We start from the raw sequence: 57,671 nt of genomic DNA on the forward strand, positions 1-57,671 counted from the left end.
AGCAACGGTATAGAACAATTGCAGCAAATCCGCAGGCATCATCTTTGCCAGTTCACGTTGCTCATCATCTAGTGCATCCAGACTATCCGACTCTGTGGGCACCCGCTGGTGTATGGCTAACTGCGACATGAGCACAGCGAGGTCTGCCAGTGCAGCTCGAAACGAAATCCCACGGCTAGCCAACGCATCTGCGACCGCCAAAACACCAGCGGCATCGCCGCTGAGCAAGGCTTTTAATAACTGGGTCAGATGGGTCTGATCCACGCTACCGAGCATGGTGCGCACAGCCTCAGCACTCAGGTTGGCACTGCTATAAGCGATGGCCTGATCCGTCAGTGAAAGAGCATCTCGCATGGACCCAGAGGCAGCCTGACCAATTAGCCGCAGAGCTTTGGACTCATAGGGTATACCCTCTTGCGTCAATACTTTTTGCAAGTATTCAGCGACCGCCTCAGGTGGCATCTGCTTCAGGTTAAATTGCAGGCACCGCGATAATACCGTGGGGGGAATCTTTTGTGGGTCAGTCGTCGCCAAAATGAATTTGACATGCGGTGGCGGCTCTTCAAGCGTCTTGAGCATCGCATTAAACGCATGACCAGAGAGCATGTGCACTTCGTCGATCATGTAAACCTTAAAGCGCCCGACCGCTGGCGCATACACAGCTTGCTCCAGGAGCTGCGTCATTTCCTCAACACCACGGTTCGATGCTGCGTCAAGCTCGACGTAGTCGACAAAGCGACCACCATCTATTTCAGTGCAAGCTCGACATTGCCCGCAGGCAGTGGCCGTAATGCCAGTTTCACAGTTCAGCGATTTAGCCAAAATTCGAGACAAGGTGGTTTTACCAACACCACGAGTACCCGTAAAAAGCCAGGCGTGGTGCAACCGACCTGTAGATAAGGCGTGCGTTAACGCTCGGACCACGTGATCTTGTCCGACCAGGCTCTCGAAATCTCGCGGCCGCCACTTTCGGGCTAGAACTAAATAACTCATCGCACCTATCTGCGTACGCTGACGCGCGCCATGTTGTACGGGGCATCCAGATCATGGATGCCAGGAGGCGAGCCTTACTCCGGCACTGACTCGGCACGGCTGTGGCTGCTTCGTTCCCGACCTGACCAGTTTCACCGCTGAGTCATGCGAAGGGGCCCGCCCGAAGACATTCTAGCAGGCTCAGTGTGCTGCCCCGTTCATTGCACGTCCAGCCAGAGGTCATCTCGCGGAAAATAAAGAACTGACCTAGCGTTCCGACCATCCAGCAATTGCAATTGTTCACGGTAACGCCTCATTTGAGCGCTATATCGATCAATCATCCGGTTAGCAAAGGCCTGCTTATCTTCCGAGGCAGCCGGACGAGATGTTTTGTAGTCAACCACCAACCAGCCCTCAGACAAATCGATCGCCAGATCCATAATCGATACCGTCTGACGGGCATCAATCAAAGCCCATTCAACCTGGCGCAACGGTTGGCCAAGTAACCACTGGCCTCGTTCACTGGCAAGCATTGCGCTAAGTGCGGCCGCAACCTCACTGGCAGCATGTTGGCGCAGTGGTTCCGGCAAACCAAGCGCTCTCAGTTGACGCTCGAGCGCCTGCTGCGACGGCAGTACGGGCCTGCGCGACTTATCTAGCAACGCAAACCGCGCGAGCCATGCATGAATCAGAATACCGCTGATTCTTTCTGACGACTCAGCACTGGGCCAACTATATCGATCCGAGCCACGATTGAACTGATCTCTGGATACTTGAATCTGATCAATCACAATAGGCTCAGAGACGCGTAATAGAGGGGGTGCTTGCCAAATAGGCTTGGGTTGATCGTCTTCACAGGCTGACGTATCACTATCCGGCATCTGGATTACGGGCTTGAAGGGCCAAAGTCTAGAGAGCAGGCTGCTTTTGTGGGGCTCAGCCCAGTCACCGGTCTTCTCATTGATCGCACCTACCGCAACCAGATGCAGTGATTCACGGGCGCGTGTGGCGGCCACATACAGCAATCGGTCAACCTCAAAATACTGCCGCATCTTCTCTCGTTGGGCCAAGTACCTTGACAAAGGATCCTGCTCATCTTCAATACGCGCTTTGATCGGTCCAAACAAAACCCGTTGATCGTGCTGCTCAACGCGTACCAAGGGAGCACTATCGGATTTAGCCTGACGCTCCAAACCTAGCAGAACGACCACCTCGAATTCCAGACCCTTGGCTTTGTGCATGGTCATTACTTCAATAGCCCGACCTGATGTTTGGGGCTCTGCATAAAGTCGAGCCAACTGGCGCTCAAGTTCGTCTAGATCAATGTGGCTGTAGTCTGACAAACGTTGAACAAGGCTGAGAAACGATTGCGCATCAAGCAAATCCGAGGCTGCTGTTATCAGCCGATCACCTTGTAGCGCCCGCCACGTAGCCTCAAGTCGCGCCACAAAGGGTTTGGCTTGTGCATCAGTTAACGCGCCAAGCAATACCTTCCCAACACCAAGAACACGTACCCACTGCTCAGGATCAATCCCTTGAGGCATTTGCGGCATATCTAGACAACTCGTTAATACATCGCAAACCGCCTTACGTTCATCCATAAAGAGGCGCATCATGGTGTCGAGCGTTAAACCGCACCAAGGGGCGCGTAACACTGCCAACCAGGCAGCACGATCACCGCGATGACAAAGTGCGCGGGCAAGCTGCAGGAGGTCAACCACAACTGTCCTCGATTTAAGACTATCGAGTTCGATCGCTCGACATGGCAGGCCGGCTTTTGTCAAAGCTCGAGTGACATCTCCGAGGTGAGGACGTGACCTCACGAGTATCGCCATTGGTTTATCTGACTCTCGGTGAGCCTCCCATGCATGACGGGCTATATCTACCACGCGCATCCAAGCAGTTTGATTGTCAGGCTCCAAGTACCAACGCACCGCGGCTTCATTAGATGTCGCCCGCCACGGGTAGGCCTTCTCATATCGAATGGCCCCAAATTCTGGATGGTTTGCTGTAGGGAATAAAGGCCCAAACGTTTGATTGACCCAATCGACCACACCTGCTTGCGACCGAAAATTGGCTGTCAAAGTAAGTGGCTCCAATTTCAAATCACCGACTCCCTCTGCCTGGACTTTCAAAAACAGACTCACTTCAGCCTTTCGAAAGCGGTAGATTGACTGCATAGGGTCGCCCACCAGAAACAGCGTTCTCGCATCTGCTGGCTGCCAGCCGGCTGTCAAGCGTTTTAACAACTCTAGCTGTGTCTGACTGGTGTCTTGAAATTCATCAACCAGCAAGTGTGCAATTCGATTATCTAGCTTTAGCAACAAATCGCTCGGATCGTCTGCCCCGCCTAGGGCCAGGACGGCGCGGTGAGCGACTTCAATAAAGTCCACTTCGCCGCGTTCGGCAAAAATCAACAACAAGTTAGCTGCTGCCAAGCGCAAACAATCTAGCTGGGCAGCAAGGATTTTGCGCTGCTGCGGCGTCAACACAGCATCGGGCATGCTACCCACCGAATTCAATGCCTCAACCCAGGCCTCTGATCTGTCCCCACTTGAGTTGGTGACGAGCCATTCGAGCAAAGCCAGCTTTTGTGGTGAGTCTGGGAGACAACCTGAATTTTTGTTAACCGTTTTTCTCAGCGCACCATCACCGGTCAATAGCAAAGCGCGCAAACCACGCCAAAGGGGTAAATCACTCGGATCTGGCTGCAGCTCGCCAGCCTGCCAGTCGAGCAATGCGACTATCGGATGATCCGCTCGCCCGTCATCGATCAAGGCTTGTGCCGCTTGGCGAGCTGGCAAAGCAAGTTGATGTTGCCACCCAACGGGCATGGACTGGGCCAGGCACAGAAGCTCATCGGCGATCGTCTGCTCTAAAAACACCTCGAGCATGTCACTATCTTGGCCATGGTCAAGCAACGGTAGCCAGTGATCGCGTTTGCCCAGCATATCAGCGATCGCCTGCACCACATCCGCAACATTGAGATCTAGATGTCTAAGTAACTGCTGAACACACTCTTGCTCACCAGCCAACTCAACCGTTCGGCGAGCCGCCTCCGTATACAGGGCTGGCGCGTCATCGACAATGCTTGGCATACCACCCAAACCCGTTAGCCATGGCATCGATCTAACGAGTGATGCACAAAATGAGTCAATCGTTTGTATCCGTAACCTGGCCGGGTGCTGCAACAAACCCCAACCTTGATGCTCATCGCGGGCCAGTGCAGCTTGTGCGAGCTGCCAGCCCTGGCGCTCATGATCATCTATTGGTGGCTCCGATGACATGGCGCGTTGAAGTTTTTCCATGACGCGCGCATGCATTTCCGCTGCCGCTTTTCGAGTAAATGTCATGGCAACAATCTGCTCGGGTTGATCCACAAGCGCAAGTAGTGCCAATATGCGATCGGTCAACAGTGAAGTTTTGCCAGAACCAGCCGGAGCCTGGACAATAAATGAGCGCGTAGGATCAATGGCTGCCCGACGCGCTGCCATATCGGGTGGTTGACGATCACTCATCATCAGGCTCCGCATGCACACGAAGCAACGGCTTAATCGTGCAGTAGTCCATATCCTTGCGTTGCCAGAATCGGTTCTCGTACCCGCCAGCCGCAAATTCCCGAGCTAATTGACGAACACGAGCATCCCAGCGTTTGATCTGCTCATCCCAGTCATACTCAGCCCATTTTTGTTGCCCCAAGGGCGCAATGCCTGGCACCTCAATCGGCTCTGCAGCAAGTCCCTTGACTTCTATACCTGCAGCATGAAGCCAGATCCAGCCCAACGCATCAGGTGTTCGACCTTCACTGGACAATGTACTGGCATAAACCAACAATTGAGCATTACGTAACGCCATTGACTGCCAATCGGTAGCTGGCTGCGGCAATGTTGAACCACTCTTATAGTCAAACACCACACGCTGCCCAGAGGCCAGTTCATCAACCCGATCAATGGTCAAACGCAATGACAACGGACCCTCGATGAAGTCGTGATCACGCTCGCATTCGACAACCTTAAATGGCTCACGCGCAGCCTCAAACGCAAGCCACGCATCAATTACTTCAAAGCCACGCTGTTGCTCTAATTCACGCAAGGCCTCAGGCCACTGCGCGAGTTTGTCAGCTGCAACTTTTTCAATGAGCAAGCGCAATTCGTCTGGCCAATGAGGCTTAGAGGTTTGTTCCAACATGCGCGTTTGCGTACCCCACCGCGTCCACAACAACTCCAATATCCGGTGCAAAAACTGACCGCGATCGAAATTGGCTGGCCACTGTGCGTGTGGCGGCAATCCACGTACGTTTAAGCGATGCTGGAAAAACGCCCACAAGGGGTTAGCCGCCTGTGTTTGCACGACCGAAACGCCCCCGCGAATGACCTCGGCAGATGTGAGGGCTAGCGGTTGTCCATCAGACCAGGTTTGCGTCTGGATCGGGGGTGGCAGCTCTCTGTCAAGGTTCCCAATGGCGGCTTCGCCAAATGGCAATGTCGCCAAAAGCGGTGACGGTCGATTCGGTTTCTCACCATCGCGCTCGGGCCAGCTGAAGATCACTTCATCGCCCGAACGTTGCAAAGCTTGCATCAACTGCGTTGCCCATTCAAGCTCCCGTTGCGCTGTTGACCTAGGCGCTCCAGCTTGAGCCAACGCTGTGACAGGAATCAAGGGATTGGGATTGATCACCGCTGGCAACACCTCATCGGTCATACCCATCACCCAAACGCCATCCCAACGTCCACCCTCTGCCTCCAACAGTCCGAGCACATCCAATCGGGCATCGGGGTCACGTTGAGGTTGAAATAAGGTCTGTCGCGCCAAACGTGACAGCATCTTCCAAGCACCTCTGGCATCTGGTGCATCAAGGCTATCGTCTAGGGCAGCCAAGGCAGACATCAGCTGATCAAGCGCAGAAGTTGTCTGATACTGAACCGAGGTCTGAGTGCCCTCGCCTGGAAAGCCCAAGGCTAACAATATGCGTCTAAAACCATTGGCCCAGTCAAACCAGCTTTGTTTCCCTCTAGCAATTTTCTGCCATGCCGTTATGGCAGCTTGCCAAGCTTGCGCCAGTCTGGGCAAATCGTTGATGTCGTCTTGCCACTGAGCCATGGACAGCAACAACGACTGCCGATGCCGCCAGCGGGCATCAAGCATGGCACGCGCCCCTGCTTCGGACGTGCTGGCGGCACAGCCACCAGCCAATAACGCTTGACCAGCAACTGCCGGCTCCACTCGGCCACGATCACCCAACTCAATCACCAATCTGAGCCAACTCAGCATGGCATGTCCCAGGGGCCACTGCGATAAAGGTGGCGCTACAGCAACGTTATAAGCCAAGCCCCCAAGCTCTCGCTCGAGCAATCGGCGTGCTTCGGTCGCTTCATTTTGCAGCGATGGCACCACGATCGCATAACGCCCTTCAGGGTTGACATGGAGTCGATCATGCGCCCAAGTGATAGCTGCGAGCCATTGTTGTTCGGGCGTTGCCAATGCAACCTTGGTGAGACTTGTAGCGTCGGTCTGCTGTAACGCGGTCAAATAGCTCACCGCCACCCCAGCAGCCTGCATGGCATCAAGCACCGTGCGCATGGCTGCAGTCAACTCGGTAAAACCCATCAATACGATGTTGGCTGGCAAATCCAGCTCATTGGACGAGATCCATTTGGCAACATGTCCAGAGACCCGCGACACATCAATCGCATCAAGCTTGGCGAGCCTGTGCTCATAGACACTTCGCCAAGCCAGAAACCGCTCGTAATCAGGTGTGTGCATGGAGCTTGGCACATCAATATGCCAGTTCAAAAGCAATGCGTCGGCATCGGCAGCAATTGCCGCAACCTGGTCAGTATCAATCAAGCTGCGTCCACCCTCAGTGGCGCTGATTGCCTCGGCCCAGACCAACCGGGTCGTCTGCGTATCAAGAACCCGCGAAAACCCTTCTATGCCGTCCGCATAAAGGCGCTCGACGACTTGATTGGTTAACCATGCTGCCCAGGGCTCAATTTTGACTAGCTCAGCCGCACCCGCTTTGACGGTCTCAGCAAGTTTGGCCGTCAAAGTGCGGGCCAGTCGATTATTAACAGTCAACACCAGCGTATTGGCCGGCGACAATGTAGATAGTTCAGCTAGCGTCGTCGCAGCAAACGGTAGCTCACGCATGAGTTAAAAACCGCACATTGCGGCAATCGTTTCCCAGTTAAGACGCAAGCCTGGCAAGAAATAGCCAGCAAACCCAACCGCGAGAATTGTTATCAGCGCACCCCAACCAGCAATACGCCAACCAAGGCCCAGTTTGGGCATGGTGGTTGAATCTGTCGGTGAAGTCGAATCACCCATCACAAACCTCCGCTAAACGACTAGGCTGGCTGAACAGCGGGTGCGACCAGCGGCTTTTCTCGTATCGGCAAACACAGCGCGCCGGCGATTAACGCCAAAGCAATCCCTATCCACCACACTATATCGTAACTACCGGTAACCGCCTGGACTTTGCCGCCAAGCCAAACGCCCACAAAGCTTCCAACCTGATGCCCCAGAAACACCATACCTGATAGGGTTGCCGCATAGCGAAGCCCATAGATCTGGGCAATCAACCCTTGAGTCAGCGGCACAGTCCCCAACCAGAACAAGCCCATCCAGGCGGCAAACACATAAACCACGAGCGGTGAAATTGGCATGAACATCAACCACAACATACCAACTATTCGGAGGGCATAAACCGCACCGAGGAGATTTTTCTTGCTGTAGGTGCCACCAAGACGCCCCGCCCAATAGGAGCCAAAAACATTGAATAAACCGATGAGCGCAATCGCAATCGCACCCGTGCTGGCACTCAAGCCCTCATCGACCACGAATGCGGGCAGATGCAATGTAATGAATGCAGTGTGAAACCCGCAAACGAAATAGCTCCAAAACAAAAAGTGAAAGCTGGAATGAGTTAGCGCTTGTTTGATTGCTTGACGAAGCGATAACTGAATGCCACTGCCGTCAGGTTTGCCGCGCAAATACCAAGCAAGCGGAATGGCTGCTGCCAGAAAAAAAGATAGCACCCAATAAGCACCTGTCCAGTCAAGGGTGTCAATCAACACCTGACCAGTAGGCACCACTAAAAACTGCCCCAAAGAACCGCCTGCGCTAGCGATACCCATGGCAGTTGACCGGTAGCTGACGGGCACTGTGCGCGCAATCACAGGCAGTATCACTGCAAACGTGGTGCCAGCTTGACCTAAACCAACCAATAAACCAGCGGTTAGATAAAGCTCCAACTCTGTTGAGGCAAACCGAGTACCTAGCAACCCCATGGCATAAAGAAACGCAGCAAGCGCCACGGTGCGACCGGAGCCAAAACGATCGGCCATCATGCCTGCTGCGATTGCCCCTAAACCCCAGGTAATGTTCTGTAGGGCAAATGCCATCGAGAACACATCTCGACTCCATCCATGATGTAAACCCATTGGCTGCATGAATAGACCAAACGTGGCACGCGTGCCCATCGCCAACAGCACAAACAGTGTGCCAATCAGGATAGGGCGATAACTAAATGACGCTTGGGTTGTTGCGGTAGACATGGGACGCTTTACGGTTGGTACAAACAAATCAAACTCAGCAAAAAGCCAAGCGCTCAGAAATACTAAGCGTGAATTGTAGCCCTTGGCGTGGCGTGTTCTATTAGCGAAGGGCCTCGCGTTGCGTAGGATAAAAAGCGGCAACCATTACTCGACCCATTTTTGCGCCATCTTAGTGGCGCCGCCGGCACGAATCGAACGTGCGACTCTCTTCTTAGGAGGAAGATACTCTATCCACTGAGTTACGGCGGCGTTAGTAAAAGTTTAGCAAGTTCTTCAGCGACTTCTGTTTACGCTGACTTCAGCCTACCCTCTTGGATGATGCTGAGCATGTAGACGTTTGAGTCGCTCACGCGCAACGTGCGTGTAAATCTGGGTGGTCGAGATATCCGCATGCCCCAACAGCAACTGCACAACACGCAAGTCTGCACCATGATTCAAAAGATGAGTAGCAAATGCATGACGCAATACGTGTGGAGACAAAGGTGCAGTGACCCCAGCCTTTATTGCATATTTCTTGATCAGCAACCAAAAGGACTGTCTCGTCATGGGCGCAGCCCTTGCCGTCACAAATAATGCTGAACTCGTACGATTACGCAAAAGGGCCTGGCGCGACTCTTGCAAATAGCGCTCAACCCAATGAGCGGCTTCGGCACCTAGTGGAACCAATCTGTCTTTGCCACCCTTGCCTTGGACTACCCGTATCACGCCATCGGACAAACTCAAGTCGAGCACGCCAATATTGACAAGCTCTGATACTCTCAAGCCGGTGGCATACAACACCTCAAGCATGGCGCGATCTCGCACACCGAGTTCCGTGTTGTCTGGCGCATTTAACAGTGCGTCAACCTGGTCTTCGCTGATCGTCTTGGGTAGCCGTGCCGGCTGTTTAGCCGCTACGACCTGTAGACAGGGGTCTGCCTGCACTCGTCCCGAGCGTCTTGCCCACCGATAATACCGGCGTAAAGTCGCCAAGCGCCGATTCGCTGTACTGGCTTTCGTGTGTCCGTGCTCATCGGCCTGCCACGCCAAGACGTCATTGCTTTGAACATCGTCAAGCGTCTTTCCTTTGGTCACCAACCACTGCTCAAACACGAACAGATCTCGCCGATAAGCCGCTAGCGTATTAGCTGACAACCCATCCTCTAGCCAGAGCGCATCCACAAACGCGCTAATAGCAGCAGACTCTTCGAGTTTGTCACGATCATTCATGCGCACGATTTTCGCTGACGTACACCACACAAATGCGCCACAATATTGGCATTGCAACATTGCACCGTTCCGATTGTTCTCATATGTCCACCGCCTGGCTGGTATTGCCTGACTTTTTGCTAATCCTGCTGGGTTGGATTTTGCATCACCGATTCGGTTTTAATCGCGAGTTTTTCACTGGTCTGGAAAAGCTAGTGTATTACGTGCTGTTTCCAACCCTGCTGTTTCAGTCAATCCTCAAAACACCGCTGTCTGCTCAAACCACTGGCGACTTGCTACTCGTAGCGTTCGTTCTGGTGGTAGTCGGTTACGTGACGGTTCGGATCGGGGGACGTCTGTTTAAAGCTCAAGATTTGGCGCTGGCATCGGCGACGCAGTGTGGATTTCGCTTTAACACCTACCTCGGCCTGGCATTGGCACCGAGCATTGGTGGTGCAAGCGGCCAGACTGTGATGGCACTGGTGGTTGGCTTGACGGTGCCGATGGCCAATATTGCTGCGGTATATCCGTTGGCACGACAACAGGGCGGCAACATGTTCGGAGCACTCGCGCGCAACCCGTTGCTGCTGTCAACAATACTTGGGCTAGCAGCCAATTTGGCGGGATTTCAGTTACCTGTGTCTCTAGACATCATGGCAGACCGCCTGGGGCTGGCAGCCGTGGCTTTGGGGATATTGTGCATCGGGCCAAGTCTAAGCTGGCAAGGAAGTCAGGGTCATGGCCTATTCGTAGCTTGGGTCGTTGCCACGAAGATTCTGTTGTTGCCTTTAATCGCTTGGCTATGCGCCAGCCGGTTGGGACTTGATGAGATAACCACTACCATGTTGGTGTTGTTTGGTTCGTTGCCATGCGCAAGCGCAGCTTACGTGTTGGCAGTGCGTATGGGTGGCGACGGGAGAATCGTCAGTCTGATCATCTCCGTCAGCACGCTGGCCACCGCCATCACCATTCCCATTTGGATCAGTCTGCTAAGGTGAAGGCTACCCTTTGTTTGGCAAATGATTAGGAACAATGTTGCACAATGTCCACAGCTGAATTGACCATAGAGCTTCCCGATGAGCTGGCGACAGACACGCTCGGCAGACAGCTGGCCACGGTTCTGCTTGACTCAACAAAAACAAATGAAATCAATGAACTAGGTATAAATTCCGGCGCTTCTGTCTACCTCAGCGGCGACCTAGGTGCCGGCAAGACTGCACTAGTGAGGGCATTGTTGCGGGCCGCCGGGGTAACCGGTCGCATCAAGAGCCCAAGCTACGCTTTGCTTGAATCCTACAAAGTTTCGAGCTTATACTTTTATCACATTGATTTTTATAGATTTAATGATCCAAGTGAATGGCAAGATGCCGGGTTTAGAGAGTTATTCCGACCGGATGCCGTGGTGCTGATCGAATGGCCTGAGAAAGCAGACGGTCAGCTACCCACACCTGATTTGATGATTAGCTTATCCTACAAGGGTGAGGGTCGTGTCGCTCGGATCGAAGCACAAACAAAGCGAGGTGCAGCATGGTTGACGACGCTAAGCGAGATGTAACGCCCACAGGCCAGCCACAACCGGTTAGCAGGCGTCAATTGCTAGCCGCTGCTAGCGCATTGATCTGCCTGCCCGTTATTCCTCGCTTGGCCATGGCATCAACTGTTTTGGCGGTGCGTACCTGGCCGGCTGCAGAATACACTCGCGTGACGCTCGAATTAGATAGCGAGCTCAAAGCCGAGCACTTCACCCTTGAAAATCCTCACCGGATGGTTGTCGACATTGAAGGGCTGCGCATGAACGACGCCCTGCAAAAGCTGGTAGCCAACGTAAAGGCTGATGACCCCTACATCCAGAGCCTGCGAGTCGGACAGAACCGCCCGAACGTTGTGCGTATTGTGATCGATCTAAAACAAGCCATCGCGCCCCAGGTTTTCACGCTAAAGCCGATCGGTGACTATCAGTATCGATTAGTGCTCGATCTCTATCCACTAATAGCCCAAGACCCTCTGATGGCGTTCTTGAAACAACAGCCAGACTTAAGCGGCGATGATCCATTGGCGCGAATCCTTGAGGAGATTGGTCAAGGTAATCCTGCTGGTCTTCCAAGTCCTGTGGTACCGCCCTCGATTGTGTCACCCGCGAAACCCGCCGCTCAGCTTCCAGCGATCGCAGAGCGCAAGCGTCGCCAGCGCACGGTCACCATTGCAATTGATGCGGGTCACGGCGGAGAAGATCCAGGGGCAGTCGGCAAAGGTGGGACCTACGAAAAGGATGTGGTGCTCGCAATCGCAAAACGACTTAAAGCCAAAATCGATGCCACACCTGGTATGCGTGGTTACCTCACGCGTGACGGAGACTATTTCGTACCCTTGCGTGTTCGGGTAGAAAAGGCGCGCCGTGTCAAAGCTGATTTATTTATTTCTATTCATGCAGATGCTTTTGTAAGGCCGACGGCAGGTGGTAGCTCTGTATTTGTTTTATCTGACCGAGGGGCCACGAGTACCACGGCAAGTTGGCTCGCCAAAAAGGAAAACGCCGCTGACCTGATCGGTGGGGTTAACTTGGGCGCTCAAAATGAGCAAGTCGCAAAGCTACTGCTTGATCTATCCACCACGGCTCAAATCAAAGACTCAAAGCAGGTTGCTCAAAAGCTACTGAATGAACTGCGTGATGTCTATCGCCTGCACAAGCCTCGCGTTGAGCAAGCTGGTTTCGCTGTATTGAAGGCCCCTGACATCCCTTCTGTCTTGGTTGAAACCGCGTTTATCAGCAATCCTAAAGAAGAACGGCTTTTGCGGAACGCCAAATATCAGGAAAAGTTCGCCACTGCTTTGCATAGTGGTGTGACGCAGTTTTTCCGGAGCAACCCGCACTTGGCTGAGGTAAGCTGACCCGCTTGAAGGTGAACCTCTACAATAGGCCTCTGGATTTCAGAGGCCTTTGTTTTTATGTCTGCTACCCGACGCCCGATTGCTGCCCTGCCCGATCGCCTGATCAGCCAGATAGCTGCTGGTGAAGTTATTGAACGTCCAGCATCAGTGCTGAAGGAAATTGTCGAAAATGCCATCGATGCTAATGCCAATGCTATTGAGGTTCGACTCGAAGCCGGAGGCATTCGGCGCATTTCCGTCAACGACGACGGACACGGCATTGAGCCAGACGAACTACCACTGGCACTCACACGTCATGCCACCAGTAAAATCCGCTCGCTCGCAGATCTCGAATCAGTAGCATCCATGGGGTTTCGTGGTGAAGCCTTGGCATCAATTGCCTCTGTTGCGCGCGTCACGCTGATATCCCGAACCAATGCATCGGCACATGCCTGGCAGATAGATGCACAGAACAATTCCATACAACCAGCTGCAGGCAATCAAGGCACGACCGTTGATGTCAAGGGGTTATTTGACGAAGTGCCGGCACGACGCAAATTCTTAAAAGCTGAGACCACCGAATTTGGTCACTGCATGGATGTCATGACTCGAATTGCGCTCGCACACCCTGAGATAGCCTTCAAAGTATTTCACAACGACAAGCCCGTGCGTCAATGGCCAATTGCCTCGCTGGCCAAGCGTGTGCTTGACGTGCTGGGTCAGGAGTTTTCTGATAACGCCATTTCTGTTGACGCTGCAGGTGGACCAGTCCAAATTCGCGGGTTTGTCACTCGCCCCACGGCCGCACGCAGCCGAGCTGACAGACAGTTTTTGTTTGTGAATGGTCGCCACGTACGCGACCGGACTGTCTCACATGCACTCAAAGCAGCCTACGCCGATGTGCTACACGGTGATAGACAACCGGCCTATGTGCTTTTTGTTGATATTGACCCGCAATCGGTCGATGTCAATGTACACCCAGCGAAAAATGAAGTCCGGTTCCGTGACAGTGGCGCAGTACATCGCCTGGTTCAGCAAGTTGTGACGCAAGCTTTGTCTGAAAGCGTGAATGTGGACCAAAACACCATAGAACCGGCTAACGGTTCGTTGCCGCAGCACCCTTCATCCTCAGTGAATTCAGGCAACTGGCGGTCGCTAGCTGTACCTGCCAGGCCAAGCATACAGTCACGCTTATCACTTCATGAGCCTGGGGCGCGTCATCCAATATCGGGCCCACTGCCAGCCAGCAACCCAAGTTGGGGTGCTGGCTGGCAAACTGCTCACACGCCACTGGCTGATAGGATTGATCCGCCCACCTCGACAGGTACGGCGAAGACTACCGAGGCCGACACAGATGAGGTGTGGCCACTAGGTCGCGCACTGGCGCAAGTTCATGGTATCTACATCCTGTCGCAAACGAAAGATGGCTTGATTCTGGTTGATATGCACGCCGCACATGAACGCGTGGTTTACGAACAACTTAAAGCGGCGCTGGACGACCGTCACATCGCCACCCAGCATCTCTTAGTTCCACTCGTGATTAGCGTGACCGACACTGAGGTGGGGCTGGTACAAGAACACGGTCAAGCGCTGGCGCAAATGGGGTTTGAGATGCATGCCGGGGGGCCGCAATCAGTCGTGGTCAGATCAGTACCGGCGTTGCTGGTGCGTGGCGACATTGAGTCACTGGTGCTCGGAATTCTGCGGGATATGGAGCAAGTTGGGGTTAGCGCACTGTTGACACAACAACGTAATCAACTTTTAGCCACCATGGCCTGTCACGGAGCTGTACGCGCTAACCGGCAGCTCTCGATCGCCGAGATGAATGCACTATTGCGCCAAATGGAACAAACCGAGCGTGCCGATCAATGCAACCATGGCCGCCCCACCTGGATCGCTTGGCGCCTGGCCGACCTTGATCGCCTCTTTATGCGTGGTCAATGACTGTGTTCGATAGACCACTCATCTGTCTGGCGGGTCCCACAGCGTCTGGTAAAAGTGCCCTGAGCCAATTATTGGCACAGAATCTGCCAATTGAGATCATCAACGTTGACTCGGCGACAATCTATCGCGGCATGGACATTGGCACTGCAAAACCCACAGCCGCCGAACGCAAGTCGGTGTCACATCACCTGCTGGATATTCTGGATCCAGGGCAATCCTACTCGGCAGCGCAATTCCGGCATGACGCGCTAGGGTGTGCAGCGGACATACTCAAACGGGGAAAATTGCCGCTGCTTGTAGGTGGCACTATGCTGTACTTCAAAGTCTTGCGCGATGGCATCGATGACCTGCCTGGCGCAGATCCGCAGCTGCGCGCACAGATTGCTGAACAGGCCAGGCAGCAAGGCTGGCCAGCACTTCACGCGCAGTTAGCATTGGTAGACCCACCAACCGCTCAACGACTGGCCCCCAATGACAGCCAGCGCATCGGTCGGGCCCTGGAAATCTTTCGTACTAGCGGCCAGCCTATGTCATCACTGATTGGACATAAGACACTTAAGCCAGTCGCTACCCAGTTGATCAGTCTCGAGCCCGATAGCCGAGAACAGCTTCATGCCCGAATCGAAACAAGATTCGACCAGATGCTAGCAAGCGGGTTGGTAGATGAGGTGAAGCATCTATACGAACGTGATGACTTGCATCCTGAGTTACCCTCAATTCGATGCGTAGGCTATCGACAAATCTGGGACTACCTCGATAACAAGTGCTCTCTGGCCCAAGCTAGAGAGCAGGGTATTGCCGCCACCCGTCAACTAGCCAAACGACAATTGACATGGCTTCGCAGCATGCCAGATCGACACACCATCAACTGCCTTGATTCTAAAGCCAGCGAACAAGTACTGGCATTGGCAACGCAGTTAATCCAAACGGCTAAAGTACAACGGTCTGACTAGTGCCCGCGTCACAGCCTCGAATTTCGCCTAGGGTATAGACTGTTTCACCAGCGTCGGAAAGCATCTGCGAAACCGCACTGGCAGTGTCTGCAGCCACGACCAGCACCATGCCAATTCCACAGTTAAAGACACGGTACATCTCTTGCTTGTCAATCTCACCCTCTTGTCTGAGCCACTCAAACAAAGCTGGCATGCGCCATGAACTGGACTCGATATGAGCCTGCAGGCCTGGCTGCAGGATACGTGGCACATTGTCCAATAGCCCACCACCCGTAATATGCGCCAGACCTTTGATAGCTCCACCAAAGCGAGCCAGGGCCGCGAGCAAAGGTTTTACATAAATGCGTGTGGGTGCCATTACAACATCACCCAAGATCTGCCCATCAAACTCATGCTCTGGCTTGGAATTGGTGCGAGCCAACACTTTGCGTAACAGCGAATAGCCATTCGAGTGCGCGCCACTCGAAGCCAAGCCGAGTACGACGTCACCCTTGGTAATGCTTTTACCGTCAATTATGGACGCCTTCTCGACCGCACCCACGGCAAAGCCTGCCAGATCGTACTCTCCGTCTGGATACATACCAGGCATTTCGGCGGTCTCACCACCAATCAAGGCACAACCGGCTTGCTCACATCCGCTAGCAATGCCGCCGACCACACTGGCGGCCACATCAACCGATAGCTTGCCACATGCAAAATAATCGAGGAAAAACAACGGTTCGGCGCCTTGAACGAGAATATCGTTCACGCTCATTGCCACCAAATCAATACCTACGGTGTCATGCCGTTGCCACTCAAATGCAAGCCGCAATTTGGTACCGACCCCGTCGGTGCCTGAGACCAACACGGGCTCATGGTAACGCTTGGGCACTTCGAACAGGGCTCCAAACCCCCCAATGCCTGCCATCACGCCTTCGCGCATGGTCTTGGCAGCCAGAGGTTTGATACGATCGACGAGCGCCTCGCCTGCGTCGATATCAACGCCAGCATCACGATACGTTAGGGGTGTCTTGTTTGCTTTTGTCATAAGAGCCTGGTGAAGGTCAAAACTTAAAATCATCAATTAAGGGGATTGCATGGCTTTGTCTGCGCAATATGTGACAATGACGAAGTTACACACCCGCAAACCGATATTCTACGACTTGAGCGCATGGCGCAGCAGCTGATCCTCGATATCCTGCCTGGGGCTGAGCCCACATTGGACAATATGGTACCCGGCGCAAATGGTGCGGCGCTATCAGCGGCAAGCGAACTGGCGGTGGGCACCACATTGTACGTCTGGGGCCCAGATGGCAGCGGCCGCAGCCATTTGCTAAAAGCCTGCGCCCACCGTCATGCTGGCGTATGTATCAGTCCGGCTCGCGGCGCCGACTCTGCATCGGATGCCATTGCAGCACTTTTGGACGGTGATGTCATGCCCCCATGTGTCGCTATTGACGATATACACCGCCTTGATGAGGCGGCGATCGGGGCGGTATTTCGCCTGTACAATCTGTGGCGCGAATTGTCGTCTAGCACTGACGCTTTCAGTCTGATCGTGTCCGGCGACCGGGCACCGCTGCAGATGACGGTACGGGAAGACGTACGAAGCCGCCTGGGTTGGGGGGCTGTATATCGACTGACACCTTTATCTGACGATGACAAGTTTGCCGCACTAATCAGCTACGCTCAGCAGCAAGGCATGCCTTTATCAGACGATGTGTTGCGTTGGCTATTAGTGCACGGCTCGCGTGATATCCGGGCATTGTTCGCAACGCTGGATGCGCTGGATCGGTACGCACTGGCCAACCATCGGCCTTTGACGTTGCCGCTACTGAAATCGATGATGGCCCAAGAGCCCCTGAATTGATGAAACCTAAACGTTTGGCACTATTTGACCTGGATCACACGTTACTGCCGCTTGATAGCGATTATCAATGGGCTGACTTTCTGGCACGAACGGGGCGAGCTGGTGATCCCACCGCCGCACGCGCACGCAATGAAGACTTGATGCAACGCTACAACCGGGGAGAGCTCACCGCCGAAGAGGCCGCTGAGTTCATGCTCGGACTATTAGCAGCACATGAACCCCACGATCTGGCAAATTGGCATGAACAATTTATGCAGGAAGTCATTCGGCCAAGCATGCGGCGCGAAGCCATCGACTTGGTACGCAATCATTTAAGTGCTGGCGACTTATGTGCGATCGTGACAGCCACCAACAGTTTCGTCACCGCGCCAATCGCGCGTGCCTTCGGTGTGCCACACTTAATCGCCACGGATCCACAATACATTGATGGACGCTACACCGGCAAAATCCATGGAACCCCAAGCTTTAAGGAGGGCAAAGTGGTCCGAGTCAACGATTGGCTAGGTAGTATGGGATTAAAACTCAGCGATTTTGATGGAAGCCATTTTTATAGCGACTCCATCAATGACCTGCCACTACTTGAAACCGTCACGCATCCGATTGTTACAAATCCTAGCGCTTCGCTGCACGAAATCGCACTTCAACGCCAGTGGCCGGTGCTAAATCTATTCGAACAAAAACTGGATCAAAAGTCCTGATGATCACTGATCGAATCAAAGGGCTGGTTAAACGACTGGTGACTGGCGAGTCAGCAGCTCCCAAGCGAATCGGGCGCAATGAACACCAGATTGATCGCAGCCACGTCTCTCGCAATGCAATCAAGGTATGCGAGGTGCTTCAACAAAAGGGCTATCAGGCCTATATCGTAGGCGGTGCCGTACGCGATCTGATTATCGGGTTGGAACCTAAAGATTTTGATGTTGCCACCAATGCGACACCGGAGCAGATACAGCCTTTGTTTCGTCGCGCTCGCATCATTGGCCGTCGTTTTAAACTCGTTCATGTCGTGTTCGGCAGGGAAATTATCGAAACCTCTACATTTCGGGCACCATCGACTGGCGAGGAACTCACAGACGACCATGGCCGCATTCTGCGAGACAACGTATTTGGCTCTCATGAGCAAGATGCTGAGCGGCGAGACTTCACGATCAATGCCCTTTATTACGACCCGGTCACTGAAGAAGTGATTGACCTACACCGAGGCGTACAGGACCTGAAACAACGTGTGGTTCGCATGATTGGTGAGCCGTCAGTTCGCTATCGCGAGGACCCGGTCCGCATGCTGCGCGCAGTGCGGTTTGCCGTCAAACTCAAAGGAAAAATTGAACCTGGCACAGAAGCCCCCATTGCCAAACTGGCGAGTCTGATCAACAACGTACCATCGGCACGCCTATTTGACGAAATTTTGAAGCTTTTGACTTGCGGCGATGCAATGCTGTGCGTGAGGCAACTACAGGCTCACGGGTTACACGGCGGTCTATTACCATTGCTTGACCTCATCCTTGAGGACCCTGAGGGCCGCGCTTTTATAGAGCTTGCGCTCGAGCGCACTGACTCGCGGATCCGAGGTGGCAAGACGGTCAGCCCAAGCTTCTTGTTTGCTGCGCTTCTATGGCCCCAGGTCAGGCTTCACTGGCGTAGGCTACACGGCGCTGGCGAGCATATGGCGCCAGCCCTCATCAGTGCGGCTGACCAAGTGCTTAATGCACAGACAGAGTCTTTGGCGATTAATCGTCGCCACGCATCAGACATGCGCGAAATCTGGTTTATGCAACCACGTTTTGAACGCCGCGTGCCGCGTGCCATCCACCGTCTGTTTGAACAGCCAAGGTTTCGTGCCGGCGTTGAGTTTTTACAGTTACGTGCAGCGTGTGGAGAATTCGACAGCGTTATTGCACAGTGGTGGATGGACTTGGCAGACGCCACCGATAGTGAACGTGCACAAATGCTAGAGGACCTGACGCCTGAGACGCAGCCCGGCAGTAACAAGAGCAGCCGGCGCCGTAGATCACGACGTCGCAAACCGGCGACAACTGGTGCTCAAACATGAGCACTGCAATTGCTTATGTAGGCCTTGGCGCCAATCTCGGTAATCCTGCAAGCACCCTGACTGGCGCAATAAAAACCCTCGAGAACACAGCAGGAATTTTGCAGGTTCAACATTCAGGCTTGTACCAATCAGATCCAGTGAATGCACCAGGTCCAGCCTACGTCAACGCAGTAGCCAAACTCACCACAACACTCGCACCCTTGCCATTGCTCCAGATATTGAGAGCACTCGAAACAGAGCACGGGCGTGAGCGTTCGTTTCAAAATGCACCGCGAACGCTGGATCTCGATCTTTTACTTTACGATCAGTTAGAGTTCGCTACCCCTACACTCATCGTGCCACACCCTAGAATGCACTCGCGAGCATTTGTGCTCAAACCCTTGATAGAACTTGCCGGTGAAACGCTAGAGATTCAGCAAATACCTGTCAGCGATTGGTTAACTACCTGCACTGACCAGTTTTGCCGCAAGCTCTAAATTGCCCCCTCCGCTCGCATTTGCGCCATCGCTTCTTCGGATATACCAAGCTCGCGCAAGATGCTCTCGGTGTGCTCACCCAAAGCTGGCACGGCCTGCATGCGAGCGTCAAATGCGCTGTTGGTGCCTGGGGGCAACAACGATGGCAACTCGCCCACGGGGCTCGTGATCTGGGTCCAGCGATCCCGCGCAGCGAGTTGTGGATGGTCCCAAACGTCTTTCATGTCGTTCACACGCGCATTCGCGATCTGAGCTTGCTCGAGCCTCTGAATCACCTCGGCAATCGTGAGCGTCGCGAAAGCTTGCACGATCAGTTCCCGCAAACGTTCCCTGTTCTGAACTCTTTTGGTATTCGATGCGAAATCAGTGTCTGTCGCTAGCGCCGGGTTGTTTAAAACTTTTTCACAAAACACCACCCATTCACGCTCGTTCTGTAGCCCGAGCATGACCGTGTTGCCATCACCCACAGCAAACGGCCCGTATGGAAAAATTGTGGCGTGGGCTGCACCAGCCCGCTGCGGTGGTGCGGCACCCTCAAACGCGTAATACATCGGGAAGCCCATCCACTCGACCATACTTTCGAGCATGGATACATCAACGCGGCTTCCTTTGCCTGTTCGTGCCCGCAGCAATAGCGCATTCAAAATACCCGAGTAGGCATACATACCCGCAGCAATATCAGCAATTGAACAACCCGCTTTAGCAGGCGCATCTGGCGATCCGGTCACAGAGATAAATCCACTTTCGCTCTGAATCAGCAAGTCATAGGCCTTCTTAGATTCGTAGGGCCCACCCTGACCATAGCCAGAAATGTCGCAGACAATAATTTGGTCGTTAAATGCATGCAATGTCTCAAAATCAAGCCCCATACGCGCCGCAGCGCCCGGTGCTAGGTTTTGCACCAAAACATCTGCACTGGCTAGCAGATCCTGCAAAACCTGGCGCGCCGTGGGCTGTTTGACATCAAGCGTCAGGCTTTGTTTGGACCGATTGGTCCAAACAAAATGCGAAGCCATGCCTCGCACCCGCTCATCGTATCCTCGCGCAAAATCACCAACTTGAGGTCTTTCAACCTTGATGACACGTGCACCCATGTCAGCAAGCTGTCGCGTGCAAAACGGTGCCGCAATGGCATGCTCAAGACTGACTACCGTAATTCCATCCAAGGGGCGTATGTTCATTTTCATGATTCAAACCTGATCTCGCCTTGATGCGCGAGTGTGCCGTCCTGTTCGGCCCAAACCTTTGCCAACCCATCCTCAACCAAAGTACCGCTAGCCGCAAAAGGCGTCGGACAAATCAGGGGACGCAGCCCCCGGTAGGCCAAATGCCTGACCCGCGCACCCGGGTGCGCATGACAAAACGATTGGACCATCGTGGTGGCTATCAACGGGCCATGCACCACCAATCCTGGATACCCCTCTTTCTCGGTGACATACGGAAAGTCATAGTGAATCCGATGACCATTGAATGTCAATGCCGAATAGCGAAATAACAAAACTGAAGAGGGTTTAACAACCGTACTCCACTGCGCATCAGGTGCAGGCTCTGTACCTTGCAGTTTGGGTGGTGTTGGCACGCGGTAAACGATATCTTGTTCTTCGTGGATAACACGGCGCCCGTCTTGCTCAATGACATGCTCAACCGTCACGAACAACAAGGAACCGGTCTTACCATTTTTTTCTGTGATGTTTGAAACTGTAGAGCGTTTTTGCGCCGGCACCCCGACACGCAGGTCATTTTCAAAAGTAATACGTCCGCCAGCCCACATCCGGTTACGGTTATCTGCCGGTGGCAGAAACCCGCCTCGGGCCGGATGGCCATCGACACCAAGCTCAGCCATGGGTGCACCTTCGAGAAAGAAACACCAATGCCAAAGCAATGGCAAGCTTTGACCTTGTTCAGGTGCCTCGCCCCCCAAAGTCGCTGCAATACGAGCCGCATGGCCTACATCAAGAACGTCACTGATGCTTTGCGTTCGCCCGATCCAACTAGTTAAATCCTGTTGCGTCATGGCACCTCTCATTCAAATTTAAGCTACGGCGAACGACTGAGCCCGCGCCAAGTGAAAGTTGTTATCCCCCAGCAAATTACCCACATACACTAGACGCTTGAAGTAATCACCAACTTCAAGTTCATCGGTCACACCCATGCCGCCATGTAACTGCACCGCTTCTTCACCTACCTTTCTGGCGGCATTAGCTACCTCTGTTTTAACCATGGAGACGCGCTTTGCACGCAGCCCATCGTCTTTCTCTGCCAGGGCAGCGGCCGCTACAAAAGCAGAAGACAATGCCATTTCTTGCTGAATCAACATCTCCGCTAACCGGTGCTGCAGCACCTGGAAATTAATCAAGGGTTGACCAAATTGTTTGCGAGTCTTCAGATAGTTGGTCGTCACCTCAATGATGTACTGCATGGCACCGCAAGCATGCGCGCACAGTGCAGTCAGACCATAATCAAACCCTTTTGCAAACGCTGCCTGAGCATGATGCCCCTTCGCAAGTACTGCTGCTGCGTCTAGCTTGACATCATCAAACACAACGTCAGCGCATCGCGAAAAATCAAAGGTTGGGAAGTCCTGCATGCTGACTCCCTGGAGACTCGCTGGAACCATAACCAAAGCAAACTCACCGTCGAGTCTGGCAGTCACAATCATCATGTCTGACCCGGCTGCGTGCCAGACATAGCGCTTTCGCCCTTTCAAAATGAACCCATCACCTTGACTGACTAATTGCGTTGTCAGTGGTTGGGTCGAATATCGCTCCCCATCTTCTTGCCAAGCGACTGTTAAAACGGATTCGCCTTCTGCGTGTGCAGCCAGCCATTGGCCTGCACCCTCATGCTCAGTGCATTCGCCAAGCATGATCACTGCCATCACAGCACTTGGAATCACTGGTTCACTCACAATGCCACGCCCCAAGGTCTGATGCACCACCAACATGGTGGCTGGCGACTCGCCAAATCCCCCAAAATCCTGTGGCACCATCAAGCCCGTTACACCGAGTTCAGCTAACTGGCGCCAAGCTTGGCGGTCGAGCTTGCCTTGGGCGAATCGCTCACGACGCTGCTCATAACCCCATTGTTCTGCCATGACTCGCTGCAAGCTGTCAGTGAGCATTCTTTGTTCTTCTGAAAATGCAAAATCCATGGTTTTTCCCGTAATAATCGTGATCAGCCCAACGGCTACACACCAATGATGTGTTTAACGATGATTCCTTTTTGAATTTCATTGGTACCACCGTAGATGGTGGTTTTGCGGTTATCGAAATATGTCGCTGCCGCGCCAATGTCGAACTCACCGCCGGGGCCATGGAAATCATTTTCCTGTCGCATCCAGGCCGGATCGTATGCCCACGCATTTGGCCCTGCCACCTGCATTTGCAGGCGCGCCAATTCCTGTTGCAGCTCCGAGCCTCGTATCTTGAGGATAGAAGCCTGCGGGCCAGGGCCTGCTGTGCTGTCAGCCGCAACACGCAAGAGCAACATTTCAAGTGCAAGCACTTGGGCTTCAATCTGATTGACCTGATCCATGACCCTGTGATCCAGACTCAAGGAATCACCACTGGCCATCGCTTCGTTAACCATGCGCTTCAATATATTTAGCTCACGATGACAGTGACCAATACCGGCAATACCAGTTCGCTCATGCCCCAGCAGATACTTTGCGTAGGTCCAACCCTCATTCTCCTGACCCACGAGATTCTCGATCGGCGCCTCAACATTTTCTAGCCAAACCTCGTTAACCTCAGCACCACCGTCAAGAGTTTTGATCGGGCGCACCGTCACACCCGGTTGGCGCAAGTCAATCAGGATCATCGAGATACCGCGCTGGGCCTTGGCTGCCGGATCCGTGCGGCACAAACAAAACATCCAGTCAGCATGATGCCCAAGTGTGGTCCAGGTTTTCTGCCCATTGATGATGTACTTATCACCCACTCTCTCGGCCCTCGTTTTCAGGGAAGCCAAGTCCGATCCGGACCCAGGCTCAGAGTAACCCTGACACCACCAATCCTCGACCGTGATGATACGCGGCAGGTAGTAATCCTTCTGTTGCTGGTTGCCAAACTTGATCAGTACTGGACCGATCATTGTCAAACCGAAGGATAGAAGTCTCGGTGCACCAGCCTTGAATGTCTCGATTTCAAACAACAGGCGCTCAACGGCATTCCAGCCAGTTCCGCCGTATTCTTTCGGCCAGTTAGGCGCCCCCCAACCCTGTTGCGCCAAAATACGATGCCACCGGATGTAATCGTCCTTGGCCAGCCGACGATGATGCATCTGCTTTTCGCGAATATCGGGTGGTAGGTTTTTCTCAGTAAATTCACGCACTTGTTCGCGAAATGCGATCTCATGCTCGTTCCAGCTAAGGTCCATGGTCGAGATCTCCTTTTTGGTAACTGTACCAAGGTGGCGAACCAATTGGGCTATCCGATTACGAAATAAGGGTTTAGCTAGTCACAAAGGCGGGAACCTTACAACTTGCCATGGCATTGACCAGCCAAAAACTCTGCGCTCATTAATCACAAAGACAATGACCCCGACAACCGGCTAGGATGTGTACGTTACATTCATTAGTGACAAACACAGAACGATAAGGAGCAAATCATGAGCGGTATGTTGGCAGGCAAAGTTGCCGTTGTGACTGGAGCCGGTGGCGGTATCGGGCGCGAAATCGCATTGGCCATGGGACGTGCAGGTGCGAAGGTGGTAGTCAATGACATCGGCGCCGCCTTAACGGGCGAAGGTAAAACTGAAGGCCCGGCACAGACCGTCGCCGAGGAAATCAAGGCCGCCGGAGGAACTGCGGTACCGAACACCGATAGCGTGGCTGAACGTGCGAGCGCGCACAATATTATCGAAACCGCAGTGCAGCATTTTGGACGGGTAGACATTGTGGTTAACAATGCAGGCAACCTGCGCGACCGAGTTTTCCACAAGATGAGCGAAGAGGAATGGAGCCAGGTGATCAATGTCCATCTGAACGGAACCTTCTATGTGAGTCGAGCTGCGGCTAACTACTTTCGCGAGCAAGAATCGGGTGCCTTTGTTCATATGACTTCAACCTCAGGTCTGATTGGCAACTTTGGTCAAGCGAACTATTCAGCTGCCAAGCTTGGCATCGCAGCCTTATCAAAGTCAATCGCTCTGGACATGAACCGCTACAACGTGCGGTCGAACTGCATTGCCCCCTTTGCCTGGAGCCGCATGACTAGCTCCATCCCTGCCAATACGCCAGAGGAAAAGGCCCGTGTGGTCAAACTACAAAAAATGGAAGCTGGCAAAGTAGCCCCGATGGCTGTCTTTTTAGCCAGTGACCAGGCCAAAGAGGTGAACGGGCAGATTTTTGCGGTGCGTGCCAATGAAATTATGCTCTTTAGCCAGCCACGTCCGATCCGCTCAGTGCATATGAGCGAAGGCTGGACGCCAGAATCCATTGCGGAGATTGCCGCGCCTGCAATGAAGCATCACTTTATGGCGCTTGAACGCTCGCCGGATGCGATTGACTGGGATCCAATTTAATTTAAGATTTTTCAAAAACATTCAGGACGATCTTATGAGTAACCCAAGACGCGCGCCGCTCGATGGCGTGCGAGTGCTAGACTTATCCCGCGTTCTCGCGGGCCCCTTTTGCACCCAGACACTGGCCGACCTCGGTGCCGATGTCATCAAGGTCGAGCGGCCCGGCACGGGTGACGACACGCGCGCTTGGGGACCACCCTATCTAAAAGACGCCCAAGGCAATGACACCAGTGAATCAGCCTACTACATCAGCACTAACCGTAACAAACGCTCGATCGCAGTAGATCTTGCAACGCCCGAGGGCTCGGCCATCGTGCGTGAGCTTGCAAGCCAATGCGACGTATTGCTCGAGAATTTCAAAGTGGGCGGTCTAAAACAATACGGTCTAGATTACGACAGCCTAAAAGATGAGATGCCAAGGTTGATTTACTGCTCGCTCACCGGGTTTGGACAAACCGGACCATTTGCCAATCGTCCAGGCTACGACTTCATGATCCAGGGTATGGGTGGTCTGATGAGCATCACAGGCGAGCGTGATGGCTTACCCGGTGCGGGCCCGCAAAAGGCTGGCGTGGCGGTCACCGATGTATTTACCGGATTGTATGGGGTGATAGCGATTTTAGGCGCCCTACGCGAACGCGACCACAGTGGGCTTGGACAATACATTGACTTGGCGCTACTCGATTGCCATGTTGCCATGCTGTCTAATCAGAATCTGAACTACATGACATCAGGGCAGGCACCGCAACGCGCTGGCAACGCACATCAGAACGTCGTGCCTTATCAGGTCTTTAAAACTGCTGATGGTTTTATGATTCTGGCCGTCGGCAACGACTCACAGTTTCGTGCCTTTTGTAAAGTAGCCGGTCAAGAGCAATGGGCCAATGATGAACGTTTCGCTAAAAATAGTGTTCGCATCATCAATCGGCAAGTGCTTGTTCCACTGATTGAGCAAATCATGCTCGAGCGCAAGCGGGATGATTGGATAGCAGCGCTAGAAGCAGTGGGGGTGCCCTGCGGACCGATCCAGACCATTGACCAGGTGTTCGACCACCCACAGGTAAAAGCGCGCGAACTCTGGCAAAACATCCCGCACCCATTGGCTGGCACCTCCCCAACGACCGCAAATCCAATCCGTTTTTCTGCGACCCCGGTGCAATATCGCCGGCCCGCTCCCATGCTAGGGGAGCACACGGAGGAGATTTTGCGCGAATTTGGCCTAAAAAAGGACTAAGCAAGGCGGGCGAGATGCGTACCAAGCGCTCGATGCCTAGTCAATAAGACACGCTAGATGACGGACTGCTGTCAACTAGCGTGCTTTGTGCGACGCAACGCTTACGCGGGCACCACAGGAATGCCAGCAATGCGGGCGGACCATTCTTTAGGACCGGTCTGATGAACCGAGGTGCCGCGCGCATCAACTGCGACTGTTACGGGCATATCAACCACATCGAACTCGTAGATGGCCTCCATCCCGAGATCTTCAAACGCCAAGACCTTGGCGCCCCGAATTGCCTTGGACACCAAGTAGGCTGCACCGCCAACAGCCATCAGATACGCTGATTGATGTTTTTGGATCGACTCAATCGCCACGGGACCTCGCTCGGCCTTACCGACCATGGCAATCAAGCCAGTTTCAGCGAGCATCATATCGGTGAACTTGTCCATACGAGTCGATGTTGTCGGACCAGCCGGACCTACCACTTCGTCTCGCACGGGATCCACCGGACCGACGTAATAAATCACACGGTTAGTGAAATCTACTGGCAATGGCTCCCCTTTGGAGAGCATGTCCTGAATGCGCTTGTGAGCTGCATCACGACCAGTCAGCATCTTGCCGGACAGCAACAGAGTCTGACCAGGTTGCCAGCTCGCCACCTCTTCTTTGGTCAACTTGTTCAAATCGACTTGCTTGGAAGCTTTGTAGTCAGGCGCCCACTTGACGTCTGGCCAATCGGACAATGAGGGTCGCTGCAACTGAGCAGGACCAGAGCCGTCCAGCACAAAATGTGCATGGCGAGTAGCAGCGCAGTTAGGGATCATGGCCACAGGCTTTGAGGCGGCATGCGTCGGGAATGTCTTGATTTTTACATCCAGCACAGTGGTCAAGCCACCGAGGCCCTGCGCTCCGATACCAAGGGCATTGACCTTTTCATATAACTCAATGCGAAGCTCTTCTAACTTGTCCCTTGGACCGCGCTCAAGCAACTCATGCATATCGAGATCTTCCATCAACGACTGCTTAGCCATGAGCATTGCCTTCTCAGCGGTGCCACCCACACCAATGCCAAGCATGCCGGGCGGACACCAACCCGCACCCATGGTGGGCACGGTCTTTAAAACCCAATCGACCAATGAATCGCTGGGGTTAAGCATCACAAACTTGGATTTGTTCTCGGAACCACCGCCCTTGGCGGACACCTGGACATCAACTGTATTGCCGGGCACAAGCTCGACTGACACAATACAGGGCGTATTGTCACGAGTGTTTTTACGTGCAAATAAGGGGTCATCAAGCACTGATGCGCGCAATGGGTTGTCCGGATTCAAATATCCGCGGCGCACGCCTTCATCGCAGAGTTCTTGCAAACCATGCTTGGTATCGAATTTGACATCCATACCGATTTTCAGAAAGACGTTCACAATCCCGGTGTCCTGACAAATTGGTCTGCGGCCTTCCGCACACAACTTGGAATTGGTGAGAATCTGTGCCATCGCATCTTTGGCCGCTGGGCTCTGCTCGCGCTCATAAGCGCGCGCCAAGTGGGCAATGTAATCCGCCGGATGGTAGTAGCTGATGAACTGCACCGCATCAGCAATAGATTCAATCAGGTCTTCTTCCTTGATAACAGTCATGGTTAATAATCCTCGACAAATGAAATACTCAATAAGCAACGTTCGTGATCTAGCCGGCTCTACCTGCCCTGCCAGACAGGCTTACGTTTCTCGGCGAACGCCAGCGATCCCTCCCGCGCATCCTCGGACTCAAAAATATGCTTGATCAATGGCGCTTGCTTGGCAAACATCTCATCCTGAGCCCAGTCAAGTGATTGATTGATGACTGCCTTGGCTGTCTGAATAGCCAATGGACCATTCTCACTAATTCGGTCAGCCAAAGTTAATGCCCCAACCAGTGCCTGTCCGGGCTCAGTCAAGACGTTGACCAAACCGTACTGATGGGCTCGTTCAGCCGAGAACATATCGCCGGTCAAGACCATTTCCATAGCCACTGGGTACGGCAGGCGACGCGGTAAACGCAACATGCCGCCTGAACCCGGCACAAGGCCACGTTTAACCTCCGGCAACCCGAACTTGGCGTCCTTGGCGGCGACCACCATATCGCAAGCAAGCACCATCTCAAACCCACCAGCCAACGCAAAGCCCTCGACCGCCGCAATCAATGGTTTGGCTGGTGGTCCCTCAGTCAAGCCAGCGAAGCCGCGATTTCCAATCCGCGGGCGGATTCGAGATTTAGCAAAGTCTTTTAGATCCATACCGGCGCTAAAACCTTTGCCCGCACCGGTCAAAATACCAAGACGCAAGTTTGAATCTGCATCTAGCCGCTCAAACGCGTGCGCCAGTTGCTCTGCCGTCTCATAATTAACAGCATTGCGGGCATCCGGTCGGTTGACCGTAATCACCAGAACGCCATTGACTACCTCGGTTAAGACCAATTCTTGTGCAGACATGTATTCCCCTAATGCATTGTGCTTCATGCGTTTATGTTGAATAAGCCAAAATCCTCCTAAATCATAGGCGATCCGAGCTCTGCGCGTGTGTGCCTTACGCCGCACGCGCTAAAATACGCAATTAAGCTATTTTTCGGTGTGGTGTGCCGATTAGCACCCAAAACGACTGGATTCATATTCACAATGCTTACTTTTCAGGAAATTATCTTGCGGTTGCAGGATTACTGGGATCAACAGGGCTGCGCATTACTGCAGCCTTACGATATGGAGGTTGGTGCGGGTACCTCTCACACTGCAACGTTTTTGCGTGCGATCGGTCCAGAACCTTGGCGTGCCGCTTACGTGCAGCCATCGCGACGACCCAAAGACGGTCGCTATGGCGAGAATCCTAACCGCCTCCAACACTATTATCAGTATCAGGTGGTGCTTAAGCCCGCGCCACCAGACATTCTTGACCTCTACATCGGATCGCTGAAAGCCATCGGCATCAATCCTGAAGAGCACGACATCCGTTTCGTGGAAGACGACTGGGAAAATCCCACGCTAGGAGCATGGGGTCTAGGCTGGGAAGTATGGCTAAACGGAATGGAAGTCACGCAGTTCACGTACTTTCAGCAGGTAGGCGGTATTGACTGCACACCAACTACAGGCGAAATCACATATGGACTCGAACGTTTAGCAATGTATTTGCAAGGCGTCGAAAGCGTCTATGACTTGGTCTGGACCGACCGCGATGGCTATCGCTTAACCTATCGCGATGTGTTTCACCAAAATGAAGTTGAGCAATCAACCTACAATTTTGAGCATGCTAATGCCACCGTGTTGTTCCAACATTTCAATGACTATGAGGCCCAAGCCAAACGTCTGATGGAAGTGCCACTGGCGCTTCCGGCCTACGAGGCCACACTCAAAGCGGCTCACACGTTCAATCTGCTCGATGCGCGTGGGGCAATCAGCGTGACAGAACGTGCGGCATACATCGGGCGTATTCGCAATCTTTCGCGTGCAGTTGCGCAAGCCTACTACGACTCTCGAGAAGCTCTCGGATTTCCCATGTTGAATACTAGCGAGGCCAAAGCCGCATGAGTCACGCACCTTTACTTGTTGAGCTATTCACCGAGGAATTGCCACCAAAAGCATTAGAACGACTCGGCTTGGCTTTCTCCGAGGGCATTGCGTCAGATTTAAAAGCCAAAGCGCTCTTGTCTGACAACAGCATTGTTACGCCATTTGCAACACCGAGGCGACTGGCAGTTCACATTACCGATGTACTCGATATCGCACCTGATCAGGCATTTTCCGAAAAGCTCATGCCCGTTAAAGTCGGGCTTGATGACAACGGACTACCCACGCCGGCTCTGCTGAAAAAGCTGGCTGCCAAGGGGTTAAGCCACCTGACTGCTGCTGATCTCACGCAAACTGATGACGGCAAGCAAGCGTATCTCGTTGCCCAAGGTATGGCACCCGGGGCACGCCTGGCAGAGGTGATGCAGTCAGTGATTGAAACCGCCATCGAAAAACTGCCTATCCCCAAAGTAATGCGCTACCAGCTGGCTGATGGCAAAACCAGCGTGAACTTTGTCCGCCCTGCACACGGCCTGATGGTTTTGCACGGCCAAACAGTCGTGCCTGCCAAAGTTCTGGGCTTGGATGCCGGTCGCATCACGCTGGGCCATCGGTTCCTCGCGACGAGCCCGATCAGTATCGAGTCTGCCGACACGTACGAGACACAATTGGCTGAGCAAGGACACGTCACGGCAAGCTTTGAAGGTCGTCGAGCATTCATTGGTGCCAAACTGCAGGAGCAAGCACAAGTGTTGGGTGCGACGCTAGGCGACGATCCAGCGGTTCAAGCGCTATTGAACGAAGTCACCGCCTTAGTAGAGGCACCTGCTATCTACGTTGGACAGTTTGAAGAGCGTTTTCTGGCAGTACCATCAGAATGCCTGATCCTGACCATGCGCTTGAACCAGAAGTATTTCCCTCTTTTTGATGCTGCGACTGGCGAGCTGACTCATCGATTTTTAATTGTCAGCAACATGCCTATTTCCGACCCAAGCGCAATCATCGGAGGCAACGAACGCGTCGTACGCCCCAGATTGGCTGACGCTGAATTTTTCTTTCTGACTGACAAAAAAGAAAAGTTGGCGGACCGTGTCTTGGCGTTGGACAACATCGTCTATCACAATAAGCTTGGCACACAGCGTGTTCGAATCGAGCGAGTTAGACAGATCGCTGACTGGTTGGCTCGCGCGTTAGGTACCGACACGCACTTGCCTGATCGTGCGGCGCTTTTAGCCAAAGCTGATCTCACGACTCAGATGGTCGGTGAGTTCCCAGAATTGCAAGGCGTGATGGGGGGCTACTACGCCGAAGCTGACGGCGAACCCGAAGCCGTCGTGCATGCCATTGCCAACCAATACCAGATTCGGTGGCCCACTGCCGTGACCGCCACAGACTTGCCTGGCGTCATCCTGTTCATGGCCGATCGCGCTGAAACGCTGATCGGTATCTGGGGTATCGGCTTGGCACCCACTGGGGAACGTGACCCGTTTGGTCTGCGCCGCGCGGCTTTGGGGTTGATTAGCGCGATTGAGCAGTTACGTGACGGTGGCTACCTTAAATTACAAGCAAAACATGAATTAACACTCGAAACGTTGCTAGCCAAGGCATTTAGCACCTTTGATCAAAGCCTGGATCTGGCCAAAGACACTGTGGCTGAAGTGAGCACCTTCGTGCGTGAACGCTATCGCAACCAGTTGCTTATATCGGCTGAACGCGAGGCTGTTGATGCGGTGTTTGCGTTGGATGTCGCTCTACATGAGGCAGCCGCGCGCATCGCTGCGGCACAGGCATTTAAGGCATCAGAAGCCGCGCCTAGCCTGGTTGCGGCCAATAAACGCATCGGCAACCTTCTGAAGAAAGCTGAAGATTTATCAGTCTCGCTTGACGCAGCCGCTCTGACTGATGCTGCTGAAATTGATTTAGCCAAACAGCTTGAGCAGCTAGCGCCCGATATCGAAGCCCATATGGCCAACGCTCAATACGAGCAGGCGCTGACCGTGATGGCACAGTTGCGCATGCCAGTTGACCGGTTCTTTGAAGAAGTGATGGTCATGGCAGAAGATCCTGGCGTTCGCCAAAATCGTCTGGCTCTGCTAGCTCGATTGCATCAGCTCATGAACCAGGTGGCTGATATTTCCAGGCTCGCGGCGTGAAACTCATCATTCTTGATCGTGATGGTGTCATTAACGTCGACAGCGACGCGTATGTCAAACATCCTGATGAATGGCATCCACTACCTGGCAGTCTTGAGGCCATCGCTCGTCTATCGCGTGCTGGGTGGAAAGTCGTAGTGGCCTCTAATCAGTCCGGCCTTGCAAGAGGCTATTTTGATGCCGCTGCCTTAAATGCCATGCATCTAAAGTGCCGTGAACTGCTGCGCCCGCTCGGTGGTGCAATTGATGCGTTTTTTGTATGTCCTCATGGCCCGGATGATGCTTGTACCTGTCGTAAGCCTGCGCCGGGGATGTTCAAAGAGATTGCCAGACGGTTTGACACGACCTTGGAAAATGTACCTGCAGTCGGTGACTCGTTACGTGACCTGAAAGCTTGCGCGGCGGCAGGTTGCACGCCATGGCTTGTCCAGACCGGCAATGGGCTTAAAACGCGGCAATCAAACGAGTTACCAGTGAATACTCGATTTGGCAAAGATCTATCTGATGTAGTTGATCAAATTCTGGCCGAGGATATTGGCGGATGAATACGTTTAGAGCTAGTCTCTATTATCTGTTTCTGATTGCCACTGTTATCCCTTACGCGTTCATCACTTTGTTGGCCGCACCTTTGCCGCTACATTGGCGCTATCGCATCACAATCGGCTGGCCACGACTTGCAACCTGGGGCGCAAAAGTAATCTGTGGCTTGCAATGGCGCATCGAAGGTCAGCATAACTTGCCTGATGGACCTGCCATCGTGCTGTCGAAACACCAATCGGCTTGGGAGACTCTGTTTTTACCTAGCCATTTGCCGCGGGAAGTATGTTTTGTTTACAAGAGGGAGTTACATCGGATTCCCTTTTTTGGTTGGGGTCTTGCACTACTGCGCATGATCCCGATCGACCGTTCCAAGGGCAAAGAGGCATTCGAGCAAGTGGTTCAAATTGGCAAGCAGCGTCTTGATGAGGGTCGCTGGCCCATTCTGTTTCCTGAAGGCACGAGGATCGCACCGGGGAAGATGGGGCGTTTCAAGATGGGTGGTGCTCTGCTTGCAAGTCGTACAAACACCCCCATCGTCCCTATCGCCCTGAACGCTGGTGAGTTCTGGCCTCGTAACTCATTTGCAAAGAAGCCTGGTGTCATCACTGTGCGCATCGGCGAGTTGATTTACCCAGATGGTCTAACACCCGAGCAACTAAACGATCAAGTCTATAACTGGATCGAGACACAGATGAAGTCCATGAGATTAGAGCGTGATTGATTGGATTTTGCGCCCGATCGAGCTACGATTCACTTTATGCAACTAGCGTTTAACCTTGATCCAATTCCCGCGCCTGAACCGCGATCCAGTCCGGGTATCGGGAAACACGAACGCGTGCTGGAGCACCATGGCGTTCGATTGGTGTTCACCTTGCAACGCTCGCGACGGCGATCGATCGGACTCATGGTGACTGAAGAAGGGCTCAAAGTGACTGCGCCAAGTTGGGTTTCGCTGCAGCAAATTGATCTGGCAGTCCTGGAAAAATTCGACTGGGTGTTAAAAAAAACCCAAATGTTGCAAGCACGTCAACAAAGACGCCAGCAAACCCACTCAAACTGGCGCTCTGGCGGTGTCGTGGCGTATTTAGGTCGTGGCATTGAGCTGCAGTGCGGTTCAAATAACATGCCAGAAGCTCGAGGGCAGGTCTGGTTCGAAGGGATAGCAGATGCGCCTAAAAACGGTGACCGACTTTGGTTACCCCTACCACCGGACAGTGATGTCGAGCAAGTACGCGACCTTGCCCAAGGCTGGCTGCAGCGCCAAGCTAAAACCTGCTTTGGGGGCCGACTGGATTATTTCGCTATGACCTCGGGATTGCGCCCAACAAGCTGGAGAATCTCCTCTGCCACTGGTCGCTGGGGTTCTTGCACCATCGAGGGCAAGGTAAGTCTGAACTGGCGCCTCATCCACTTTGATGTATCGGTGATCGACTACGTGATCGCCCACGAGCTAGCGCACTTGAAACAAATGAACCACAGCCCGGCTTTCTGGGATGAGGTCAAAGCGATTTGTCCGGACTATCTGAAAGCCTATCAAACCTTGAAAGGACTGTCACCGGGTGACACTCCAGCGGTATCATAAGCAAAAAATATCGGAGAATTGCAATGAGAATCTTGCACACTATGCTGCGTGTCGGTAACCTCGAGCGCTCATTGGACTTTTATACAAACGTGCTGGGCATGCGACTACTGCGTCAAAAAGATTACCCAACTGGACGCTTCACACTGGCATTTGTAGGTTACGAGGATGAAGATAAGGGCGCAGTGATCGAACTGACCCACAACTGGGATACGGATAAATATGATCTTGGTGACGCCTACGGCCACATCGCGTTACAGGTTCAGGATGCCGCAGTTGCTTGCGATATGGTTCGACAAAAGGGTGGCAAGGTGACTCGTGAAGCTGGTCCGATGAAGCACGGTGGCTCGGTCATCGCGTTTGTAGAAGACCCTGATGGCTACAAGATCGAATTCATCGAACGCAAAGCAGCCTAATCGACACTGAGTTGCCAGGACAATGCTAAACGGTCTCTGGCTGACTTTCTTAATCGGTGGCATAGTTGCCGGGGCTTTTCAATGGCTTTGGCTCGGTGACGCCGATGTGTTTGGCCGAATGGTGGCCAGTCTGTTCGACATGGCCAAACTATCGGTCAACGTGATGATTTTGCTGTTTGGCACACTCACGCTCTGGCTGGGATTGCTGCGCATTGCTGAACTAGCAGGGCTTGTCCAAACGCTGGGTCGTTGGCTATCGCCGCTGTTTGCCAGACTGATGCCAGAAGTTCCTCGCGGTCACCCGGCGCTTGGCCTGATCACCATGAACTTTGCCGCCAACGGACTAGGCTTAGACAATGCGGCAACCCCTGTGGGCCTGCGCGCCATGCGCGAATTGCAAACACTAAATCCCACACCAACATCCGCCACCAATGCCCAGATTCTTTTCTTGGTGTTGAACACTTCTGCTCTGACCGTTTTGCCGGTCACGATTTTCATGTATCGACTGCAACAGGGTGCCGCCGATCCGACCCTGGTGTTTCTACCCATTCTAGTGGCTACCGGTGCCTCAACACTGGCCGGATTGCTGGCAGTCGCCTTCATGCAGCGGCTAAAGTTGCATGATCCTGTCGTCTTGCTATGGCTAGGTGCCACAGGATTGACACTGGCTGCCATGATGGCTGGGGCAGCCTCGCTAACAGCGACCACTTTGGCTCATGTTTCAAGCCTGGCAGGCAACCTTGCACTGCTTGGAGTAATTGCCGCATTTGTGCTCATCGGTGCTTGGCGTAAGGTTCCGGTGTATGAAGCGTTCATAGACGGCGCGAAACAAGGCTTTGACATCGCCAAAGATCTATTGCCCTACCTAGTCGCCATGCTATGTGCAATAGGCATTCTGCGCAGCTCTGGTGCGCTTGATTTTCTGCTTGAAGGCGTGCGCTGGATTGTTGAGCTGGTGGGCGGTGATACACGTTTCATTGATGGGTTGCCCACTGCATTGATGAAACCACTGTCTGGCAGCGCTGCCCGTGCCATGATGATAGAGACTATGCAGTTTCATGGGGTAGACAGTTTTGCGGGGCTCTTGGCAGCCACACTACAGGGAAGCACAGAAACCACGTTCTACGTGCTTGCAGTCTATTTCGGTGCCGTTGGTATTCAGCGCGCTCGTCATGCCGTGGGTTGTGCCTTGGTAGCGGATTTTGCCGGCATCACTGCTGCGATTCTGGCATGCTATGCATTTTTTGGTTGAAACATCCCTTGAAAATAGTCATTGCTCCCGACTCCTTTAAAGAAAGCCTCGCCGCAGCTGAGGTCGCCAAGGCAATTGAGGCTGGCATCAAAACAGTGTTACCCGGCGCTCATACAGTTTGCGTGCCCATGGCTGACGGTGGTGAAGGTACCCTTGACGCGGTGCTAGCGGTCACTGGCGGTGAGCGCCGCGAACTGACAGTAGCAGACGCAATCGGAAGACCCCGAGCCGCCTGCTGGGGTTTGCTACCAGACAATACGGCGGTCATCGAAATGGCGAGTGCTGCCGGACTTGAGCATATCGCACCCGCTGATCGTAATCCCATGAGTGCAGATACCTACGGTGTGGGTGAACTCATTGCAGATGCCTTGGACTCGGGCGCCCAACGAATTGTGCTGACTGCTGGCGGATCTGCCACCAATGATGCAGGCGCGGGGATGCTATTGGCCCTCGGAATAAGATTTCTGGATAAAGACGACACACCCTTGCCACGCGGTGGTCAAGCATTGGCCCATTTACACAAGATAGATACCAGCAAACTGGACCCTAGACTTAAACAACTTGAGTTGGTGGTAGCCACCGATGTGCGCAACCCATTGTGCGGTTCAAACGGAGCATCGGCGATTTTTGGGCCACAAAAAGGGGCGACTCCTGAGATGGTTACAAAACTGGATCAGGCGCTCGCAAATTTCGCGTTGATCACGGCCCAAGCAACTGGCGAAGACTTGCAGAGCAAGCCTGGCGCGGGTGCAGCCGGGGGTCTGGGATTCGCCGCGATGGCATGGCTGGGCGCCTGCACCCGACCTGGTGTTGAGGTGGTAGCTGAGTTAGCGAATCTAGAACAATCCGTTGCGGATGCCGATCTGGTGTTTACTGGTGAGGGTCGCATGGACTCACAAACGCTGCAAGGTAAAACCCCCTGGGGTGTGATGCGGATTGCTCAGGCACACAACGTACCGGTCGTCGCGTTGGCTGGCAGCTTAGGAGATGGATATCAAGCCCTTTATGACGCCGGGCTAACGGCAGCCTTTAGTTTGGCCAATGGACCCATCGACCTGCCGATGGCACTCAAAAAAGCCCCTGAACTGATCACCGCCCGAACTACGGACATCATGCGCCTTTGGCTAGTGGCAAGCCACGAGCGCTTAATGCATCACTCATCCGAATGAAGCCAGCGACATCGACTTGCTCAGCGCGCGCTGTCGGTTCCACCCCTACTTCATCCCAAGGCATTAATGCAGCCCAGTCACCTAATGCTCGTCTGAGCATTTTTCGGCGTTGGGCAAATGCCCGCTGTACCAAAGCACCAAATAAAACCGTATCGTGTGCGCGGACTCGATCATCCGCAAGCGGAATCATACGCACGACTGCAGACACTACCTTGGGAGCCGGTTCAAACGCCGTTGGTGGCACATCGAACAATTTCTCCATTCGATAGCGATACTGCAACATGACGGATAACCGACCGTAGTCCGAATCATCGACGCCAGCCACCATACGCTCAACCACTTCCTTTTGCAGCATAAAGTGTTGATCACGAACGTAATCAGCCACTTGCATGCAAGCAAATAATAGAGGCGTTGAAATGTTGTAGGGTAAGTTACCTACAAGCCGAAGGTCATTACCAAACTGCGCAAAATCGACCTCTAGCGCATCAGCCTCTGTAACCGTGAGTCGTTCACCAGGAAAAGTAAGTCGCAGCCGTGCCGCCAGGTCGCGATCAATCTCAACGGCGCTCAAGTGCTTAAGGTGCGCCAGCAAAGGCCCTGTCAGCGCCGACAACCCAGGCCCTATTTCGACCATATTGTCCTCTGGCTGCGGATCAATTGCCCGAACGATCTGCTCGATGACGCCCGCGTCAGTCAAAAAATTCTGGCCAAACCGCTGTCGCGCTCTATGTTGCGTCACTGCTCGGTTTGCCTGAACATGCGATTATCGATAAACGCGACATTACGCATCTGTTGCAGCCAAGCTTCGAACTGTGCACGCGCCCGTCGCTCATACAATTCCTGCCGAGCCATATTGCGCCGATACTGCTCAGCCATATCCTGGCTACGCCTTTGCTCAACCACTATCAAGTGCCAACCAAATGGTGACTTTACGGGCTCACTGATTTCACCAGGATCCAAACTATCCATCGCACGCTCAAACTCAGGCACTGTCTCACCGGGATTGAGCCAACCAAGATCGCCTCCCAAAGGTGCCGAATTATCCTCAGACACCACACGGGCCACGTCTTCAAAACTCTCGCCACCTTGCACAATCCGACTTCGAGCGTTAAGCAAGCGCTGTTTGGCTTGATCATCACTCATGACAGTGGAGGTTTTAATCAGGATATGTCGTGCCTTAGTCTGTTGGACCATCATCGGACCGGTAGGCTCCTTCGGTTGCGCCTGTTGCGGTGGCGGCGGCGGTGTTGCGGGTTGCCCCCCGGCACGTCCTGTCACTTGCAGAATATGGAAACCGGCTGGACTTCGTATCACCCCAGAAATCTGCCCAGGCTGAAGATTACGTGCAACTCTCAAGAAGATTTCAGGCCAACCACTAGCTGGTCTAACACCTAAATCACCACCACGTGAAGCCTCGGCACCGTCTGACACCTCAATAGCTAAGTCCGAAAACTTCTCGCCACTTCTAAGGCGAGCCCGAATGCCATCTATCTTCTTGCGCAGCTCTGCAACTTGCGCTTCGCTAGCGGATTCAGGAACGCTCACAAAAATCTGGGAAATCTGCAAAACAAGCGGCTGAGCTGGTCGGGGCTTGGGTGGCGGTGGCGGTGGTGGTGGCGGCGGCTCTAATCCGCTAGCCTTGCGGGCCTCTCGTTCTTTCAGAAACGCATCGACATCTGCATCACTGACTCGAACCGTCATGTCTGCCATGCGTTGGCGAACCATATCAAACAGAATTTGCCGCCTGAGCGTATCCTCGTAATCCTCCCAATCAAGACCGATCCGGCTAACTTGAGCGCGCAACTGCGCAACCGACAAACCGTTGCGCTGCGCCACTCGCTCAAGCGCACGCTCTAAGTCTCGGTCTGTGACACGTAAGCCCATGGACTCAGCCTCCTGTGCCACAACTGTTTGCGTGATAAGTTCATCAAGGGCTCCCTTTAGCATTTCGTTCTGCGGCGGGACCGGCAGACGTTGAGCCCGAAGCTCTCCGGCCAATTCTTTGGCACGCTCCTCGACTTGCAAAACAGTAATCACTTCTTTATTGACGACGGCAGCAATGCCATCGACTGGGCGCTCAGCCTGCACGGCTTGGGGTTGACTACCACGCAACCCCTGTGCGGACGCACCGGTCACAGCCGCAAAACACAGCATCGCAGCAAACCACCCACGCGCTTTAACTTTCATCATTACTCATACCTTTCAAACTTGCCCACCGGTGCCACAGTCGGTGTGATGTTCTGATAGTCTGGAATGCTTCGCCCCAATAAACTCAAAGGATCTTGTCCAAGAGCACCCAAGCCGGCCAGCTCGAGCTGGAAGAAAATGGCATTATTCACCTGAGTCGGGTCGATCGCATAGCGCTGATACACCACACGAGCTGCCCAGCAGCAGTCACCACGGTACTCCAATCCAGCAATGGCCTGCGTTACCCTGGGGTAAATTTGTTCTTGCGGCTCGTTCAGTAAAGAATAATCGACACGACCGACCGAATAAAGCTGTGAAGTCAGTGGCCATTGGAACGATACACTAACCTGATCCTGCCCCTGCGGTTGATAAAGACCAGTGGGATTACGCTGGAAGCGATAAGACGCGGTAATCGCAGCGGCCCGCTTGGGGTTAAACCGTGCCACGATCTGAGCTCGGTCCCAACTATTATCGTATGGGTTGTATTGCAAATCGAGCGTGGTACTTAATGTGTCGGTCAAGTTAGCTGCCGCACTGATCAAGTACTCAGACTCGACATTGGTGCGCGGCACTTCGCCGGGCAGAGTAACCCGCTGATCCTCAAAGTAGAATCGTTGACCAACCGCAAAGAAAGCACGCTCTTGACCAGTAACCGCATGTAGGTATCTGGATCCGAGCGCAACCGTAAGTTGGTTGGCGTTGGCGATGCGATCCCAGCCGCCTGTGTAGATGTTTTCTTGGAAAGCCTGCGAAAAACTGAAATCTGACAGCGTAGTGTCGTAGACAGGAAAATTTGACTGGTCTCGGTATGGTACGTTCAGATAGTAAACCCTTGGCTCAAGAGTCTGAACCGCGTCGTGCCCAAAGAACGACGCATCACGCTCGAAAGTCATGCCAGCGTCCACCGATATGATGGGCAGCACGCGATTGTTTGACGGCTTAAACTGACTTGATGCGTCTGGCTCCCAGGTTGTTTCGTAGCGAGTCATGTGCAGACCCGCTTTGGGCTTTATAAAAAAACCAGGTTGCACGATCGGAAATGAGATCGAAGGGTAAGACACAAAGCGCTGCCCATTTGGCCCCAGCTGCTTCCCAAAATCATCCTTGGGCCGATCAAACCAGATCGCGCTGTTGTCCATAACGATGTCAAAGCCACCCCAGTTGTAGTGACTGCCATTAAGGGTAAGCGCTGGGACCGTGTTGTACTGCGGCGTAATATCCCCTAGGGTCTGGAAAGTTGAATAGTCGACTCGTGCGTTCCAGTATTTATTTGCCCAACCCAGCCATCCCGAGCGCGGCAGAAACGTGGTCGTGGCCTCGTTGACGGCAAGAACCGAGAAGTCCTTGAAATAATCATCATCAGACACGCCGCTGATATTCCAACCACCGAAGAAACCCGCTCCTAGATTCTGGGAGTGTTGGGTCGAATAAAACCAACGATCCCGTCCAAGCTCGCGGTCTTTTTCTAGATAAGTGCCACCGAATGTACCGGCGTAGGACTCACCGAGGTAACGGAAATCACCGCCTAGCTGTAAACCGCGTTTGCTCATGGGTCGCAACTGTACAGTTGCGTCGTAATTTGGTGCCAGATTAAGGTAATAAGGCAGCGTTACATCAAAGCCTGACTGGCTGGTGATACCAAAAGTAGGGGCTAAAAAGCCGGACTTGCGTTCTTTTCTGATGGGAAAATTCAGATAAGGTGAAGCCAGAATGGGCACCCCTTTGAAATACAGCACACTACCCCAGGCCTGACCTTCATTATCTTCATAATTAAGCTCAACCTCACTGGCGGTAATCCACCATGCAGGCTCTGGGCAAGGACATGCTGTATAGGTGACATCATCAATTGTCATCTCATTGCGGTTGGTCATCACCGCCTTACTGCCGGTACCGCTACCCCCACTACTTAACCAAAACTCAGGCGATTCAACCTCGCCCTCATCTGAGTCAACGTTGTACCGCATGCTCGGCCCGACCACGACGTTACCATCTTGAACGAGCCTGGCATTTATCCGGGCATCGATTTGACCTGTCCGATCGTCATAGCGCAGATAGCCAGCCGAAAGCACTGCATCAGCGCGGCGCACCACGCCCTTTCCTTGTATGATCAGCTCGCCCTCAGGATTGGCTGTCATCTCCTCGCCACCGAGATACATCGGCATTTCATCTTCGGTTGCGCGGTTAGGCATTAACGCCGGGGACACTTTCAGGCCGCGAAGGATTATCTTGCCGTCGACCGATTCCTCTGCCGGCTGACTGGCCACAGGCACACCAACGCCCGCTATTAGCGCAGCAAATGACAGGAGCAAGGTGAATCGTTTGGACAAATCGGACACCGCTAGGAAGTCATCCCGACAAAAGAAATAAAACACATATGAAGCACCGCCCGAGCGCTAAATAATACCGCCAGTGTGCCAGAGCATCTATTATAGAGATGCCATCACAATTCAGTAGCAAAGGATCATGGACCCCCAAACACCGAAGATTACCCGCTCACAAACGCTACAGCATTGGCTTAGCAGTCTGCCCAACACACTCGGTTTGGTACTTGACAGCATGACCCCCGCCTCTAGCGACGCTAGTTTTAGAAGGTATTTCCGCATCGAAGCGAGCGAACAATCCTTGATTATTATGGATGCGCCTCCTCCCCAAGAAAATTGCGCCCCCTTCTTAGACATCACCCACAGACTCTCAGAGGCAGGTGTCACCGTACCGCAGATCTTGGCACACGACTTAGCCCAAGGTTTCATGCTGCTGACAGATCTTGGACATCGGACATATTACGATCGAATTCAAGCTGGCTTGTCAGACAGCGAATTACAAACACTGTATCGACAATCCTTAGACATGTTGGTCAAACTTCAGCGAGCTCGCCACGCGGGTCTGCCAATATTTGATGAAACGCGATTGATCACAGAATTGCAGCTTTTTATTCAGTGGTTTGTCCAAACGCATCACCAAACAGAACTAGATGACAAGGAACAAGAGCAACTTCAGCAGATCTTCGGGATCTTAGCTAAGACCATGGCTGCTGAGCCGCGGGTGCTGGTGCACCGGGATTTTCATAGTCCAAATCTGATGGCCTGTGAACCAGAGTCTGGCCTGGCTAACCCGGGAATTCTTGATTATCAAGACGCGCTGCTTGGTCCGGTGAGCTATGACATCGCATCGCTGGTATTTGATGCGCGCACGACCTGGGAGGAGCCGCAACAGCTAGACTGGGCTATCCGCTACTGGGAGAAAGCCAAAAACATCGGGCTGCCCCTACCAACGGACTTTGCACAGTTTCATCAACAATATGAGTGGTCTGGCTTACAGCGAAACCTGCGTATTCTTGGCGTTTTTGCCCGATTACACCACCGGGATGAAAAATCGCACTACCTCGCACATATCCCACGTGTTCTGCAATACGTGCGACAAGTGGCAGGACGCTATCAGCCTTTTGTTCCGCTGATGCGCCTACTGGACCGTTTGCAAGGCATTGAACCGCAAGTAAAGCTGACGTTTTGACCATGAAAGCGATGATACTCGCCGCTGGCCGTGGACAACGCATGCGGCCGCTCACGGACCACACCCCCAAACCCCTGCTACCGGTTCGGGGACATCCGTTGATTGTCTGGCACTTACGGCGACTGGCGGCAGCTGGCTTTAAGGAAGTTGTCATCAATCACGCCTGGCTGGGCGAACAAATTCAAAGCACTCTTGGCACTGGCAGCCAATGGGGTGTCAATATTCGATATTCACCTGAGTCACCCGCACTCGAGACAGCCGGCGGCATCGCACGTGCTCTACCGCTCTTAGGTCCAAACCCCTTCTTGGTCATCAATGGTGATATCTGGTGTGATTGGTCGTTACAAAACGCTAAGCATATTGCAGATGATCTACAGCGTGCTGCCAACCTCATGGCACACTTGGTCTTGGTTGATAATCCCGCCCATAATCCCAAGGGTGACTTTGGGTTGTCGCAATCCTCTTTGGCTGTCACAGGGGGTGAGACTAACCTTACCTTCTCGGGCATTGGAATTTATAAGCCCGCACTGTTCGAATCACTTGACCCGAACACCCCCGCACCGCTGGCACCGTTGTTGCGGCAAAGCATGGCAAGATTATCTGTCAGCGCAGAGCACTATGAAGGGAACTGGCTAGATATCGGTACACCCGAGCGTCTTGAGATGCTGAATAAGCTCTTAGCCGACCATTAATTTGCAACCACCTGTGACAGTGCTTTGGGTGAAGAACAGCACCTGAGTTATCCTACGGGGGTTCACTTGATGCTTTGCCTGCTGTATGTGGCGAGATCAACCAAAAACGTAAGGAATTTAAGGCATGGGTTTGTTTGGACGTTCACGTCGCCAGGTTTTTAAACCATCACCCTATGACACTCGCCGGCGTGGCCGAAAGTTGCCACGCTGGTTTATTTTGCTGATTGTAGGAATCCTGGTTGGTAGTGGCGGCACTTTAATCTTGCAGTCTAGCTACGGCCCCAAGCGGCTGACCGTGCTTGAATCACAAAAACTAACTGATGACCTAGCGGCGCTATCACTGGAGCGTCAACAGCTGCAAGCCGATCTGACCGAGTTAAAGCGTCAACTCGAGGCCAGCAAGTCCGGGGCAGATAAAACAATCACTGAATTGCGTGCGGAGGTTCTCAGGCTAAACGAACGCATGCAGCCATTACGAGACGAAGTCGGGCTCTTTACCAAAGCATTAACGGCTGGCGTCAAATTTGATCCAATCGGAATCACTGGCGCAAGTTTTGAGCAGGCATCCGGCAGCGACAAACTTCAGTACCAGGTAGTGCTCGTTCAAGAAGATGATCAGCAACCTGCTTACGACGGTCGCATTGAGGTTACGTTCGAAGGCCGTTACGCCAATGGCAGAGCCGGATCAGTCAAAGCACTGGTGATTCCCTTCACGCTCAAACACTATCAGCATCTAAACGGCACCATCGACATGCCTAATTCGTTACAGGCAGTTCGTGCCACACTGCGAATCTACCAAGCTGACGGCAAAAGAGCATTGTCTTACCGAACCTATCAGGTTGAGCGCCCCAGATGATCTGACGCAGCTGCCTTATCTACACTCAGACTGCTGTGGTGCCACCGTCAACTCGGATTGATGCGCCAGTGATGTAAGACGACGCATCACTTGCCAAAAACACAATGGCACCCATCAGGTCAGCAGGTTGCCCAATACGATCGAGCGCAGATTTGGAAGCGAACATCTCGCGCACGCCCGGCTCAGCTAATCGGGCTTTGGTCATATCGGTTTCAATCATGGAAGGGGCAATCGTATTGACACGAATCCCATGACGACCCACCTCCCAAGCCAGTGACTTGGTGTAGCCCTCTACCCCGTGCTTGGCAGCGCTATACAAAGCACGTTCAGGCGCGCCGATGTGGCCATATTGTGACGACAGGTTGATGATGCTGCCTGGTTGTCCTGCAGCAACCAGCCCGTCGATCACTGCCTGAGACACCAGCATGCTGGAGGTCACATTCAGGGCGAGCACCGCTTCCATATCATTGGCCGACATGTCCCGTAACAATCCCGGGCGATTGCCTCCAGCATTGTTGACCAGCACATGTATCGCGCCCAATGCTGGCACCGCGGTACTTACAGCGACTGGATCAGTCACATCCAAAGCCATCGCACTCACCACTAACCCATGCCTGCCCAGCAGCTCGCACGCCTGATCGAGTCCTGTTTTATCGCGAGCCGCGATGGTCACATTCGCACCTGCATTGGCAAGCGCGAAGGCAGCGGCAAGACCAATCCCCCGACTGCCACCAGTTACAAGCGCACGCTTGCCATCCAATCTGAATTCCGGCGCTTTCATAAGCACTTCAGTCGCGCTGCTGCTCATGATTGCCCTGTCTCTTTACGGTAACGCAGCAAATTCTCTTCGTTAGGTGGATACAGTCCCGGCAATGACTCGCCATCCTCAATACGCCCCATAATCCAACCCTCGAGCCGTTCCTGTTCAACCGACTGAGACACTACCTCGTGAAGCAGCGCTGCTGGTATCAATACTGCCCCATCCTGATCAACCACCACCACATCACCGGGAAATACTGCCACGCCACCACAGCCAATTGGCTGCTGCCATGCGACAAATGTCAGACCTGCCACCGAGGGTGGCGCTGCCGCACCTTGACACCAAACTGGCAAGCCAGAATCAAGCACACCCTCTAGATCGCGGACCACGCCATCAGTCACTAGCGCTGCTACACCTCGTTTGGCCATGCGGGCACACAGAATATCCCCAAAGATGCCCGCATCAAGTACACCCAAGGCATCCACGACAGCAATGCAGCCCTCGGGCATGGCTTCAATGGCAGTGCGTGTCGAGATTGGCGAGGACCAGGATGCTGGCGTTGCGAGATCCTCCCGAGCAGGTACGAATCGCAGGGTAAAAGCGCGGCCAACTATGCGCGGTTGACCAGCTCGCAGTGGCTTAGTGCCACGCATCCAGACATTTCGCAGGCCTTTTTTTAGTAGCACAGTGGTCAAAGTTGCGGTTGAAATGCCTGCCAGTGTCTCGCGAATATCTGGCGGCAAGCTCATGTCTACTGAACTATCGGTCATGGTTTAGTTCCTGGTTAACCCAACTGTGTCAGACGCTGTTGCTGACGACGGATCAAACGTTCAATATCTTCGATGTCTAATTTTGACAGCGCAGGGCCAGGCTTACGTACCGTTGCCGAGGCAATCGCGCCACGCTTGGCCAAAATGTATTTACGCACCGCTAAGCCAATTCCTGGTTGCTGCTCGTAGCGCGACAAAGGCAGGTATGCATCAAAAAGATCGAATGCGCGATCTTGGTCACCAGCGCAATGGGCCTCGATGACATCGACCATCATCTCCGGATAGGCAAACCCGGTCATGGCACCATCCGCACCACGCATCAGCTCCTCAGGCAGGAACAGACCACCACCATTGCCAGTCAAAATTGAGACCTGCTTAAGCGTCTTTTGTGCTTGCGCGGCCCGAATCGAAGACAGTTTGCCAAGCCCGGGGCAGTCCTCATGCTTAAGCATGACGCAACGCGGTGACTGGTCAATCACTTGCATCACCACTGATGCCGACATCTGCACGCCCGTCGCATTCGGGTGATCCTGCAACACCCATGGAACATCTGGTCCGAGCGTCTCGTTAACCATCGAAAAGTACGCACGTATCTGGTCATCTGTGCGCAAACCAGCCACAGGCGCGACCATCACACCAGCAGCGCCGAGATCCATGACTCGTTTAGTGAGCTCACCCATAGACGCAAAACCTGCAGCAGATGCCCCCACCACAACAGGCACACGCCCGTTCACGCGTGCTAGCACCCGCCTGACGTACTCAGCCGACTCGTGTGCGGTGAGCTTGGGCGCCTCTCCCATCACCCCTAATACAGTCAGGCCATTGGCGCCTGCCTGCAGATAAAAATCGATCAACCGGTCAGTGCTTTCCAGATCAAGTTCACCGTCAGACTTGAATGGTGTGACAGTAATCAGGTAGACCCCTTTTGAGGTTTCGTCGAACTGGGTTGATCCAATCCGCAACTGCTGTTTATCTGTTTCATTCATACTTCAGTTCCTACAAAATTAATGGATGGATTCCATCACCCATGTTTAAGACAGCGCGCCAACCATGCACTGGCCCAACTGAAGACCTGACAAGTAGGCATGTTCGACACGACTATGGACAAGACCATCGCCACAAACACCGAGTCCAATCTCTGGCTTGAACCACGGCTCAGTAAATGCTGCAAAACCCGCAGCCCGCCGAGAGTACAGCCAGCGGTGAGTCATGGGAGGCAGGATTGGCGTTATGGTTGAAACGCCTAACTCACGCGCAAAGGCAAGCAACAACTCAGATTCAACCATCTCCTTTGATGCATCAAGGTGTGCTTGACTCCACTGAGCGGTGGCTTGAATCACCCAATCATGCCGCCCGGCTTCGGTTGGCCGGCCAGGTTTACTGCTGTTACGTGCCCACCAACCAATCGCACCGGTTCCTGGCAGACCAGCGTCTAAATCGGTGAGGCCATCATCCGTACTCACCATGAGCGTCCAACATGGCTCCAGCGGTGTTCGTGCGAGTTGATCCGCCCAGTCGGGCGTCTGTGACTCCAACAGGGGCACAGCCTGGGCATTGGGAACCGCCACAACCACGGCTGTGAACCCATCCAATGCGCTGCCATCCTCCATGCCTAGACACCAGCGTCCGTTCTCATTAGCAAGCGATTGCACTCGCATGGCCGTTTGCACGTCAAGCCCTTGGGCCTGGGCCCGGCCCAACGCGCTCATGCCCGGCGCACCAACAAACCAGGGTTCCTTGGAGGATCCGGCCAGCCTTGCATCAAGCCGAGGTGTCCAAACGGCAACTGATTTGTCAGCAAGTCTGGCATCTACAAATGCCGCAAATCGCTCATCGCGGGCAGTGAAGTACTGAGCCCCGTGATCATACTGAGCCGAGTCGGTACGTCGAGTCGATAAACGTCCCCCAACGCCGCGGGACTTTTCAATAACAATCACTTCAAGGCCACTGTCTTGCAAGACGCGTGCGCAAGTCAATCCAGCTAGCCCAGCACCTACCACAGCAATTCGCTGCATCTGCTTATCCTTTCCAGTTTGAGTCCAATACTTCGAGGCCGAATCGGAACCATAGCAAACTTGCGTACCTCCGGGCTTAGTGCTGTTGATCCAACCATGGTTTGATGTTTCTGCACACTACATCACCAAGTTTCTGCTCTAATTGTCCTATATTGCATCGCAACATTGACATGATGAATTCTAAGCTTGTTCTATCGACACTCATACTGACACTGGCATTGGCAGGTTGCAACGATGGTCAAACGCCCCTCGCAGCCAACAATGCACCACCGGTGGTCAGAACGATGCCAATCGAGTCTGCGCAAAACAGTGCTCTGCGCCTGTCAGGCACAATCGAGGCTGCCCGACAAAACTTGCTTTCATTTCAGATCGGTGGTCGCATCACCGAGCGTTTAGTCAATGCTGGCGACCGGGTTAACCAAGGTCAGTTATTGTTTGCACTTGATGAGCGCGACCTTAGTCAGGCCACCACGGCAGCGCGTGCGCAAGCCCAAGCGGCAGCAAGTGCCCTTGAAACGGCACAAGATGAGCTTACCCGAGCCGAGCGACTCTTTAAATCACGCTTTGTGAGCGAGCAAGCGCTTGACCAAGCCAAATTGCGGTTAGCTGAAGCGCAAACCCGTCTTGATGCCGCCAATTCAAGTTTTGGTCAAGCAACCAATGCACTGAGCTACGCCAAACTATCTGCGCCGGCAGATGGTGTTGTCACTGAGGTGGTGGCCGAAATTGGTCAGGTCGTAGCGCCTGGACAGGTGATTGGCGAGTTTGCATTCGATGGCCAACTTGAGATTGAGGTGTTCTTACCACAGGGCTTGGTTGCACCGGACACTGGTACAGTATCGCTTGGTCAGTCTGAATGGCCAGCTGTTCGTCGGGAGGTCTCGGGTGCAGCAGACCCAAGCTCTCGCACATTTCGCGCCCGCTACACATTGCCCGCTGACATCACAGATATTCCGATCGGTACGATTGCTGATCTACTTTTACCGATCAAAGCCAGCGCCCAGATTATGCAAGTGCCATTAGGTGCAATTGACGAACGTGGCCAAGGCCCCCGAGTATGGATCGTCGAAAATGGAAAAACCAAATCTGTGCCGATCAAAATTTTGTCGATGTCGCACGAAACTGCTCAGATACAGGGCGAGTTGCCGGTCGGCACCCCTGTAGTTGCCATGGGCACGCATCTACTTGAGACAGGCATGGCTGTCAGGGTGCAGCCACGATGAGTTTCCCGAACCTGTCGGCGCTGGCTGTTCGCGAGCGCTCGGTGACGTTGTTCTTTTTAATTTTGTCGGTGCTGGCAGGCCTCTACGCCTTTAATTCACTTGGTCGAGCCGAAGACCCACCATTTACGGTCCGAGCGATGGTGGTGACAGTGCTTTGGCCCGGCGCCACGCCCGCTGAACTTCAAGATCAAGTGGTTAACCGCCTTGAGAAACGGATTCAGGAAGTCGATTACTTCTACAAACTTGAGACAACCATCCGAGCGGGTCGTGCAGACCTGTTAATTGAGTTTCAGGACTATTCGCCGAGTCATGTAGTGCCTGACTTGTTTTACGAAGTGCGCAAGCGCATGCTAGACGAAGCGCCTTCGCTACCATCAGGTGTCATCGGTCCAATCGTCAACGACAGTTTTGCTGATGTTTATTTCACCATGCTGGCACTGACTGCACCTGGCCTGCCGATGTCAGAACTAGCCCGCGATGCTGAAGTCATCCGTGACAAACTGCAGCGGGTTGACGGCATACAAAAGGTGTTTTTGCTGGGTGAGCGTCCACAACGAATTCATCTTGACTTTGACTTGCCCAAACTAGCTAACCTGGGAATCAGCCCGCAAAACGTCATGGCAGCCATTGAGGCTAATAATCGACTGGTGCCAGCTGGATTTTTTGATACAACAGCTGCGCGGGTCTATGTTCGCGTACCGGCTGATCTTAGTGATCCACAAACCTTGGCCAATGTGCCACTGCGCATCAATGAGCGCCTGATTCGGCTAGGTGACATTGCCCAAGTCCAGCGTGGCTATGAAGACCCCCCGAGTTACATGATCCGCGCAGGAGGACGAGACACCATCGTACTTGGTGTGGTCATGCGCGCTGGGGAAAACGGCTTGGCATTGGGCGAACGACTCGATGCTTTTTTACAGCAGCAGCGCGCTGAATTACCCCTGGGCATGGAACTAACCCAGCTGACCAACCAAGCCGATGCGATCGCTGGTGCTGTTAGCCTGTTTCAGGTGAAGTTTCTAGTAGCCATGGTGGTGGTCATGGCCGTCAGTATTATGGCTATTGGCTTGCGCGCTGGCCTGATTGTGGGCCTATCCATCCCGATCACACTTGGGTTGACATTTCTGCTTATGAAATTGACCGGAATGAATCTGGACCGTATCTCACTTGGTGCACTCATTATTGCACTAGGACTTTTGGTTGATGACGCCATCATTGCTATCGAGATGATGATCGTAAAAATGGAGCAAGGCTGGGATCGGGTGCGTGCTGCCACGCATGCGTGGCAAGTAACCGCCGCTCCCATGCTGTTTGGCACGTTGGTAACAGTCGCGGGTTTTGTGCCGATTGGGTTTGCACAATCTGCGGTCGGCGAATATGCCGGCGGGATTTTTTGGGTACTGGCGTTTGCGCTATTGATCTCTTGGCTGGTAGCAGTGACATTTACGCCGTACCTTGGGGTAAAGCTGCTACCGACGATGTCGGATCATCACAGGGATCCAAGCTCGGTCTACGGTACGCCAAACTATGAGCGCCTTCGGCGCCTTGTGCAATGGTGTGTGATGCACAAACGGCGTGTGGTGTTATCAACAGTTTTTTTACTGGTGCTAAGCATTCTTGGTATGGCAGGCCCAGTTGAAAAACAATTTTTCCCGAGCTCTGATCGGCCCGAAGTATTGATCTCAGTCTACATGCCAGAGGGCACAGCGATTGGCAATACAGATGCTGTGGTCAAACGACTTGAATCTCAATTGGCGCACATGCCGGAAATCAAAAGCCTATCGGCCTACATTGGCGCTGGCGCACCACGGTTTTTTATTTCTGCCAACCCTGAGCGGCCCGACCCAGGCTTTGCCAAACTGGTTGCGGTCACACATGGGGTTCAAGAGCGCGAGTCATTGATCGCAAAACTTCACCAACAGATTGACAACGGCGACTATGCCGAAGCGCGGGTACGCGTAGCCAGACTGCTCTATGGTCCCCCTGTTGATTGGCCAGTTAGTTTCCGAGTGACCGGGCCAGATCCTCAGGTTCTACGAGAAATTGGTCATGCCATGGTTGACGTGATGCGCACCAATCCGAATATTGTTGACCCGAACTTGGACTGGGATGAACGCGCACCTTATCTGCAACTCAGTCTGGATCCCCACCGACTACAGACACTCGGATTGACGCCGTTAGACGTAGCTCAACAACTACAGTTTCAGCTCGATGGCGTACCTGTTACCAACGTACGCGAAGATATTCGACAGGTACAGGTTCGGGCAAGAGCCCAGCAAGACACTGGCGTATTGCTACAAAGTGTAGAAATACGTGGTGCCAATGGACAAAAGCTGCCGCTATCGCAACTCGGCACAGCAACCATCGAGTTTGATGAGCCTGTTATCAAACGTTTTAACCGCGAACTGTTTCTCTACGTCAATTCGGATGTCACGAATGCACAACCCCCAGATGCCACCATGGCAGTCTGGCGTGCACTCGAACCATTGCGGGCCGATTTGCCACCGGGCTATCGCATCAGCATTGCTGGTTCGATCGAACAGTCCGGCAAAGCTGATGCCTCGATACAGAAACTGCAGCCCGTGATGGTGGGGCTCATGTTGGTATTTATCATGCTACAGATGCGCAGTTTCTCCGGTATGTTCATGGTGGTAGCTACGGCTCCTCTGGGACTAATTGGCGCTGTGATTGCTTTGTTGCTGTTTAGTCAGCCCTTTGGATTTGTCGCATTACTAGGTTTGATCGGATTGGCTGGCATTCTGATGCGCAACACGCTGATCCTCACCCAGCAGGTCACTGACAATGTTCTTGAGGGCATGGGTCTGCGCGACGCGGTCATTGAAGCGGCAGTGCAACGTGCAAGGCCAGTCGTTTTGACAGCACTGGCCGCTGCATTGGCCTTTATTCCGCTAACACTCGATAGTTTCTGGGGACCATTGGCCTATGTGCTGATTGGCGGGGTGCTGGTTGGCACAGCCATCACCATTTTGTTTGTGCCTGCTCTGTACGCTTGGTGGTTCCGGATAGACGCACCTACAAAAAGCAAAACTCAGGCACAATGAGTGACTAAACATCGTCAAACCCACGAAGGCTGGTCATGGATCCGTTTAAGAAACTGCCGGGATACCGAAAGGCCCCCGCTGGACTAGAACGCAAAATTCTACGCCTGGTTCCCAAAGTGCTTTTAGTTGGCACCGTGCTGATACTGCTGCCTTCGGTGATTGCGCGGATCTGGACGATGGATGACGCTCCCTGGCTGATCAACAAATTCATCACCACCATCGATATATACACATTTGGGCTACTTGCCGTACTCTGGACAGCGCTATTGACGGTGGGTGTCGGTGCTTTTACGGTCATGGTGATGAAAGGTCCAGCTTACGTGGCTGATGCCTACCCTTTACCTGACGCTGACAAGCCTAACGACCACAAAACTGGCGCCACGCGCTACGCTCAGGGGACCGATGTGAAACCCGTGAATACAAGTGTAAGACCCGAGCCTCGGGACCAGGATCAATGACCCATTTAAGAGCCAACATCACACTTGATGTGTTAACTGCCCGGCTAGGACAAAGCGACAACTTGCCGCGACATCTCGGCATCGAGTTAACCCATTTAGAACCCCTTTGCTTAGAAAGCCGCATGCAATTACAAGCGCGCCACTTCGCGCCCAACACCTATCTGCATGCGGGCAGCGTGGTCACCCTAGCTGACACCACTGCAGGGTTTGCCACATATGCACATTTGCCAGAAGGCGCATATTCGTTCACCACCATCGAGCTGAAATCCAATTTTTTGGGTACTGTCAGACAAGGCGCCATCACCTGTCGATCCTGGGCGCAGCATTTGGGGCGAAATACCCACGTGTGGGATGCTGAGGTATTTGCCGAAGACAGCGGTAAGAAGATCGCCCTATTTCGATGCACTCAAATGATTTTATGGCCCAAGTCGGGGGAAAAGTAGAATGAACAAACCCGTAAGAATTGATTTTGTATCGGATGTCGCATGCCCTTGGTGCGCAATTGGATTCACCACTCTTGAAACAGCCTTATCCACGGTACAGACACCAGTTGAAGTCTATCTACAGCCCTTTGAACTCAATCCAGATATGCCAGAGGGTGGTCAAGATGCCATCGAATATCTAGCAGCAAAGTTTGGCATCTCAGCTGATCAAGTCCGAATCAACCAACAACGTATCTATGACAGGGCAGCTCAGGTTGGCTTCCGATTTCATCCCGAGGGAAGAAAAAGGGTTTACAACACCTTCCATTGCCATCGACTACTTCACTGGGCGACCACAGAGATCGGATTGCAAGCAGCTTGGGCACTCAAACGGGAATTACTCGCGGCATATTTCACTCGCGCCGATGATATGGACAATACACAAACGCTGCTGGATTGCGTTAAAGCAGCCGGCTTGAATCCAGATCGCGCTGCTCAAGTGCTCGCTGACGATGAATTCAGGCGCGAAGTGCGTGCGGCTCAAACCCGCTACAAGATGTTGGGCATCCAAGGTGTGCCAGCATTCATCCTAAACGACAAATTCCTAGTCGAGGGCGCTCAGCCCGTTGAAAACCTGATTGCTGCTATCGAAGCTGCAGCCAAGCGCGCTGAGCAAGATGCGCAGGCAGATTCGGGCCAATCATCGATTGCTCAAAACTAAGCTAACTGTATCCACAGCATATAAAGCACTGTACCAGCGGCGATGCTTAGAAGCGGCTGACGCAGGCGTAACTGCATCCCAAGTACAACTAGCACAGCCACGATCGCCGGCAGCAACTGGTCTGAAGCCTGCAAACCCAAGTCAAGTGTGCTGTGCAGCAACAACAGGGTCATAATCGCCGGCGGTAAAAAACGACCAACTCGTTGCGCTAAAGAACTGCCTCTGAGCCAGCGCGTGCCTATAAATGGCAAAGCACGGATTAGAAACGTCACTGTCCCCATCGCCAAAACGGCTAACAATACGTACCAATCATTCATACCGCACCCTTGGAAGAACGCGCAGACAAGATAATGCTGGACAGCACACATACTGCCATTGCCAAGAGCAAGGCTTGCTCAGGCATGAACCACAGCATCAGCGCATAACTTACTGGGGCAATCAGCAACGGCAACCATGCCCGGGTAGCACGCCATTGTTCAACAGTAAGCACGCCAAACAGGGCGGCTAATGCAAAATCAAGTCCCGTGAGCGATACCGGCAGTTGGGTACCCAACCCCGCCCCTAGGAGCGTACCCAACACCCACCATGCCTGATTCATGCCAGCCAATAACGCCATTTGTTCTGGTGTCGGACGTGGCTTTAGCGTTGTAATCACCGAATACGTCTCGTCAGTGAGGGCAAAAATCAGATAAAAACGCGTCAATTGGTTTTTGGGTTGGTCGTTTAGCAAAGACAAGCCATAGAAGGCGTGACGAAGGTTTATCACCAGTGCAGCAAGTGCAAGTGATGCCACCGGTAGCCCAGCTGCCAGCATCGGGATCATGGCAAACTGCGATGCGCCGGCATATACCCATAAACTCGCCGCAAGCGCCATATACCAGCTACCACCAGCTTGCACAAACAAAAAACCGAACACCGTACCAAGCGGTACATAGCCCATGGCTACGGGCAAAGACATCGAAAATATGGCTGCTCGCACAAAAGACTCCCCAATCACTGCCGGCTGCATCAGTATCGACAATCGTATCGTATGAAGCAATAACGTCTGAGCGAATTGGAAAATACACTGCCCTCTGGATTAAAGCTATGCTTGGACATCAAGATTTCACTTCAATATTTTCGAATAAAACGAGGTCTGACATGAAAACGCCCCAAACATCCATCGCGTGCTTTAGTATCCCAGAGCTTGCCGCTTTGCCCGATGACATTTCTGAACGCCTGCGGACCATCGAACAAAAGGCGGGTTTCATTCCAAATGTCATGCGCGTTCTAGCTAGACGCCCTGCTGAATTTCGAGCATTCATGGCCTACCACGATGCGTTGATGGAGGGTGATAGCGGCCTGACCAAAGCCGAGCGCGAGATGATCGTAGTGGCCACTTCAGGAGCTAACCACTGTCAATACTGCGTGGTCGCGCATGGCGCTATCTTACGCATCCGCGCAAAAAACCCTCTGATTGCCGATCAAGTCGCTACGAACTATCGCCAGGCTGACATCACACCGCGCGAGAGAGCAATCCTGGATTACGCGATGAAAGTATCGCGTCAATCATCTGAGGTCACCGAGGCAGATCGTGATACCGCAAAACAGGCTGGCCTCTCCGATGAAGACTTGTGGGATATTGCCAGCATCAGCGCTTTCTTTGCGATGAGTAACAGGCTGGCAAGCGCTTCAGAAATGCGTCCGAACGAAGAGTTCTATTCAATGGGACGCTAAATCGTACAACCTATAAAACTAAAAGGGCGCTATCAGCGCCCTTTTTTACCCTAAGCAATCAAGAATGGATTCAATCGTGCCGGGAATCTCTACCGAACAATCTTCGCCTTCTCTTGCAAAGACTGGATATAGTTCGATAGCTGCTGCTGGGCAGCGGCTTGACGCAATTGATTCTCGATCTCGCCAATGGCTGGTGGAGTGTAATCACGAATATCGTCAACACGCACGACGTTCCAGCCCATGCGCGTTTGCAAAGGCGCAGCAGTTATTTGCCCCTTGCCAAGATTAACCACCACATTACCAACGGCTGGCACCATTTGTTGTGGCAGCAGCCACTCTAGCGCACCTTGCTGATCTTTGCTTGGATCCGTCGATTCAGCGGCCGCGATATCAGCAAATAGCTTGGCCGGGTTCTTATCTTTATTCAACGCGGCAATGATCTGACGGGCTCGCTCCTGGGTTGGCACGACAATCAGACTCAACTTGTACTGCTTCTGACCTTTGACCTCATCTAAGAACTCTTGATATTCGGCCTTGATCTGGTCTTGGGTAACTGGGTTGTTGGCTGCATAGTGATTTAGCAGCAAATTCGCCAAAAAGTTTTGTTCCATTTGCTGCCATTGGGCCTGAGCATCAGCGCTTTGCTCGAGTTTGAGCTTTTGTGCTTCCTGAGCTAGCACCTCCCGACCAATAAGCTCGTTCTGCAGCGCCTGACGCAGCTGTGGCGTATCGGCCTGACCCCGGGCGACGTTAGCGCGTACGTTGACATCAAGCAGCGCGTCACTTAGCGGCTGGCCGTTGACCGTGGCAAATGTGCCCGATGGCAAGCCTTGTGCCATCACGCCAGTGCTCGCCAGCATCACAACAGTCAGACAAGCCGTATGAAAGACAGTTTTACCTAACCGATTGAATTGAATCATGTTTCACATCCTCGGTGAAAAATACCAGAGCCAGAGATTAGCATTATGTGACCCAAAGAAATACTCTCTTTCCCTCATCTCTCATGGGTTTTAACGAGGGGCAAAGGTTAGCGAAACTTGGGGATCGGCCAATTTGTCCGCCGCTAGTACAACCAGCCATATCAACCTGATAATGGCAGCGATCCGGCACCGGACTGTTGATAGCTTAACTAACACCACAACAGTGCTAACTCAGGCTAAATAATTTTTTACCTTGGGGCTTCCTGCTGGCCGTTTTAATCCAATTCGCCTATAAAATGCCGTCATGCAATGGTTTGTTGTTCACACTAAGCCCAAACAGGAAACCCGAGCGCTCACAAATCTCGAGCGCCAGGGCTATGACTGCTTCTTACCGACAATTCCTAAAAAGCGCGTCAAGGGCAAGTCTTTCGAGATGGTGAGAGAACCTCTATTCTCGCGTTATCTGTTTATCGAACTTGATACTACCCTTTCAGGCAGAAGCTGGGCCCCAATACGTTCTACCTTGGGTGTTAGTAAATTGGTCGCATTCAGTTCAGAACCAGCGCGAGTCAGCCCAGAACTCATCCAATTGCTCAGGGACCAAGAGGCCGCGCTCGCGGAGTCACCACTTGTCCAGTACCAAACTGGCGACATTGTGCGCATCAAAAATGGGCCTTTCAAGGGACTGGAGGCCGTTTACCAAATGGATGATGGTGAAAGCCGAGCTATGGTGCTAATCGAATTGCTGCACAAACCCACGCGTCTGGGGGTTGAAGTTGGCGATTTGCTTAAGGTTAGCTAAATAGCCCAAATTTCCCGCTAACCTACAAACTCAACCGATCAAGTCAGGCGCTAGCCTCGTCATCAACATCCCACAACAGAACCTGTCAAGCGGTAACGCTAGCTTGCGTGTTCCGTCAAACGTTAAGCCGCGAATTCGTCAAAGGCAATCTGCGCTTCAGCAGCTGTCATGACAGATGGCCCACCACCCATATAGATTGCGACTTGCAACATTTCATTGAACTCTTCCTGAGTCACACCCATTTTGCGGCATGCCTGCGCATGGAAAGCAAGACAACCTTGGCAGCGCATCGCTATCGCAATAGCCATGGCCATG

Annotated in this window: 53 protein-coding genes, 1 tRNA gene and 1 other RNA gene (2 of these 55 cut by a window edge); 29 read left to right on the top strand and 26 right to left on the bottom strand. The window is 53.2% G+C overall.

Annotated elements, in window-relative coordinates; genetic code table 11:
• From dnaX to xerD, 8 genes are all read right to left on the bottom strand, one after another.
• On the bottom strand, positions 1–993 hold the 5' portion of the coding sequence (gene dnaX / locus DHf2319_RS10605) for a DNA polymerase III subunit gamma/tau (protein ID WP_243478264.1). It extends 690 nt beyond the left edge of the window; the window shows 993 of its 1,683 coding nt (coding positions 1–993); it begins with the start codon at positions 991–993; its stop codon lies beyond the left edge, outside the window.
• A gap of 63 nt (positions 994–1,056) precedes the next feature.
• An RNA gene (ffs, locus tag DHf2319_RS10610) (signal recognition particle sRNA small type) lies at positions 1,057–1,154 on the bottom strand.
• Positions 1,155–1,190: 36 nt separating this feature from the next.
• Positions 1,191–4,493 carry a UvrD-helicase domain-containing protein gene (locus DHf2319_RS13220; protein WP_440137312.1) on the bottom strand — a complete coding sequence of 1,101 codons (3,303 nt, stop codon included), beginning with the start codon at positions 4,491–4,493 and terminating at the stop codon, positions 1,191–1,193.
• On the bottom strand, positions 4,483–7,122 hold the full coding sequence (locus DHf2319_RS10620; RefSeq protein ID WP_243478266.1) for a PD-(D/E)XK nuclease family protein: 2,640 nt from the start codon (positions 7,120–7,122) through the stop codon (positions 4,483–4,485). Before DHf2319_RS10620 ends, DHf2319_RS13220 begins: the two co-directional genes overlap by 11 nt.
• Positions 7,123–7,125: 3 nt before the next feature.
• Positions 7,126–7,299: a hypothetical protein gene (locus DHf2319_RS10625; protein ID WP_243478273.1), complete on the bottom strand. Its 174-nt coding sequence runs from the start codon at positions 7,297–7,299 to the stop codon at positions 7,126–7,128.
• Between the two features lie 20 nt (positions 7,300–7,319).
• Entirely contained in the window at positions 7,320–8,528 is a 1,209-nt protein-coding gene (locus DHf2319_RS10630; protein WP_243478275.1) for an MFS transporter, read from the bottom strand.
• A 173-nt stretch (positions 8,529–8,701) separates the two neighbouring features.
• Positions 8,702–8,777, bottom strand: a tRNA-Arg gene (locus tag DHf2319_RS10635).
• A 54-nt stretch (positions 8,778–8,831) separates the two neighbouring features.
• Complete coding sequence (gene xerD, locus DHf2319_RS10640) at positions 8,832–9,737, bottom strand: site-specific tyrosine recombinase XerD (protein ID WP_243478276.1); 906 nt, start codon at positions 9,735–9,737, stop codon at positions 8,832–8,834.
• An 83-nt stretch (positions 9,738–9,820) separates the two neighbouring features.
• Between xerD and DHf2319_RS10645 the strand changes: the two genes are divergently transcribed.
• The 5 genes from DHf2319_RS10645 to miaA are packed head-to-tail and all read left to right on the top strand — an operon-like array spanning position 9,821 to position 15,481.
• Entirely contained in the window at positions 9,821–10,714 is an 894-nt protein-coding gene (locus DHf2319_RS10645) for an AEC family transporter (protein WP_243478278.1), read from the top strand.
• Positions 10,715–10,758: 44 nt separating this feature from the next.
• Positions 10,759–11,271, top strand: a complete 513-nt coding sequence (tsaE, locus tag DHf2319_RS10650; RefSeq protein WP_243478280.1) for a tRNA (adenosine(37)-N6)-threonylcarbamoyltransferase complex ATPase subunit type 1 TsaE — start codon at positions 10,759–10,761, stop codon at positions 11,269–11,271.
• Positions 11,244–12,605, top strand: a complete 1,362-nt coding sequence (locus tag DHf2319_RS10655; RefSeq protein ID WP_243478283.1) for an N-acetylmuramoyl-L-alanine amidase — start codon at positions 11,244–11,246, stop codon at positions 12,603–12,605. Before tsaE ends, DHf2319_RS10655 begins: the two co-directional genes overlap by 28 nt.
• Positions 12,606–12,662: 57 nt before the next feature.
• Positions 12,663–14,528: a DNA mismatch repair endonuclease MutL gene (gene mutL, locus DHf2319_RS10660; protein ID WP_243478284.1), complete on the top strand. Its 1,866-nt coding sequence runs from the start codon at positions 12,663–12,665 to the stop codon at positions 14,526–14,528.
• Positions 14,525–15,481: a tRNA (adenosine(37)-N6)-dimethylallyltransferase MiaA gene (gene miaA, locus DHf2319_RS10665; RefSeq protein ID WP_369810186.1), complete on the top strand. Its 957-nt coding sequence runs from the start codon at positions 14,525–14,527 to the stop codon at positions 15,479–15,481. Before mutL ends, miaA begins: the two co-directional genes overlap by 4 nt.
• Here miaA and purM read toward each other — a convergent pair.
• Positions 15,459–16,508 carry a phosphoribosylformylglycinamidine cyclo-ligase gene (purM, locus tag DHf2319_RS10670; RefSeq protein ID WP_243478291.1) on the bottom strand — a complete coding sequence of 350 codons (1,050 nt, stop codon included), beginning with the start codon at positions 16,506–16,508 and terminating at the stop codon, positions 15,459–15,461. The genes miaA and purM overlap by 23 nt on opposite strands.
• Positions 16,509–16,631: 123 nt before the next feature.
• On the opposite strand from purM, the gene hda reads away from it, so the two are divergent.
• Genes hda through folK form a run of 4 tightly spaced genes read left to right on the top strand, consistent with a single transcriptional unit; the run spans position 16,632 to position 19,856 of the window.
• Positions 16,632–17,330: a DnaA regulatory inactivator Hda gene (hda, locus tag DHf2319_RS10675; RefSeq protein WP_243478301.1), complete on the top strand. Its 699-nt coding sequence runs from the start codon at positions 16,632–16,634 to the stop codon at positions 17,328–17,330.
• A complete protein-coding gene (locus DHf2319_RS10680; protein WP_243478303.1) occupies positions 17,330–18,028 on the top strand; it encodes an HAD family hydrolase in 699 nt (232 codons plus the stop codon). Before hda ends, DHf2319_RS10680 begins: the two co-directional genes overlap by 1 nt.
• On the top strand, positions 18,028–19,380 hold the full coding sequence (pcnB, locus tag DHf2319_RS10685; protein ID WP_243478304.1) for a polynucleotide adenylyltransferase PcnB: 1,353 nt from the start codon (positions 18,028–18,030) through the stop codon (positions 19,378–19,380). Before DHf2319_RS10680 ends, pcnB begins: the two co-directional genes overlap by 1 nt.
• Complete coding sequence (gene folK / locus DHf2319_RS10690; protein ID WP_243478312.1) at positions 19,377–19,856, top strand: 2-amino-4-hydroxy-6-hydroxymethyldihydropteridine diphosphokinase; 480 nt, start codon at positions 19,377–19,379, stop codon at positions 19,854–19,856. Before pcnB ends, folK begins: the two co-directional genes overlap by 4 nt.
• On the opposite strand, the gene DHf2319_RS10695 is transcribed toward folK, so the two are convergent.
• Genes DHf2319_RS10695 through DHf2319_RS10710 form a run of 4 tightly spaced genes read right to left on the bottom strand, consistent with a single transcriptional unit; the run spans position 19,853 to position 24,233 of the window.
• Positions 19,853–21,043 (bottom strand): CaiB/BaiF CoA transferase family protein, encoded by a 1,191-nt coding sequence (locus DHf2319_RS10695; RefSeq protein ID WP_369810187.1) that lies wholly within the window; start codon positions 21,041–21,043, stop codon positions 19,853–19,855. The two genes, folK and DHf2319_RS10695, sit on opposite strands and share 4 nt — an antisense overlap.
• A complete protein-coding gene (locus DHf2319_RS10700; RefSeq protein ID WP_243478314.1) occupies positions 21,040–21,870 on the bottom strand; it encodes an HTD2 family dehydratase in 831 nt (276 codons plus the stop codon). Before DHf2319_RS10700 ends, DHf2319_RS10695 begins: the two co-directional genes overlap by 4 nt.
• Positions 21,871–21,888: 18 nt before the next feature.
• Positions 21,889–23,007 carry an acyl-CoA dehydrogenase family protein gene (locus DHf2319_RS10705; RefSeq protein ID WP_243478316.1) on the bottom strand — a complete coding sequence of 373 codons (1,119 nt, stop codon included), beginning with the start codon at positions 23,005–23,007 and terminating at the stop codon, positions 21,889–21,891.
• Between the two features lie 35 nt (positions 23,008–23,042).
• Complete coding sequence (locus DHf2319_RS10710) at positions 23,043–24,233, bottom strand: acyl-CoA dehydrogenase family protein (RefSeq protein ID WP_243478317.1); 1,191 nt, start codon at positions 24,231–24,233, stop codon at positions 23,043–23,045.
• A 231-nt stretch (positions 24,234–24,464) separates the two neighbouring features.
• On the opposite strand from DHf2319_RS10710, the gene DHf2319_RS10715 reads away from it, so the two are divergent.
• Both DHf2319_RS10715 and DHf2319_RS10720 read left to right on the top strand, forming a co-directional pair.
• On the top strand, positions 24,465–25,379 hold the full coding sequence (locus tag DHf2319_RS10715) for an SDR family NAD(P)-dependent oxidoreductase (protein ID WP_243478319.1): 915 nt from the start codon (positions 24,465–24,467) through the stop codon (positions 25,377–25,379).
• Between the two features lie 34 nt (positions 25,380–25,413).
• On the top strand, positions 25,414–26,613 hold the full coding sequence (locus tag DHf2319_RS10720; protein ID WP_243478321.1) for a CaiB/BaiF CoA transferase family protein: 1,200 nt from the start codon (positions 25,414–25,416) through the stop codon (positions 26,611–26,613).
• Positions 26,614–26,714: 101 nt separating this feature from the next.
• On the opposite strand, the gene DHf2319_RS10725 is transcribed toward DHf2319_RS10720, so the two are convergent.
• The gene (locus DHf2319_RS10725) at positions 26,715–28,235 is read right to left on the bottom strand and encodes a fumarate hydratase (protein ID WP_243478328.1); all 1,521 of its coding nucleotides are present in this window, start codon (positions 28,233–28,235) and stop codon (positions 26,715–26,717) included.
• Positions 28,236–28,294: 59 nt separating this feature from the next.
• The gene (locus DHf2319_RS10730; RefSeq protein WP_243478330.1) at positions 28,295–29,068 is read right to left on the bottom strand and encodes a crotonase/enoyl-CoA hydratase family protein; all 774 of its coding nucleotides are present in this window, start codon (positions 29,066–29,068) and stop codon (positions 28,295–28,297) included.
• 183 nt (positions 29,069–29,251) lie between these two features.
• Here DHf2319_RS10730 and glyQ point away from each other — a divergent pair, with 183 nt between their 5' ends.
• Genes glyQ through DHf2319_RS10770 form a run of 8 tightly spaced genes read left to right on the top strand, consistent with a single transcriptional unit; the run spans position 29,252 to position 37,242 of the window.
• Positions 29,252–30,154 carry a glycine--tRNA ligase subunit alpha gene (glyQ, locus tag DHf2319_RS10735; protein ID WP_243478332.1) on the top strand — a complete coding sequence of 301 codons (903 nt, stop codon included), beginning with the start codon at positions 29,252–29,254 and terminating at the stop codon, positions 30,152–30,154.
• Entirely contained in the window at positions 30,151–32,286 is a 2,136-nt protein-coding gene (gene glyS / locus DHf2319_RS10740) for a glycine--tRNA ligase subunit beta (RefSeq protein ID WP_243478334.1), read from the top strand. Before glyQ ends, glyS begins: the two co-directional genes overlap by 4 nt.
• Complete coding sequence (gene gmhB / locus DHf2319_RS10745; protein ID WP_243478336.1) at positions 32,283–32,831, top strand: D-glycero-beta-D-manno-heptose 1,7-bisphosphate 7-phosphatase; 549 nt, start codon at positions 32,283–32,285, stop codon at positions 32,829–32,831. Before glyS ends, gmhB begins: the two co-directional genes overlap by 4 nt.
• Positions 32,828–33,547, top strand: a complete 720-nt coding sequence (locus DHf2319_RS10750) for a lysophospholipid acyltransferase family protein (protein WP_243478338.1) — start codon at positions 32,828–32,830, stop codon at positions 33,545–33,547. Before gmhB ends, DHf2319_RS10750 begins: the two co-directional genes overlap by 4 nt.
• Before the next feature lie 36 nt (positions 33,548–33,583).
• Positions 33,584–34,408: a M48 family metallopeptidase gene (locus DHf2319_RS10755; protein WP_243478340.1), complete on the top strand. Its 825-nt coding sequence runs from the start codon at positions 33,584–33,586 to the stop codon at positions 34,406–34,408.
• A 23-nt stretch (positions 34,409–34,431) separates the two neighbouring features.
• Positions 34,432–34,821, top strand: a complete 390-nt coding sequence (gene gloA, locus DHf2319_RS10760) for a lactoylglutathione lyase (RefSeq protein WP_243478341.1) — start codon at positions 34,432–34,434, stop codon at positions 34,819–34,821.
• A gap of 22 nt (positions 34,822–34,843) precedes the next feature.
• On the top strand, positions 34,844–36,073 hold the full coding sequence (locus DHf2319_RS10765; RefSeq protein WP_243478343.1) for a nucleoside recognition domain-containing protein: 1,230 nt from the start codon (positions 34,844–34,846) through the stop codon (positions 36,071–36,073).
• Positions 36,074–36,081: 8 nt separating this feature from the next.
• Entirely contained in the window at positions 36,082–37,242 is a 1,161-nt protein-coding gene (locus DHf2319_RS10770) for a glycerate kinase (RefSeq protein ID WP_243478345.1), read from the top strand.
• Here the strand turns inward: DHf2319_RS10770 and rsmA are convergent.
• Genes rsmA through DHf2319_RS10785 form a run of 3 tightly spaced genes read right to left on the bottom strand, consistent with a single transcriptional unit; the run spans position 37,184 to position 41,756 of the window.
• Positions 37,184–37,981, bottom strand: a complete 798-nt coding sequence (gene rsmA / locus DHf2319_RS10775; protein WP_243478350.1) for a 16S rRNA (adenine(1518)-N(6)/adenine(1519)-N(6))-dimethyltransferase RsmA — start codon at positions 37,979–37,981, stop codon at positions 37,184–37,186. The two genes, DHf2319_RS10770 and rsmA, sit on opposite strands and share 59 nt — an antisense overlap.
• The gene (locus DHf2319_RS10780) at positions 37,978–39,432 is read right to left on the bottom strand and encodes a peptidylprolyl isomerase (protein ID WP_243478354.1); all 1,455 of its coding nucleotides are present in this window, start codon (positions 39,430–39,432) and stop codon (positions 37,978–37,980) included. Before DHf2319_RS10780 ends, rsmA begins: the two co-directional genes overlap by 4 nt.
• On the bottom strand, positions 39,432–41,756 hold the full coding sequence (locus DHf2319_RS10785; RefSeq protein ID WP_243478355.1) for an LPS-assembly protein LptD: 2,325 nt from the start codon (positions 41,754–41,756) through the stop codon (positions 39,432–39,434). Before DHf2319_RS10785 ends, DHf2319_RS10780 begins: the two co-directional genes overlap by 1 nt.
• 136 nt (positions 41,757–41,892) lie before the next feature.
• On the opposite strand from DHf2319_RS10785, the gene DHf2319_RS10790 reads away from it, so the two are divergent.
• The 3 genes from DHf2319_RS10790 (at position 41,893) to DHf2319_RS10800 (ending at position 44,487) form a co-directional block, all read left to right on the top strand.
• A complete protein-coding gene (locus DHf2319_RS10790) occupies positions 41,893–42,939 on the top strand; it encodes an aminoglycoside phosphotransferase family protein (protein WP_243478356.1) in 1,047 nt (348 codons plus the stop codon).
• Between the two features lie 2 nt (positions 42,940–42,941).
• Positions 42,942–43,631 (top strand): N-acetylmuramate alpha-1-phosphate uridylyltransferase MurU, encoded by a 690-nt coding sequence (gene murU / locus DHf2319_RS10795; protein WP_243478357.1) that lies wholly within the window; start codon positions 42,942–42,944, stop codon positions 43,629–43,631.
• A 124-nt stretch (positions 43,632–43,755) separates the two neighbouring features.
• Positions 43,756–44,487, top strand: coding sequence for a DUF6776 family protein (locus tag DHf2319_RS10800; protein WP_243478358.1), 732 nt, complete (start codon positions 43,756–43,758; stop codon positions 44,485–44,487).
• Positions 44,488–44,512: 25 nt separating this feature from the next.
• Here DHf2319_RS10800 and DHf2319_RS10805 read toward each other — a convergent pair whose 3' ends face one another.
• From DHf2319_RS10805 to DHf2319_RS10820, 4 genes are read right to left on the bottom strand one after another with little or no spacing between them, the layout of a single operon-like run.
• Positions 44,513–45,295, bottom strand: coding sequence for an SDR family NAD(P)-dependent oxidoreductase (locus tag DHf2319_RS10805; protein ID WP_369810188.1), 783 nt, complete (start codon positions 45,293–45,295; stop codon positions 44,513–44,515).
• Positions 45,292–46,017, bottom strand: coding sequence for a ribonuclease activity regulator RraA (locus DHf2319_RS10810; protein WP_243478359.1), 726 nt, complete (start codon positions 46,015–46,017; stop codon positions 45,292–45,294). Before DHf2319_RS10810 ends, DHf2319_RS10805 begins: the two co-directional genes overlap by 4 nt.
• Before the next feature lie 14 nt (positions 46,018–46,031).
• On the bottom strand, positions 46,032–47,003 hold the full coding sequence (locus DHf2319_RS10815; RefSeq protein WP_243478360.1) for a dihydrodipicolinate synthase family protein: 972 nt from the start codon (positions 47,001–47,003) through the stop codon (positions 46,032–46,034).
• Positions 47,004–47,048: 45 nt separating this feature from the next.
• On the bottom strand, positions 47,049–48,032 hold the full coding sequence (locus DHf2319_RS10820; protein WP_243478361.1) for an NAD(P)/FAD-dependent oxidoreductase: 984 nt from the start codon (positions 48,030–48,032) through the stop codon (positions 47,049–47,051).
• Positions 48,033–48,202: 170 nt separating this feature from the next.
• Here DHf2319_RS10820 and DHf2319_RS10825 point away from each other — a divergent pair, with 170 nt between their 5' ends.
• Genes DHf2319_RS10825 through DHf2319_RS10845 form a run of 5 tightly spaced genes read left to right on the top strand, consistent with a single transcriptional unit; the run spans position 48,203 to position 53,918 of the window.
• Positions 48,203–49,255 carry an efflux RND transporter periplasmic adaptor subunit gene (locus tag DHf2319_RS10825; protein ID WP_243478362.1) on the top strand — a complete coding sequence of 351 codons (1,053 nt, stop codon included), beginning with the start codon at positions 48,203–48,205 and terminating at the stop codon, positions 49,253–49,255.
• Positions 49,252–52,317, top strand: a complete 3,066-nt coding sequence (locus DHf2319_RS10830; protein WP_243478363.1) for an efflux RND transporter permease subunit — start codon at positions 49,252–49,254, stop codon at positions 52,315–52,317. Before DHf2319_RS10825 ends, DHf2319_RS10830 begins: the two co-directional genes overlap by 4 nt.
• Positions 52,318–52,352: 35 nt before the next feature.
• On the top strand, positions 52,353–52,775 hold the full coding sequence (locus DHf2319_RS10835) for a hypothetical protein (RefSeq protein WP_243478364.1): 423 nt from the start codon (positions 52,353–52,355) through the stop codon (positions 52,773–52,775).
• The gene (locus DHf2319_RS10840; RefSeq protein ID WP_243478365.1) at positions 52,772–53,218 is read left to right on the top strand and encodes a PaaI family thioesterase; all 447 of its coding nucleotides are present in this window, start codon (positions 52,772–52,774) and stop codon (positions 53,216–53,218) included. The genes DHf2319_RS10835 and DHf2319_RS10840 overlap by 4 nt, the downstream gene beginning before the upstream one ends.
• A 1-nt stretch (position 53,219) precedes the next feature.
• The gene (locus DHf2319_RS10845; RefSeq protein ID WP_243478366.1) at positions 53,220–53,918 is read left to right on the top strand and encodes a DsbA family oxidoreductase; all 699 of its coding nucleotides are present in this window, start codon (positions 53,220–53,222) and stop codon (positions 53,916–53,918) included.
• Here the strand turns inward: DHf2319_RS10845 and DHf2319_RS10850 are convergent.
• Entirely contained in the window at positions 53,915–54,235 is a 321-nt protein-coding gene (locus DHf2319_RS10850) for a branched-chain amino acid transporter permease (RefSeq protein ID WP_243478367.1), read from the bottom strand. The genes DHf2319_RS10845 and DHf2319_RS10850 overlap by 4 nt on opposite strands.
• Entirely contained in the window at positions 54,232–54,876 is a 645-nt protein-coding gene (locus DHf2319_RS10855) for an AzlC family ABC transporter permease (RefSeq protein ID WP_243478368.1), read from the bottom strand. The genes DHf2319_RS10850 and DHf2319_RS10855 overlap by 4 nt, the downstream gene beginning before the upstream one ends.
• A gap of 182 nt (positions 54,877–55,058) precedes the next feature.
• Here DHf2319_RS10855 and DHf2319_RS10860 point away from each other — a divergent pair, with 182 nt between their 5' ends.
• Positions 55,059–55,634: a peroxidase-related enzyme gene (locus DHf2319_RS10860; protein ID WP_243478369.1), complete on the top strand. Its 576-nt coding sequence runs from the start codon at positions 55,059–55,061 to the stop codon at positions 55,632–55,634.
• Positions 55,635–55,723: 89 nt separating this feature from the next.
• On the opposite strand, the gene DHf2319_RS10865 is transcribed toward DHf2319_RS10860, so the two are convergent.
• Positions 55,724–56,554: a peptidylprolyl isomerase gene (locus tag DHf2319_RS10865; protein WP_243478370.1), complete on the bottom strand. Its 831-nt coding sequence runs from the start codon at positions 56,552–56,554 to the stop codon at positions 55,724–55,726.
• Between the two features lie 304 nt (positions 56,555–56,858).
• Between DHf2319_RS10865 and rfaH the strand changes: the two genes are divergently transcribed.
• Positions 56,859–57,356, top strand: a complete 498-nt coding sequence (rfaH, locus tag DHf2319_RS10870; protein WP_243478371.1) for a transcription/translation regulatory transformer protein RfaH — start codon at positions 56,859–56,861, stop codon at positions 57,354–57,356.
• 122 nt (positions 57,357–57,478) lie between these two features.
• Here the strand turns inward: rfaH and DHf2319_RS10875 are convergent, their stop codons facing one another.
• Positions 57,479–57,671, bottom strand: the 3' portion of a protein-coding gene (locus DHf2319_RS10875) for a carboxymuconolactone decarboxylase family protein (protein WP_243478372.1). Its footprint extends 146 nt past the window's final position; only the last 193 of its 339 coding nucleotides appear in the window; its start codon lies off the right edge, out of view; the stop codon is at positions 57,479–57,481.

Source organism: Orrella daihaiensis, from assembly GCF_022811525.1.
GTDB classification, from domain to species: domain Bacteria; phylum Pseudomonadota; class Gammaproteobacteria; order Burkholderiales; family Burkholderiaceae_B; genus Algicoccus; species Algicoccus daihaiensis.

Excerpts from the sequence above, each read along its gene's own strand:
- DHf2319_RS10830 (WP_243478363.1), top strand. The coding sequence starts at position 49,252 with ATGAGTTTCCCGAACCTGTCGGCGCTGGCTGTTCGCGAGCGCTCGGTG.
- DHf2319_RS10725 (WP_243478328.1), bottom strand. The coding sequence starts at position 28,235 with ATGACTGTTATCAAGGAAGAAGACCTGATTGAATCTATTGCTGATGCG.
- DHf2319_RS10820 (WP_243478361.1), bottom strand. The coding sequence starts at position 48,032 with ATGCAGCGAATTGCTGTGGTAGGTGCTGGGCTAGCTGGATTGACTTGC.
- DHf2319_RS10765 (WP_243478343.1), top strand. The coding sequence starts at position 34,844 with ATGCTAAACGGTCTCTGGCTGACTTTCTTAATCGGTGGCATAGTTGCC.
- purM (WP_243478291.1), bottom strand. The coding sequence starts at position 16,508 with ATGACAAAAGCAAACAAGACACCCCTAACGTATCGTGATGCTGGCGTT.
- DHf2319_RS10625 (WP_243478273.1), bottom strand. The coding sequence starts at position 7,299 with ATGGGTGATTCGACTTCACCGACAGATTCAACCACCATGCCCAAACTG.
- DHf2319_RS10755 (WP_243478340.1), top strand. The coding sequence starts at position 33,584 with ATGCAACTAGCGTTTAACCTTGATCCAATTCCCGCGCCTGAACCGCGA.
- DHf2319_RS10715 (WP_243478319.1), top strand. The coding sequence starts at position 24,465 with ATGAGCGGTATGTTGGCAGGCAAAGTTGCCGTTGTGACTGGAGCCGGT.
- mutL (WP_243478284.1), top strand. The coding sequence starts at position 12,663 with ATGTCTGCTACCCGACGCCCGATTGCTGCCCTGCCCGATCGCCTGATC.
- DHf2319_RS10630 (WP_243478275.1), bottom strand. The coding sequence starts at position 8,528 with ATGTCTACCGCAACAACCCAAGCGTCATTTAGTTATCGCCCTATCCTG.
- DHf2319_RS10700 (WP_243478314.1), bottom strand. The coding sequence starts at position 21,870 with ATGACGCAACAGGATTTAACTAGTTGGATCGGGCGAACGCAAAGCATC.
- miaA (WP_369810186.1), top strand. The coding sequence starts at position 14,525 with ATGACTGTGTTCGATAGACCACTCATCTGTCTGGCGGGTCCCACAGCG.
- DHf2319_RS10845 (WP_243478366.1), top strand. The coding sequence starts at position 53,220 with ATGAACAAACCCGTAAGAATTGATTTTGTATCGGATGTCGCATGCCCT.
- murU (WP_243478357.1), top strand. The coding sequence starts at position 42,942 with ATGAAAGCGATGATACTCGCCGCTGGCCGTGGACAACGCATGCGGCCG.
- DHf2319_RS10750 (WP_243478338.1), top strand. The coding sequence starts at position 32,828 with ATGAATACGTTTAGAGCTAGTCTCTATTATCTGTTTCTGATTGCCACT.
- DHf2319_RS10730 (WP_243478330.1), bottom strand. The coding sequence starts at position 29,068 with ATGTCTGCACAAGAATTGGTCTTAACCGAGGTAGTCAATGGCGTTCTG.
- DHf2319_RS10855 (WP_243478368.1), bottom strand. The coding sequence starts at position 54,876 with ATGTCTTTGCCCGTAGCCATGGGCTATGTACCGCTTGGTACGGTGTTC.
- DHf2319_RS10815 (WP_243478360.1), bottom strand. The coding sequence starts at position 47,003 with ATGAATGAAACAGATAAACAGCAGTTGCGGATTGGATCAACCCAGTTC.
- pcnB (WP_243478304.1), top strand. The coding sequence starts at position 18,028 with ATGATCACTGATCGAATCAAAGGGCTGGTTAAACGACTGGTGACTGGC.
- DHf2319_RS10695 (WP_369810187.1), bottom strand. The coding sequence starts at position 21,043 with ATGAAAATGAACATACGCCCCTTGGATGGAATTACGGTAGTCAGTCTT.
- DHf2319_RS10680 (WP_243478303.1), top strand. The coding sequence starts at position 17,330 with ATGAAACCTAAACGTTTGGCACTATTTGACCTGGATCACACGTTACTG.
- folK (WP_243478312.1), top strand. The coding sequence starts at position 19,377 with ATGAGCACTGCAATTGCTTATGTAGGCCTTGGCGCCAATCTCGGTAAT.
- gloA (WP_243478341.1), top strand. The coding sequence starts at position 34,432 with ATGAGAATCTTGCACACTATGCTGCGTGTCGGTAACCTCGAGCGCTCA.
- xerD (WP_243478276.1), bottom strand. The coding sequence starts at position 9,737 with ATGAATGATCGTGACAAACTCGAAGAGTCTGCTGCTATTAGCGCGTTT.
- tsaE (WP_243478280.1), top strand. The coding sequence starts at position 10,759 with ATGTCCACAGCTGAATTGACCATAGAGCTTCCCGATGAGCTGGCGACA.
- DHf2319_RS10835 (WP_243478364.1), top strand. The coding sequence starts at position 52,353 with ATGGATCCGTTTAAGAAACTGCCGGGATACCGAAAGGCCCCCGCTGGA.
- DHf2319_RS10790 (WP_243478356.1), top strand. The coding sequence starts at position 41,893 with ATGGACCCCCAAACACCGAAGATTACCCGCTCACAAACGCTACAGCAT.
- DHf2319_RS10645 (WP_243478278.1), top strand. The coding sequence starts at position 9,821 with ATGTCCACCGCCTGGCTGGTATTGCCTGACTTTTTGCTAATCCTGCTG.
- DHf2319_RS13220 (WP_440137312.1), bottom strand. The coding sequence starts at position 4,493 with ATGATGAGTGATCGTCAACCACCCGATATGGCAGCGCGTCGGGCAGCC.
- DHf2319_RS10720 (WP_243478321.1), top strand. The coding sequence starts at position 25,414 with ATGAGTAACCCAAGACGCGCGCCGCTCGATGGCGTGCGAGTGCTAGAC.
- rfaH (WP_243478371.1), top strand. The coding sequence starts at position 56,859 with ATGCAATGGTTTGTTGTTCACACTAAGCCCAAACAGGAAACCCGAGCG.
- DHf2319_RS10825 (WP_243478362.1), top strand. The coding sequence starts at position 48,203 with ATGATGAATTCTAAGCTTGTTCTATCGACACTCATACTGACACTGGCA.
- DHf2319_RS10810 (WP_243478359.1), bottom strand. The coding sequence starts at position 46,017 with ATGACCGATAGTTCAGTAGACATGAGCTTGCCGCCAGATATTCGCGAG.
- DHf2319_RS10710 (WP_243478317.1), bottom strand. The coding sequence starts at position 24,233 with ATGGACCTTAGCTGGAACGAGCATGAGATCGCATTTCGCGAACAAGTG.
- DHf2319_RS10865 (WP_243478370.1), bottom strand. The coding sequence starts at position 56,554 with ATGATTCAATTCAATCGGTTAGGTAAAACTGTCTTTCATACGGCTTGT.
- DHf2319_RS10805 (WP_369810188.1), bottom strand. The coding sequence starts at position 45,295 with ATGAGCAGCAGCGCGACTGAAGTGCTTATGAAAGCGCCGGAATTCAGA.
- DHf2319_RS10705 (WP_243478316.1), bottom strand. The coding sequence starts at position 23,007 with ATGGATTTTGCATTTTCAGAAGAACAAAGAATGCTCACTGACAGCTTG.
- DHf2319_RS10620 (WP_243478266.1), bottom strand. The coding sequence starts at position 7,122 with ATGCGTGAGCTACCGTTTGCTGCGACGACGCTAGCTGAACTATCTACA.
- DHf2319_RS10850 (WP_243478367.1), bottom strand. The coding sequence starts at position 54,235 with ATGAATGATTGGTACGTATTGTTAGCCGTTTTGGCGATGGGGACAGTG.
- glyQ (WP_243478332.1), top strand. The coding sequence starts at position 29,252 with ATGCTTACTTTTCAGGAAATTATCTTGCGGTTGCAGGATTACTGGGAT.
- DHf2319_RS10800 (WP_243478358.1), top strand. The coding sequence starts at position 43,756 with ATGGGTTTGTTTGGACGTTCACGTCGCCAGGTTTTTAAACCATCACCC.
- hda (WP_243478301.1), top strand. The coding sequence starts at position 16,632 with ATGGCGCAGCAGCTGATCCTCGATATCCTGCCTGGGGCTGAGCCCACA.
- DHf2319_RS10780 (WP_243478354.1), bottom strand. The coding sequence starts at position 39,432 with ATGATGAAAGTTAAAGCGCGTGGGTGGTTTGCTGCGATGCTGTGTTTT.
- DHf2319_RS10655 (WP_243478283.1), top strand. The coding sequence starts at position 11,244 with ATGGTTGACGACGCTAAGCGAGATGTAACGCCCACAGGCCAGCCACAA.
- glyS (WP_243478334.1), top strand. The coding sequence starts at position 30,151 with ATGAGTCACGCACCTTTACTTGTTGAGCTATTCACCGAGGAATTGCCA.
- DHf2319_RS10840 (WP_243478365.1), top strand. The coding sequence starts at position 52,772 with ATGACCCATTTAAGAGCCAACATCACACTTGATGTGTTAACTGCCCGG.
- DHf2319_RS10860 (WP_243478369.1), top strand. The coding sequence starts at position 55,059 with ATGAAAACGCCCCAAACATCCATCGCGTGCTTTAGTATCCCAGAGCTT.